This is a genomic window from Streptomyces sp. NPDC016459 (genome assembly GCF_040632845.1).
In the GTDB taxonomy this organism is placed as follows: domain Bacteria; phylum Actinomycetota; class Actinomycetes; order Streptomycetales; family Streptomycetaceae; genus Streptomyces.
On sequence record NZ_JBEYCR010000005.1, the window covers coordinates 287,770 to 345,440 of the forward strand.

Here is a 57,671-nt window from a genome sequence, read left to right on the forward strand (position 1 = left end):
GTAAGTGGCCTTTCGGCTGTTTCATACTCATGCCCGTTAATGCAACTGCAAGTCCCAGAGAAGTCCCAGGGACGTCCACATAAGGTCACTGTGACTGGCCGGTTCCACTGTTGGCATGGCCGTCATCCCGGCGAACCCGGCGTCTGGGATGCTCAGCCGGGGACACCTGCATCGACCCCCACATGACGCGAAGGCGGGGCAAGTTCGTCAGTGCCGCCTTCAGGGATGCCGATGACCTCGACAGTCACCCCCCGTGCTGCCAGGGCCTTCGCGGTCTGCGCAATGGTGATCTGGGAGAAGCCGAAGATGGACTCCGGGCTCAGGTGCTCGCGGTTCTTGAGTAGCATCGCCAGGATGATCCGCTTGGGAGTGAAGTCCTTCGGAAGCAGATACTTGCCCCCGCTGAGGCGGGCGACCTTCGCAGTGAACTCCGCACGGACCTGGGCGGACTCCTGGAGCAGCTCCACCGCCACCCTGGCCTGACCGAACAGATGACTCAGTGGACCGGAACCACCCGCGCGTTTGACGAGGACCAGGGTGCCGTCGGGCATGAGCAGGTCACAGATCTCGATCTGATCCCTGCGCTTGAGCGGATTGGTGACGTTCTTGGTGTCGAGGCAAACCCAGCCCGGATGTTCATCATCCACCCTGTTGTTGTACGTGTTTTCTGACTCACCCTTGAGCCAGGCCGGAAACGAAGTGGAGGGCGACGGCGGGAACAGGGCCGCTACGGTGGCCCGGCACTCGGCCACATAGCTCGCACCGGCCTCGTACCATTCGCCTTCGAGAAGGAAGAAGCGCCTGGAGTCGAGTGAGGCGTCGGACTCCAGCCAGGTCAGCGCAGGGGTGACGGCGATCGTGTCGACGGCACCTGCCCTGCGGTCCCTGGCAAGGGTCACGGTTCCCTCACGCAGCACGTCGAGGCGTCGGCCGGGCAGTGCGAGCTGGGCCCGGGCAAGTACGTAACCGAGGTCGAAGTCGTCGGAGCGCCGGGCGTCGGTGCTGTTGATCCGCGTCATATACGCGGTGGCCTCCGCGTACGCCACGTGGTGATCGAAGGGTACGGAGGCGGAGATCCGCCCGTCGGCGGGTCGGCCGAGGCGGTTGTCCAGATCCCGCTCGAGGGCGTCGAGGTCCGTCGGATCGCTGACCGGAACGATGTGGTCGACGAATTCCAGATCCTGGTGCGGGATGTCCTCGCGGCAGATTCTGGCGATGGTCCGCAGGTCGGAGACCAGAGCTTCGGGTTCGATCCCCAGGGCGATCCTCAATCCGCACCCGCCCTGGGCGCTGACGGCCTTTCCACGCGTGTACCGCGAGCGGGTGAGCGGGAGGTCGTCCAGGTATCCGCCCAGGCTGCGCACGATCCGGGAGTGGTCACGGATGCCGAGCATCGGGACCGGTGCCCCGCCCGGAACCAGGGAGATATCGGTGCGCGCCTGCCCGAGCGACCTCGAGACCGCACCGCGGATCAGGCTCGGATCCATCTGCCGGATGGCGAAGGAGAGACCGAAACGCTTGTCCTTGAGATGGTCAGGGATCAGTCGGTACCCCTGGTCGCAGCCGATGGCATACACCGTGCCATCGACGGCGAGCAGGAGGACGGCGGCCGTGCGGCGGACGCGCTCGGCAACCGTGATGCCGGTGGTACGCGCCATGGGTTCGCACCACGGGGCCTCGGGATGCTCCATGCCGCAGGTGACGTACACGGCCGGCACGCCGAGTGCCTCGGGGAAATGGAGATCGGCCCCGAGCCGGTCCAGAAGTTCGAGGTCGAGGTTGTCCAGCATGGCTTCTGCGGTCGGTGTGACACCGGTCAGCCGGTAGACGGTGCGTACCGCGGTGTTCGATGTCAAGGCGTGCCTCCGTGGAGCGGCGAGCGAGAGGTCTGGGGGCGGGCGGTATACACCGGCCTTTTTCGCGGTCGTGGCCGGGCAGGACGAGGGCAGGTCCCACGGATGACCAGGTACACGAGGGAGAGTGACATAAGTCTGTGCGCACTGTCAACGGACTCTCTTCTGGAGGGGGGGTGGCGATCCGTGTACGCTGGGCGTATGACGGACACTGCAGCTTCACCGGTCGGTCCCCTTGTCACCGGAGCCGAGATCGCTCGGCTGGCCGGCGTCACCCGGGCTGCTGTCTCCAACTGGCGTCGGCGCTACGACGACTTCCCGACGCCGGCGGGAGGCGCCGCGAACAGTCCCCTCTTCGCACTGGCGGAAGTCCAGGGGTGGCTGGACAGGCAGCGCAAAGGTCAGGAGATGTCACCCGAGGTCGAGTTGTGGCAGGCCCTGCGTGCCGCGCACGGCGATCAGATGGTGGCGGGCCTGGCGATGGTCGCCGCGGCGCTGGCCGGAGAATCTGCCCCGGAACTGCCGGATGACATCGCCTCGCGGGTACGAGGGCTCGCCCGGACCGAATCGCCCGTCGACGTCGTGAACGGCCTCACCGAACGGTTCATGGATTCCGCTCGGCGTGCGGGGTCGGACCAGGTGACCGCCGAGCGCGTGGTGCGCGCCGTGCGCCACTTCGCTCCCGAACTGCCTTCCGAAGCAGCGGTCTTCGATCCCGCTTGCGGCATCGGGGTGCTGCTCCTGTCCGTCGCTTCCGAGGCGGGTACGCGCTGCTATGGCCAGGAGGTGGACGGTGACAGCGCCCGTTTCGCGCAGCTGCGTGCCGACCTCCTGGGCCGATCGGAGGTCCGCGTCGTGGCAGGCGACTCCTTGCGCGCGGACGAATGGCCGGATCTCAGGGCGGATCTGGTCGTCTGTGATCCTCCGGCGGGTGTGACCGAGTGGGGGAGGGAGGAGCTGCTGCTCGACTCACGTTGGGAGCTCGGTACCCCGTCCAAGGCCGAAGGGGAGCTTGCCTGGCTCCAGCATGCCTATGCGCACACCGAGCCAGGCGGCCACGTCCTCATGGTCATGCCGGCCTCGGCCGCCTACCGCAAGGCAGGCCGCCGCATCCGAGCAGAACTCGTACGCCGTGGCATCCTGCGCCAAGTGGTCGCCCTGCCGCCAGGGACGGCGACCTCTCATGCTCTGCCTGTCCATCTCTGGTGTCTGCAGCGTCCTGAGAACACGGGCAACCCGGGCACGAACCGCACCGTGCGCATGGTCGACCTGACCGGCAACAGCCCCGACGGCAGCCTGGACCCACGCCCGGGCCAGGTCGCCGACGTACCACTGATCGAACTTCTGGACGATACGGTCGACCTCACCCCCGGCAGTCATCTCCGCTCCCGGCACCGCGACTATCCCGGTGAGTACACGGCCCTGCGCCAGGAGCTGGAGGACCGAGTCCGCCGACTCGCCGCCCTTCTGCCCGAGCTGGCCGCAGGCAGCGGACCGGGCTCACTGGACGGTGCGACCACCAGTGTCGCGGATCTCGCTCGCGCCGGGCTCGTCGCGTACGAGGGCTCGGATCCGGTCTCGGCCAGCGACCAGCTCGACACGGACTACCTGCAGGGATTCCTGCGCAGCTCCATCAATGCCCGCCGGTCCACGAGCGCCAGTGGGACCTACCGCCTCGACGCCCGGGGTTCACGTATCCCCCGCATGAGCATCGACGAGCAGCGCCGCTACGGTTCCTCCTTCCGGGCCCTGTCCGCGTTCGAGGAGGGAATGCGGAAGATCGACGAGCTGAGTCGGCAACTCGCCGAAGTCGCCCGTGACGGTCTTTCCACAGGAGCCCTCGCACCGGAGGAGTGAGCCTGGCCCGGTCAGACCGTGGGTGGCAGAAACGGGCTCGGGGTTCCGCTCGACGTCACGCTCAGTGATTCGCGGGCGCGAGTGCAGGCGACGAAGAGCAGGCAGCGTTCCCGGAGCAGGTCGGCGTCGTGCTGGAGCGGGTCCGCCTCGCGTGGGGTGACCTCGCGGACGAACGGCACGCTGCCCTCGTTGACGCCGAGGACGGACACCGCACGGAACTCCAGCCCTTTCATCGCATGCATGGTCGCCAGCCGTACGCCCCGCGTCCCCGGTGCGAACTGCCCCTTGACCCGGAGCACCGGGATACCGAGGGCCCTGAGCTTGTCCTCGGCGGCGTCCAAGGAGAGATTGAAGCGTGCGCACACGCCGATCTCGTGTGGTGCAAGGCCCCCTGCGAGCAGCCCCTGAACTCGTTGCACCAGGGCGTCGGTCTCCTCCTGCTCGGTTCCGTACCCCTGGACCTGGGGGCGGCGCCCGTGAAGCAGGGAACGGTACCCGGCCAACGAGTCCGCTCCCTCGCCTTCGAGGGAGTCGACGGTGACAGGGGCGAGAAGCCGTGCCGACCAGGTGAGAATCTCCTCGGTGGAGCGGTAGTTGACGCGCAACCGAAAGCTGCGGCCGACTGTGGCGATGCCCAGGGAACCGAGCGACACCCGCGAATCGTAGATCCGCTGGTGCGGGTCGCCGGTGACGAAGAGGTCGTCAGGGCCGGGAGTCACGGCGGCGCGCAGCACACGCCACTGCGCGGGGTGCAGATCCTGTGCCTCGTCGACGACGACATGGGCGTACGGAGCCGGCTCGTCGGCCAGGAATTCCGTCGCGCGGGCGCAGACCCGCAGATGCGTCGTCTCGCCGCGGTCGCGCAGCAATTGTTCGAACCGTTCCACACCGCTCCACACCGCGCGGCGGCGCGTGGGGCCGAGGCCGGTGCCGCGGCCGCGGCGGCTCGCGCCGAGATAGGTGTCGAGATCGCGGATGTCCTGGCCGAGTACGACGTGGCGGTATTCCTGGGCAAGGAACTGGACGGTGAACGGCAGGTCGAGCTGCTTGACGGTCTTCTCCCACAGCTGCCGTTGTTCCCTGTCCCCGATCGGGCGTGGTGTCGTTCCGGACCTCGTGCGCACGACACCGTTCGCGTAGGCGTCGACCGTGGTCACGTCCACACGGGCCAGCAGGCTCTTGTCCTCGTCGAGGAGGAGGCCGAGCATCTCGCGCAGTCCGGCGGCGAGCGCGTTCGTGTAGGTGGTCAGCAGGATTCGGCTGTCCTCATGGCGGCCCAGCAGGTGCTTGACCCGGTGCAGGGCGGCGACTGTCTTGCCGGTTCCCGGCCCGCCCGTCACCTGGACGGGGCCCCCGTACGAGGTGCGGTAGGCGACACGCCGCTGGGAGGGGTGGAGAAAGACACGCCAGGCTTCGAAAGGCTTCTCCAGCATCTCCGCCAGCTCCTCCGGCCCGGTGACGAGGCGGATGCGCGCCGGAGTATTGGCGATGACCGTGGCCAGGTCCTCGACCGGCTCGGCGGGGGCGTCGGCGGGCCGGCGGACGGCGACGACGTCCCGGTAGACCTCCTCCGGGCTGAAGCCCTCGGCAAGATACTGCAGCACCTCCAGCTGGTCTTCCGGCAGAAGCGTGGAGAACGCTTCCAGCTGGGCCTTGTCCACCAGGGAACGTGCGGCGCGCAGCACCTGGTCGTCGAGGCCGAGCTCGCGCAGGGTGCCGTCGGAGACGCGGGCGAACAGCAGCCTGGGCGCGTTGGCCGCGGCTGTCTCGTACAGGGGGGTCAGCTCGTCCAGGGCCACGGCGTCGCGCACCTCCAGGGCCCTGGTCGCGGAGTTCGCGCTGTACAGGCGCTTCGCCGCCCACGTGTAGGCGTCGTCGTGCGGCAGGACGTTGACCAGCAGGAAGACATCACTGCCGTCGTCGGGCGCGAGAACGACTCCCCGCCAGAAGTCGGTGATACGGATGGTGCGCATGCGGGGGTCACGGGCGTTGCTCACCGACTCCAGGTGCAGGCCTTTGTCCGCGTTGAGCTCAGCGGCACTCAGGGCGTGGAACTTTCCCATGGCCTTGCGTACGCCGGCTCGCACCGGCTTCTCCAATGTGTCGTAGCCGTCCCAGAAGCTCTGGGCGAAGGCGAGCCGGGGCATGGTGATTCCTTCCTTCCGCATGACGGTTCCCGCATTGCGGCGTTTCACGATCGAGGCTGTGGAGCCGTGGCGGCCAGTCTTCCGGCGAGCTCACCGAGCGCCGACAGGAGGAGCCGTGGTTCACGGGAGAGGTCGAGGGTGTGCTGGTACAGCCGTACTCCTCGTCCGTCCTGCCCGGCGGCCGTTCCGCGCACCTCGTGGAAGCGTTCCGGTTGCCTTCCCGCCGCGTATACGAGGTGAGCTTCGGGCAGGCCGAGGACGGTGGCGTACGCGAGGGCCTGGTACAAGTCGGCATTGAGGAGTCCATCGGCTTTCTCGACCTTGTACTTGGCGTCGACGACGGCCACTGGAGTACGGCCGTCCCCGGTGCGCACGACGAGGTCGGGACGCATCCCCACCAGCCCCGCGGCGTCGAGGTGGTGAGGGTCCTGGAGACGTGCGGTCAGGCCGTGTTCACGAAGCGCCTCTCGCAGCGCGACCGTGACGAAGTCCTCGAACAGTTTGTTCATGTCGATCAGGAAGCCGTCCACGGCGAGGGGTTCGGCCGTACTTGGCCGGTGCTCCGGCGAGGCACCGCGCAGGACCGCCTCGGCGAGTCGAAGTGCTGGCTGGTAGCAGGAGTTGAGACGGGACGGCTGCCAGCGGGGCAGTTCCTGCCCGCGTATCAGCGGCAGCGCATCGGCGAGCCGTACGCGTTGGTGAGCGAGGCGCCGGCGGACCGGACCGGGGACTCCCGGCAGTCGCAGCAGCTGCTCGACGGCACCGCGCAGGATGCGGTTCTCGTCGGTGTCGGCCGTGTACGCGTCGTGCCGGATTTCCACGGGCGGCGTCCGACCGAAGTGCCGGCGGACCTGCTCGGCCTCGCGGAGCCGTCCGCGTACGACCAGCGCTGTCTCCTCCATCTCGCGGTAGCCCTGGAGAACCCCCTGTCGCAGAGCCGAGTCGATCCGCCGTTCCACGGCGTGCGCGAGCGCCGGGACGATGTCGTCGTAGGCGCCGGTGTCGACCGTGCCCTCCCTGCTGTCGCGCCAGGCGCGTGCCGGGTCGAGGCTGAAGCCGAGGAGGAAGAACAGCCTGGCCACGGGGGTCTTGGGCGTGATCCGCACGACAGCACCGCCGGGGATGCGGACCGCACCAACCCGGCTGCCCGCCCGCAGCAGCCAGTGCCCCTCCCGGCCGGGATCCGGCGTTGCGCTCTGCAGAATTCCGGACGTGGCAAGGGCACGTCCGGCCTCGGAGCCCAGGGGGATGGAGAGTGCGGGTCCGTACTCGCGCAGCGTCACATCCAGTGCGGTCACGGACGCCGCTCGCGCAGTGAAGCGAGGCCGTAGCGGGCGACGACATCGAGACCCTCGCCGTAGTGGTGCTCCTCAAGGAGGGGGAGGATCTTCGTGCGCCAGGTGCGTTCGAGACCGCCGTCGCGGTACACGCCCGGCTTCATCAAGTACGAGGGGCCGATGGCGAAGCCCGTGTCGTCGATGCGGGCGTTGAGAGCGTCGAGAAGGTGAGCGGGCTCCAGGTCCTTTCCCTCGCGTCCCAGCCATCGTGCGAGCAGCCCTGCGGTCGGCTCGGCGCGGGGGGCCAGTTCCACGAAGGCGAATCGGCGTCGCATCGCCGCGTCCACCAAGGCAATCGACCGGTCGGCGGTGTTCATGGTGCCGATCACGAAGAGGTTGGGAGGCAGTGCGAAGTCGTCTCCGGAGTAGGTGAGACGTACGGACTTCTTCCGGTACTCCAGCAGGAAGTACAGCTCACCGAAGACCTTCGCGAGATTGGCACGGTTGATCTCGTCGATGATCAGGAAGTGCGGGACGTGCCGATTGCCCTCGCGGGAGGCGAGATCTGCCAGTTCCCGGAGCGGCCCCGCCGTCAGTCGGAACGCCACCTCGCGTGTCTCGGCGTCCTCCACGGGCCGGAACCCCTCGAAGAAATCCTCGTAGGCGTACGACGGATGGAACTGCACGATCTTGACCTGCTCGGGACCGCCGCCGAAGTACTCCGCCAGCTTCATCGCCAGGTAGGTCTTGCCCGTGCCCGGCGGGCCGTAGAAGATCAGTTGCCGTTCGTCCACGAGAAGTTCGCGTACCTCGTCCAGCCAGGCCCGGTCGTGGACGAGGAGGTCGGCCGCGAGGGCCTCGGTGACGTCGGGCAGCGACAACTCCCGCTGCGTCGGTCGCTCGGCGACGGCCTGCCGGACGGGGGAGTCGGCTGCCGTAGGGCCGGCGGCCATGGTGAGTCCGTCCAGTGCTTCCAGTACGCCGGTCAGGTCGACGACGTCATGCTGCACGGAGAGCTTCTGCTGCACTTCCTCCGGCAGTTCCTCGTACGGGTGGCTGTCGGGCTGCCAGGAGACGGTTCGGCGCAGATTGGCCAGGCCGCCCGGCGAAATGGTCTGCGCGGCATCCCCGGTGATCCGTCCGAGGTGAAGCCTGCCGTCGCCTATCGTCGCCACCGTGTCGCCGACGCGCATCTGTGTCAGGAAGCCGTGCAGCTCTTCGACGAGGCCCCGCTTCTGGTTGTACGAGGCCGCGCCCTCGTATCCGTCCTCGACGAAGCGGCGCAGGGCGCTCTTGGTCGGATCGCTCTCTTCCAAGGGCGGCAGATGTGTGGCGGCGAGAGTGACGAACCCCTCCTTCAGCCACAGCTGCCGCACGAGGTTGTGCCCCGAGACGTTGGACCCGCGCACCAGCCAGGCCTTGCGCGGGGCGCGCCAGCCGGTGGACAGGTAGTCGGCGAGCGGGTGGCCCTCGGCGGTGCGCCAGGACTCCGGTCCGGAAGCGTCGTAGCCGTACACCAGCGCGGCGGCGGCCGAGGAGGAGTTGCACGGGATGTTCCGTGTCGCCACCCATCGCGGCGTCGCCTCCGGCCGCTCGAGGCCCACCGGGGCGTCGGCGAGTGCGCCGCTCGCCCGCAGCTCCGCACGGACCCGGCGTCCGTGGTCGCCGAGGCCGGGCCACGCCTCTGCCGCGACCGTTGATCCCTCGTGCAGGAGGAACTTGTGTGTGCCGTTTTCGCCGAACTCGGTGAGCAGATGCCCACGCGCCTCTCCACCGCCCTTGGGGAGCGTGATGCGGAACTCGGGCGCGCCGGGGAGGCGGTCGGGCTGCGGCATCTGCGGCATGGGTGACCTTCCGTATGGCGCGAGCCTGCGCGAACACCGAGCAGGCTACCTGTTGACGCTGTCAATTGATCCGGAGCGAAGTTCGATGCACATTGCCAGTGCGTTGACGATGCAAACGTGCTGGATCTGGGGCGAGGGTGCGTGTCCGTACCTCCGTATGGCCCCCACCGTCTGTCACCGCCTGGACGGGAGGACGCTGCCGGCGGAGAAGGGGGTGCTCACCTCCGCGAACTGGCCACGGCCTTGGTCGGAAAGGCGTCCGAGGCGTACGAGCTCGGCGTCCTGGGCGGCCTGGTCACCGCGTTCCACGGCGCTGCGCAGGGCGTCGCGGGCGGCCAGGACCTCCTTGCGGAGGGTCGCCGGGTAGGAGTCCTGTTCGGCGAGGCGGACGGTGAGGATCGAGGTGCGGACCGCAGGGTCGAGCCCCTTCCAGAGTTCCTCCACCCGTGTGGTGCCCGCCCGCATCGCGTCGGTGTCCATGGCCCTGCGCGCGTCCATGACCGACTCCCCGGCTTTCCGCAGTTCCTCCAGGAGTGGCGGCGCCAGCAGCCCGCGTCCGCTCGCGACGGTGATCGTCGCGTGAGCGGTGGCGGTTCGGGCCTTTGTGCACAGCTCCAGGGTTTCGCGGGCATCGTCGAGCAGCCCGTCCAGAGAGCGGCCCACGGTCTCGCCCTTGCCGAGTGCCGCGAGATCCGCCATGGTCTCGCCGAGGACGTCCCGCTCGGCGGGGGTGGTCTCCCGTTCCCAGGTCTTCAGGAAGTCGCTGTAGCGGGCGTGGAGTTCGCCCGCCTTCCGGCCGATGCCCTCGGACACCATGCTGCGCCGGAGCCGGGCCCCGGCCCAGTCGTCGGAGCCGAGGCGATACCTCAGGTCGATGGTCCGGTCGGCGTCGAGCCGTACCTCGAGGGTGAGCGGGACGTCTCCGCGGAGTCCGTCGGTCCGTTCGTGGATGAAACCGCCGCAGAACTCGTTGCGCTGTGCGGAGCGCACGTGGGTTCCCTCCCAGACGCGGAATCGCACCGATCCGCTGTTGTCCCCGCGCACCACGAGGTCGTCCTCCCGTTGCCATTCGGTCGGGTAGGGGGTGCCGCCGTGGAAAAGGACCTTCACGGTGCCGTCCGAGAGCTCGAGGCCGATGTCCTGTGCCGTGACCTGTTCGGCGCGGGCGGTGCCGAAGTCGCCGCCGCAGAACGAGCAGGCGCTGAGACCGGCGGCGTTGACCATGCGGCAGCCGGGGCACTTCAGGCCGCCGGCGTCCAGTGGGGCGTCACAGTCGAGGCACACGGTCGCGGAGGCGGGGTTGTCATCCCGGCCGCACTTCTGGCACTCCCTGCGGGTGGCCGTCGGAGGGGCCGCGCGCAGTCCGGACAGGTCCGTGGCGCACACGTTGCAGGCGCCGGTGAGCTCGGGTGCGGGGACGTGACAGGCCGGGCAGTCCACCGTGGCGGGGCCGAGCAGCGGGGTGGCACAGCCGGGGCAGGAATCGGCGGTGACGGGAATGCCCTCGATGGTGCAGGTGTCGGCGGGGCAGTCGAGCGTGCTGAGCAGACCGGCCTCCACAGCGGCGCCGTGGGCGACGGCCGTCATGGGGTCCACCGCGTCCGACACCTTGTCCTCGCCGAAGAGTTGCTGCAGGTCGCGCCGGACGGCCGGGATGCGGGTGGAGCCGCCGACGAGGAGGACGCGCTGGATGTCCTCGGGCAGCGCGTCACCCTTCTTCAGCACCGACTCGACCGTGGCCCGCATCCGGTGCCGGTGCCCGTCGAGGAGCCCTTCGAAGTCCGTGCGCCGCACTGCCCCGGACCAGGACCCGCCCTGCCGGCCGAGCGGGGCCAGGGTCACTTCGGCGACGTCCCGCGAGGACAGTTCGACCTTGGCGCGCGCGGCGGCGGTCCGGATCCGGGAGGCGTCCCCTTCACCGCCGTGGTCGCGCCCGGCGAGCTGCTCGCGCAGGTGGTCGTCGAGCAGCGCGTCGAAGTCGGACCCGCCGAGGAGGTTGTCCCCGCCCAGTTCACCCACCGCGAAGTAGCCGGGGCCGATCGTCAGCAGCGACACGTCGAAGGTGCCGCCGCCCAGGTCGAAGACGAGCATGGTGGCGTAGTCCTCGGTGCCGTTCCCGTTCGGCCCGATGCCGAAGGCGTGCGCGGCGGCGGTCGGTTCCTGCACGATCCGCGCCACGTGGAATCCCGCCAGCCGCCCGGCTTCGCGCACCGCGTGGAACTGCGGCTCGGCGAAGTACGCGGGCACGGTGATCACCGCACGCCGGAACGGTACCCCCGCGGCGTTCTCGGCATCCTGCTTGAGCCGGCGCAACAAGATGGCGGAAACCTGCACCGGGGAGAGGTAGTGCGCGCCGAGCCGGATCTCCACCGAGCCGTCGTCGCTCTTCCGGACGGGCGGCGCGTCGTCGGGCCGCGCCCGCAGTGCCTGTTGCACGAGGTCGTCGTCCCAGCGCCGCCCGATCAGCCGCTTCGCCTCGGTGATCACGGAACTGGGCACCGCGGCCTGCCAGTTCAACGCCTCGTCCCCGACCAGCAGGGTGTTGTCGGAGTCGATCCCGAGGGCGGACGGGGTGGCCTGGTCGCCGTGCCTGTTCGGCAGGACGACGGGGACGCCGTCCTGTAGCCAGGCCGTGACGGAGTTCGTGGTGCCGAGGTCGATGCCGAGAGTCCGGTGCATGGAAGGTCGCTTTCCTGATGGTCGTGGAGCGGCGGAGGCGCGAGGTGCGGGTGGCGGTGCGGTACGGGGGCTCCCGGGGCCCGCGCCGCGTCGGGGTGCTGCGGACGAGCGTGCGCCGACGAGCGTGCCGACGGAGCGAGACAGCCGGGTCAGGTGCGACGGGAGCGACGCCCACGCCGGGCGGAGGGCTTGCGGGCGAGGTGTCGCTGGGAGCGGCTGGTACGCCGTGGCTGCGCTCGCCCGCCGCCGGCCGAGGCCGCTGGAGACGCCGCCGGATCCGGACCTTGCCCGGCTGCCGGGACGGCCTCGGGTTCCGGTGCGGGGCCGGGCACAGCGACGATCACCTGCGCGGGCCGCAGAGTGGAGGCTCCCAGACGGAATCCGGTGACCCTCTCCCTCAGGACAGTGGCGTCCGGCCACGAGGGATGTGATTCCGTTCCGACAACGCGCATCTCCACCGGATCGACGGCTCTGCCCACCGTGTCCATCGGACTGACGTCGTGCCGGGCGAACTCGCCGCGCAGCATCAGGTGTGCCGCGTCGATCTGCTCGCTCAGGGCGACGACGGCCGAGGTCGCCTCGCGGGCGGACCGAGCCTCGTGCAGGGTGCCGGCCCGGCGGCGCGTGTCGGCGAGCAGGTCGTCCAGTGGCAGCAGGGAGCTGAGCAGGGCGTGCAGCCGGGCGTCGGCCTCGGCGCGTTTGCGGGACAGGGCCTCGACCCGGCGGCGAAGTCTGTCGAGTTCGGACGGCGGGCCGGTGGCGACGGCCGGGGCGGGATCGGTCACGGAAGATCCTCGGTGTCGTGGCGGGGCTGGGGGAGGGGCGGGGTGAGCATGTCGGCGACGAGGGCGGTGACGGCGCTCCGGGAGGCTTGGTCGGCCCGGCGGACGAGCTCCTGCCTGACCGGATCCTGTCGGGCCGCGCTGCGGGCGCGCGCCGCTTGCGCGCGGAGGGCGGGGAGCCGGGTACCGGGTGCGAGTCCGGGAACGAGTTCATGGAGCGTGGGACCGAACCAGGGCAGCGGGGGCTGTTCGCTGTCCCTGCTGCCCTGCACGGGTGCGTCGGTGGTCAAAAGAGGGATTCCTGTCCGGAGTCGTCGTCACGGCGTGGCTGTCTGCGACCGGGAGCGGGGCCGAACAACAGCCCCTGGTCCGGCAGTCCGGCACCGATCCGTTCCGCGTACGCGCGGTCGCGTCGCGCCCCGCCGACATCGCCCTCCTTCTCGCGTGCCTCGGCACGGCGCAGATAGGCGGACTCCACGGTCTGGTCGAAGCGTGCGCTGACACCGGTCCGCATCCGGCCCCGCAGGAAAAGCTCGATGACGTCCGACGGGGACGCGGTGGCTTCCAGGTGCTCGGCGAGACGGAGAAGCTCCGTGTCGAGCCGGTCCATGAGGTGACGGCGAGGCACGTCCGTGCTCGCCACGACTGTGCTCAGAACGTCGACGTTGTGCTCCAGGGCGGCGCGTGTGCTCTCGGCCGTGGCGGACCGGGTGGTGCGGGCCAGGAGGTTGGCGACCCCTCGGTCGACGCGTTCCTCGTCATACAGGCCTGCGGCGTCTGCGTACTGGAGCATTTCGCGTACGGCGGCCGGCGTCGTGGATCGATGACCGTCGTTCGCAGCGGTCTCCGCCTGCGCGGCGTAGTGCTCCTCCAGCCACTTCCGTGCGGGTGCACAGTCCGGATCGCGCCGCAGCAGATCCTCCACGGCGTGCGCGTGGAGCTTCTCCCGGGGCTGTGCTCCGTCGAGCGCCTGGGCGAGGTCCGCTCGCAAAAGCTCGTCGAGGCCGCTCTGCGCGTCCTCGTGATCAGGAGAGACGGCCAGGGCCCGCGCAAAGCGGATCCTGCTCTGCCCGGGGTCGCTGCGGAGTACCTTCCGGCCCTGCCGGACCAGCTCGGTGGCGAGTTCGGCGGCCAGTTCGGCGGCCGGCGGACCGTCCTGGGGCAGCAGCCGGTGGGCCAGCTCCAGGCCGTGGATCCGTGTGATGGAGGAGTAGCCCTGCCCGTTGCGACCCCGCCCGACGTTCCTTCCGGCGCGGAGTACGGCTGCCAGGTCGGCGGTGCCGAGGGTGAGCCCGAGCCGCGCGGCCCTGCTGAAGTCAGCGAGGGCCTCGCCCCATTCCCCGGCCCCCACCCGGTCCTGGCCCCGTGCGGCGAGGGCCAGGGCCAGCGGGCCGGCACAAGCGCGGTGGTCGGGCGAGTCGGCGGTCCATCTGCCGGGGTCCGGGTGGCGTGCGGTGTAGGCGTCGAGGAGGGCGGGGCGGAGGTCGTGGTCCAGGAGATGCCAGGCGGCCTCCGAAACCGGGATCAGACTGTCGGGCTCGGCGTCGGACGGGACGACCCCGGGGTCGACACGCTCGGCCTCCCAGGCCGTCTCCCAGGCGGCCAGGGCGTCCCGGCCCGCGCGGACGTCCTGCGCGCGCAGCAGGTCGGTGACGCGCCGGGCCAGGTGGCCACGGGCCTGCTCCCAGAGATCGTCGGGCACGGGGGTACCGCGTCGCCCGGTGAGCAGTCCGCGGAAGTCGCCGGGGTCCTCCTCGTCCAGGAGGTACGCCCACAGCGCGATCACGAGCGCGGCGGTTCCGGCCTCGGTGTGCCGCGCTTCCTCGGCGAGCCTGCGGAGGGCGGTCACCGCGAGGGCGTGTACGACCCCTGTCGGCGCGGTGCCCAGGTCGTCGGTGTCGGGGCACCACCTGACCGCCTCCGGCCAGTTTCCGGCCCGTGCTGCAAGAGCGCCGCGGAGTACGGCGTACCGGACCGCGGTGTCGTCGGCATCGGGTGTCCCGAACTCGTTCTCGAACCGACGCAGAAGCGGCCGCACGGCGCCGAACTCGGCGCGCAGAAAGGCCTGCTCGGCGGAGTCGAGCAGGCGGTCCGCCGTGACGGTCCGGTCGGGTTCGCCGGTGTCGTCCACGCGCACGATCTGCAGCCCCTCTGGTCCCCCGACGTAACAAGAGCCACCGTAGGGAAGTGTGTTGGCGGCGTCAACGCATGATCGGATCGGGTGGCTGGTTCTCGCACGATACGCCGACGACTTGTCTCATTCACGGCTCGGAGCGGTCAGTTCGGCCCGTACGGTCTTGCCGCTGGGCGGGTAGGGAAGGGTCTCCCAGCGGTCGGCGAGCGCGGCGACGAGTGAGAGGCCGCGACCGCCGGCGGGGAGCGTCTCGGGTGCGCCGCTCGCCGGCCGCGTCACCGGCCATCGGTCCCCACGGGCATCGGTGACATCGACACGGAGGCGCCCGGCCGAGGCGTCGAACGCGAGCGTCAGCCGAAAGCTGCGCCCGGGCAGGAATCCGTGGAGGACGGCATTGGCGGCGAGCTCCGCTACGACACACTCGGCACGCTCCGTGAGGTCCTGCGGAGCACCCCAGGACCGCAGCTGGGTCACGCTGAGCAGCCGGGCGAGCCGGGCGCCGCGCCGCGTGGACGACAGCAGCTGCGTGAAGCTGTGCTGTGGCGGGGCCAGTTGGGGGAGTTGTCGGTTCATGGTGTCAGCGTGGCGGCCGGATGGGGCCGCATGCGAGCGGCGCACCCCGTACGCGGAGTCAGCGTACGGGCACGTGGTGTGGACAGTACGCGGGCCGTGCCGTCACGCTGAGTGGTGGACGTGAGCGTGAACGCGGGCGGCGGCGAGAAGCTGTCGCGGGTGCGGTACGGAGAGAGGGGCGACGGATGGACATCGTCGAAGAGGCGGCGGCCGGGGGCGTCGGCGCCCGGGTGGTTCCGGCGGCGGAGTGGGAACGGGAGCCTCACCCGTCGGACAGTCTGCGCACGTTCGGCGCGGTCGTCCAGGCCCTGCGCGAGCACGCGGGCCTCAGCCGGGCCGAGTTCGCCGCCCGCGTCCGGTTCTCCAAGCACACCGTGGAGTCGGTGGAGCTGGGCCGCCGGATGCCGGACGAGGCCTTCGTCGAGCCTGCGGAGGAGGCCACCGGCAACACCGGGGCCCTGAGGAAGGCCGCCCGTCACCTGAGCCGGGGCGAGGTCGGCCTCGCTGCCTGGTTCCGCCGCTGGGCGCGGCTGGAGCGGGAGGCGGTGAGCCTGTGCACGTACGAGTGCCGGCTGGTGCCGGGGCTGTTGCAGTCGGAGGCGTACGCGCGGGCGGTGTTCGAGGGCACGATCCCGCTACGGACCGACGAGGAGCTGGAGGCGCAGCTCACCGCGCGGATGGATCGGCAGCGGATGATGCGCGAGCAGCCCACCGTTCCGTTCAGCTTCATCGTGGAGGAGCACGTGTTCCGGCGGCGGTTCGGAGACGCGGAGGCGATGCGGGAGCTGCTGGACCACGTGCTGGAACGCAGCGCGCCGCGCAATGTGACGCTTCAGGTGGTGCCGCTGGGGTCGGGGTTGCATGCGTGCCTGGATGGGCCGGTGCAGGTTCTGGAGACCCCGGAGGGGCGGCGGCTCGGCTACTCCGAGGGTCAGGAGAACGGGCGGCTGATCTCCGACCCGAAACAGGTGAGTGTGCTCTGCCACCGCTATGAAACACTGCGCTCGCAGGCCCTGAACCCCAAGGATTCCCGGGACCTGCTGGAGCGACTGCGAGGAGAGCTATGAGCAGCGGAACGACGGAACTCGCCTGGTTCAAGTCCAGCTACAGCGGTAGCCAGGGGGACAGCTGCGTGGAGATCGCGCTCGCCGAACAGGCCGTCCACGTACGGGATTCCAAGGACCTGGCCCGCCCGGCGTTCGCCGTGGGGCGCGAGGAGTGGGCGCCCTTCGTGCGGTTCGTGGCGGCAAGCTGACTGACGGAACGACCGGTGTGCCGCTGTCGTAGCGGCACACCGGTTTTTGCTCAGGTGAGCGTGTTGCGCAGGTGCGGGCCGAGGTAGCCCATGTAGACCTTCCCGGACCGGGGGCCGTCCTCGTAGAAGTGGAGGCGCGGGGCGACCGTGTTGCCGCCGCCGATCTTCAGATGGGCCTGCATGAAGACCCGGCCGCCGTCGTCGACCGCCCTCGGGACGGACAGCATCCGCTCGCCGCGCAGCTTGCCGTTCTTGGCGACGGTGTCGGACTCCCGCATGGCCACCTTGGCCGCCGGGAACGGGAAGTCGCCGGACGCCTCGGACTTGCACCAGCTCAGGAAGTCGCCGGAGGCTTTGCCGAGAGCCGAGGCCTCGGCGAAGTGGTTGAGCGCCAGGAGGCCGTCCCAGGCCACGTTCAGCCAGTTGTCCACCGACTGGCTGTCGAGCTTCTGGGTGGTCTTGTGGTGGCCCGTGAAGACGAGGAAGGGAAGCTCCTCCAGCCGGTCGAGAAGGTCGGCGAAGGTCTCCGGGTAGGCGATGGCCGGAATGTCGGCCGCGCCGTAGGCCGTGGCGAAGTCGCCTGCCGCTTCCAGGCGTTCTCGCAGGAAGCGGATGTGGCGCTGGGACTCCTGGAACTTGTCGTACAGCTCCTCGTTCTCACCGCGCAGATCATCGCTTCCCCGCTCGGTCTTGGCGAGCTCCGCGTAGAGGTCGTTGATCTCGTTGACTCGGATCGCCTCCGCCTGCTCCGCCTCGTCGAGGAGGGAGGTCAGGGCGAGGTTGTCCTTGCGGAGCTGGACGATGTCCGCACCGTCCGAGCTCGGCCGCAGCCGCACCCGCTGCTGCGGAACGCTCAGCAGGGCCGCGGGAAGCGCGTGGCGGGAGGCGAGCCGCTGCGGGAGCGCGGCGAGGATGGCGGCGGCGCGACGGACGTTGGCTTCGATGGTCTTGCGGGACATCACAGGATGCCGCTGGGCGTCCGGCTTCCAGGCCGGGTCGAGCCCCGGTACGTAGGTGCGGACGCCGCCGCCGAACACCGGGTGGTACTCCAGCGCGGTGTTGAACTTGGCCTGCGCCGCCGGCATGAGGATGTACAGCACCGCCAGCCCGTGCAGGTTCCGGAACAACGGCTCCACGACCGTACGCGACCACTCGTCGGGATCTTTCCCGTACGGCACGGTGGCGATGACCACGGGCATGCGGCGGTTGGCGTCGCACAGCTCTTCGAGCAGGTCGTCGACGTCGGCGTCGTCCTCGATGAAGGACGGTGAGGTGGTGAGGTCGGCCTGGCCGTCCCGAGCCTCCAGGGTGTCGAGGAGGGACCGGGCGATGTTCGGGGTGTTGGCGGGCTTCGGGAACTCGTCGGCCTTGGCCGGCTGGTGCTCGATGTCGACCTGCACCCACGTGCGGCCCTTGTCCTCGGGGAGCCCGGAGCGCACGACGAGCGTCGACTGCCAGGTGCCCGACGTGATGGAGGGCGTCTCGCGCATGCGCCACCGGCTGTACGCGCCGTTCATGCCGGACTCGGAGTCGCGGTCGAGGGTCGCGTGGGCGGCGACCTCGGTCCGCCCCTCGGCGAGCCCGGACGTGTCGTACTGCTTGGAGTCGAGCCATGTGATCAACTCCCGCTCCGCTATGGCGCAGGTGTCGACGTAGTCCGACTCGGTCGACACCACCATGCGGTAGCCGCGTGGTTCCATAAAGGTCTCCTTCAAAGGCTCGGTACGTGAGGCGATGTTGAAGAACTGGTCGGTTTCAGGGGCCGACCGTGAAGGAAGCGCCCTGGCGAGCGCGAAGAACTCAATACCGTGGGGCCCGCCACTGGGCGTGCTCCTTACGGGGCGTCGTCCTCGGCGTCCTCGTCCGGGTCGGCCGACAGGGCGGCCGGCAGCGGCAGCCCGTACTTGTCGCACAGGAAACGGGTCTGGCAGTACTTCTGGGCCTCGGAGGCCACGCGGCCGAGGACCGCGGAGTTCAGCCCGGCGCTGACGATGACGCCGACGAACGGCACGACCTTGGCGACGCTCTTGACCGACACCTTGGAGCCCGCCGGGCTCAGGTGCTGGAGCAACTTCTCCAGGGCAGCGGCGAGTTGGTGGTCGCTGCGGAGCTTGGCCGACCAGTTCACGCGCCCGTGGAGCGCCTGCGCCGCCTGGGCGGTCTTGTGCAGCGGTTCGACCTTGGTCGCCTGCGCCATGAACGACCGGCGCACCAGACGCTGGATGAAGAGCTGCTCGTCGGGGTCCTTGGCGTCGTACCCGTAGGAGTACGCGATGCGCGTGGCTATCGACGCGCTCAGGACCTGGATGACGAGGATGTCCGCCGTCATCGCGGCGGGGATGCCGGCGACGGGGACCATCGCCAGCGCCCCCATGGCTCCCCCTTCGAGCGCGCCGGTGGCCCGCCACTTCATGGTGTTGCGGGTCAGCAGCCGGTCACAGACCTTGAGGTCCTGCTCCCGTAGTTCGGCGAAGTTGTCGATTTCGAGCCCCTTCTTGCGGGCGATCTTTTCGACGGTCTTCGGGTCGTTGAGTTCCAGAGCCGCGTCGTTGACCAGTTCGAGCAGCGCCACCGCGCCCGCGACCGCCGGTCGCAGGGCCGCGTCGGCGAGCGCGCCGCCCGCGCGCCGCATCGGCTCCTTGACCCCTTCCGGCACGGCGTCCTTGACCCGGCGTCCGGCGTTCCCCGCGACCTCCCCGGTGCGGCTGAGGGCGTTGTTCGCCCAATTCGGCAGACCGCGGCGGTTGTTGCGGCGCTCCCAGTACTCGTTGAGTGCCTTCCAGACGTGCTCCTCGTACGGGCTCATGGAGGGCGGGACATCGAGCGGTGCCGTGTGGGTGCTCAAAAAACTTCTCCGTTTCGGCTGCGGTTGCCGGGCTCAAGGGCCTGTCTGCGGGCAGGGGAGGGTGAGGCCGTGGCGAGCGGAACACTCCGGGGCGGAGGTGGTCAGTTGTGGCGGGGGCCCTGGCCGGGGGGTGGTGTGAGGGTGGAGCGGTAGCTGCCGGACTCGCCCTCGGTGAGCGGGGTCTCCATGGTCAGGCCGGCGGCGGCCATCCGGTCGTACTCGGCGAGGATGAGGTTCTTGGTGCGGTACTCGCCGTGGGCCTTGATGTCGTTGTCGCGGGTGACGTTGAAGGTGTCGAGGATGTAGGAGGTGTCGTCGCGGGTGATGCCGTAGAGGTGGAAGAAGAGGGCGTCCAGCTCGGCGCGGATGACGGCACGGCGGTCGGAGTCCCAGCGGAAGGGGGCGCCGGTGTCACCGAGGTCGCGGGCGAACGGAGTCATGTCCGCGGAACTGTAGGTCAGTTCGAGGATGCGGGGATTGATGAACGCTGCGTGTGGTGTGACCTGTGCAGGAGCAATGACCGGGAGCTGACGGACGGTAAAGAACTTGAGGTGAGTTCCTCCGACCTTCTGGCGTGTGGCGAAGTCCAGGACGAAGGAAGACAGGCAGGCCACGAGGGCAGCCAATGGACCTTCCTGGGGCAGCACGAGGAGGGTGCCGTCAGGTGCCCCAACGCGAGGGAAAGCGAAATTGATCATCGTACGCTCGTCGCTCGCCCGGCAGATGTCCCGCCACCCCAGCAGCCACTGCCGGTGCCACCCCTTGGTCGCCAGACGGCTGTCTACGCCCGGCACGATGACAGGCTTGCCATTTTTGTCGACTTCGCCGGTCGGGACATTCCGTTCCGGAACCCAATAGCGAGGCAGCGGCGTAGCGGAGGCGTCCTGGTGCTGTTCTACGCTGAAGCGGGGAAGAGTGCCCTTGTTGAGCTGCTTCTCCGTGGCGTTTTCGTACGTGGAGAAGCGGTGGTCATAGTGGTGGAGCATCTTTGCCTCGTACAGCGGGAGCAGGCGCTCCTCGCCACGGACGAGCACATTGCCGTCGAGGACCCACCCTGCTCTCAGGAGATCGTCGAACGTCTCGCCGTTCTGGGCGGCGGGACGGAACAGGTGGGAGTCGTTCGACATGTGGAACATTGCCATGAACGAGATGCCCCAGCGGTTTCCGGCCGCCTGTTTCGTCTCGTCGATGAGGACCGGTACCCGGCGGTACACGCCCAGGGTGATGTCTGCGTCCCGCCTGCTGCTGAACACGGGGCACGTTCCGGTGTTCGGGTTCATTGTCAGGATGTCCTCGCCCGAGAGCAGGTAACTCCGGTCGACGATCTGCTCAGGCTGTCTCACCTTGAACACCATCCGGATCGGTTCACGAAGGCTGCCCGAGCCACGCAGCATGAACAGGCAGAAGCGCAGCTGGTTGTGAACCTGGGGGAAGACCTTGTCCTCGTTCTCGAAGTCGTAAAGGGCGGCAAGCTGCCCCTTCGTGACGATGTCCTTGAAGAAGAACTGCGTCGTCGCGTCCGTCGCGATCCCCGTCGGCACAATCACGCCCGTCCGCCCCCGCGGCCCCGTCAGCGTGCGGTCCGTCTCCGTGAACACGGCGTACGTGTTGATGTCACCCCGCCCCGTCAGCGGGAACCGCGCGCTGGCGCGCAGGAAGTGGCTCTCGCCCTCCGCGCGCCGCTTGGCGGCCTCGAACTCGGCGTACAGGTGCGCACCGTCGCGGTCGTCACGCAGTTCGGCGATGAGTCGCTTCCGCGCGGCGGCGTTCGTGGCCCCCGCGATGCGCGGGTCGCGCTGGGCGAAGAACTCCTGCTCCTGGAGCTTGACCCGCTCCCACGGCGGATTCCCCACCACCGCGTCGAACCCGCCGGCCCACCCAGTCCCCGGCTGCACACCCACCCCCGACTCCGGAACGGAGAACACCTCCGGAAACTCCAGGTGCCAGTGGAAGAACCGGTACTCGTCCCGCAGCCGCAGGATCAACTCATGCGTCGCGTCCGGCACCGCCGACTGGTCACGGCCGCGCAGCGCCCGGAACACCTGGTCCGTCGGCGCATCCGGCGCCCCCGCCTGCTTCGGCCACACGAACGCGGCGCACCACGCGTCGGCCGCGTGGAGGTCGTGGACGTAGGCAGACGACTCCGTGTAGGCGCGGTAGGCGGACTCCTGGGCGCGTACCTGCTCCAGCGAATCGGCGGGGGCCATGGTGATCCGGGCGAGCTCGGCGGCGTACCGCTCGTTCCCCGGCAGGGTCTCCGTATCGAACAGGAGCTCGTCCTGGCCGCCCCGCTGGGCCTTGTTGCGCTTGACGAGCGCGGACGCGTACTTTCGGTCGTCGCCCTCGATCGGCTTGAACGCGTCGTCGGGGACGCCTTCCCCCAGCAGCTTCGGCGTCGTGCCGATCAGACCGTTTCCGCGCTTGACGTGGGCGTCGAGGAAACCGAGCGGCTTGCCCGGCTCCATCGCCTCCAGCCACAGCGACACCTTCGCCAGTTCCACAGCCATCGGGTTGAGGTCGACGCCGTAGATGCAGCGCGCGACGACCTCGTGCAAGGCATGCCGCATGGAGTCGACCGTCGGCTCCGGGTTGCGCTCCCGTACCGACGCGACACGCTTGGCGATGCGGCGGGCCGAAGCCACGAGGAAGTGGCCGGAACCGCACGCCGGGTCGCAGACCGTCAGGGAGAGCAGCTCGGCGACGATGTCGTCGGCCGGGTCGGGGCGGCCGGCCTCGGTGGCCCGCTGCTCGCCCCGCCTGACGGCGTCGTCTATCACCGGGTCGAGCGTCGTGTCGAGCAGGCACTCGATGAGCGACGACGGGGTGTAGTAACTACCCGTTGTCTTGCGGGTGTTGCCCGCGACCTCGACCAACTCGAAGGACCGGTCCGTCGCGGAGTGCTTGGGCTCCAGCTCCAACAGGGACTCGTAGACCGAGCCGAGTTCCTCGGCGTCCAGGTGGCGGTAGTCGACGGAGCGCCAGCGGCGGGCGCCCGGGTCGCGGACCTGGGCGAGGTGGCGGACGGCGGCGAGCAGCGACTCGTTGGAGAGCTTCAGGCCGGTCAGCGGGGCGTCGGTCTCGGTGGGGGAGAAGAGGCCGCCGAGGCCGGGCAGGGCGATCTCCGGCCGGCCTCCCTCCGTACCCAGGGCGTCGAGGACGATGCGCAGGGCCTCGTACTGGTCACCGTGGGCGGTGCCCTGGCGGCGCCGGGCGCGTTCGCGGAGACGGGCGGAGGAGAAGTACCGCTCGTACGTCTCCTGCTGCCGCTTGTCGGCGTCCGGGTCGAGCAGGGCCTCGCGGTCCTCGGCGACGAAGACGAACAGCAGGCGGTAGACCAGGCGCAGCAGGGCGTCCCGGAGGGCCTTCGGGTCGGTGTCCTCACGCAGGCGGGCGTTGTCCGGGTGGCGCAGGAAGCCGGTGCCGAGGACGGTCAGGGCGTTCTGGACGCCCAGGCGCAGCTGGTCCAGGGCGCGGGCGCCGGAGGTGACGGCCTCGGCGCGCCACTTCTCCAGCCAGCACCCGGAAGCGGCCGTGCCGTCCGCCACCGTGAAGCGGGAGGCGTGCAGCAGGGCGTAGAGCAGCACGAACTCGCTGAACAGTTCGCCGTCGAAGAGGGCTTCCAGGTCGAACTCGACGTAGGCGGCCGTGGAGAAGGACGACGAGTCGCGCAGCAGGCGCAGACGCCGGCCGTTGGTGAGGACCGCCCACAGGTGGGCCTCGGTGCGGTTGAGGCAGTCCTGGAGCATGGACTGCGGAGGGACCTGGCCGGCTGACGGGCGCTTGTCGAGCTCCTGGTTCCAGGGGATCTGGTGGATGAGGGCCGGGCCGTGGCGGTGGGACACCGTGAAGCGCTTGTCGGGGTCGGAGTCGGCCGGGATGCCCGCCGCGCCGACCTCCGTCAGCGCCCCGAAGTCCAGCTTGCGGAAGAGCTGGGCGAGCCAGTCGGTGCCGGCCCGGCCGGTCGGGTCGGCTGCGGGCGCGCCGGTCTTCGGGTCCGACGGCAGGGCGGTGCGCAGGTCGCGCCAGAGCGGCTTGAGGTACTCCCAGGCGCGCTCGGCCTCGTCGCGTACGGGCACGGAGGCGGGCAGGCCGTAGTCGGCGGGCTTGGTGCCCGGCAGGTTCCGTGCCTCGGCGATGCGCAGCAGGATGTCGGCGGGGAGGAGCCCGCCGACCGTGGTGACGGAGGTGAAGGCCAGGGCGTTGCGGGTGGCGGCGGACATCAGGCTTCGGCTCCGGACACGGTAGAGGCGGACGCGGCGGGGGCTACGGACGCGGCGGCGCCGGGCTGCTGCGGCAGGTAGACGTACACGCCGAGAACGTCGGCGGGCTCCTGCGGGACGACCTTGAGGCCGCGGACGATCTCCTCGTTGGCCTTGCGGACCCGGCGGTGCGAGGCATCGAGTTCGGCGGCGAGGCGCGTGCCGTACTCGGTGAGGTGCCCGGCCAGGTCCGGCAGACCGTCCAGGTCCCTGGCGATCTGGTTGCGGACCAGCTGCTCGTGGGTGTTGGCGGTGGCGCGGGCCGCGAGGAGGGCGGCGGTCGCGTCGTCGTCCAGCCAGCGGGCGCGCGACGGCATCCCCTCGTAGGTGAGCAGACGGGCGTCCTCGGCGACCAGCTGCCGCTCGCCCGTGCGGGAGGGCAGGGTGAGGTGGAAGCGGTAGCGGACGAGCAGGAGCGTGGTGCGGAGGGTGACCGCGTCCGTGGTGACGACACCGCAGCGGCGGGCCGGCCGGGGGCCGGGGGTGTTCGCGTCGAGTGCCGAGTCCAGGACGTACGAGGCGATGGCGCCGATCGCAGGGTCGGTGCGGACCAGGGCGGCCTCGCCGCGGCCGATCGCGGGCGTCGTGCGGAAGGGGATCGCGCGGTCCTCCTCGACGAGCCGTCCGCCGAGGGTGGCGGCGAGCGCGTCCCGCAGGCCGGCCGGGGTGCCACCGGCCTGGGCAGTGAAGTCGCCGCTCCCGTCGCGGGGGTCGCGGACCAGTGCGTCCAGGTCGCGGAGTGCCTCCAGGGCGAATCCGCGGACCTCGTCGGCGCCGCCGAGGGCGGCCCGTACGGCGGCGACCTCGCGCGCCACCTCCTCCGGGTGGATCGCACGCTGGGCGTACTTGGAGCGGGACGTCTTCTCCTGCTCGGCGGCCGAGTTCCACTCGCGCTCGATACGGTCGAACGACTCCTGGTGGCTGTCCAGGTCGAACAGGCTCTCCTGGCTGCCCTGCCGTCCGTGCAGCAGCAGCCATTCCACGACGGCGTCGGTGACACCGGAGGCGGTCTCGTCAGGGACGGAGACGGAGATGCCCAGGTCCTTCATGATCTGCCGGTGCTTCATGAACAGCACCTCCAGGACCTTGCCGTCGATGCCGTTGTCCTCGCCGAACATGGTGATGACCCGGACCTGGTCGCGCTTCTGCCCGTAGCGGTCGACACGGCCCTCGCGCTGGTCGTGGCGGGTGGGGTTCCAGGCCAGGTCGTAGTGGACGACGGCGTCGAAGTGGTGCTGGAGGTTGACGCCCTCGGAGAGGCAGTCGGTGGCGATCAGCACGCGGCGGACGGCCGGGTCATCGGCCTCCTCCGCGGCTTCGGCGGCGAGTTGCTCGATGCGCTCCAGGCGCTGCTGCGGGGAGAGGGTGCCGGTCACCGCGGCGATCTTCGTCTTCTTGCCGAGCTTGCCTTCGAGCTGAGTCGCGAGATATTCGGCGGTGGGGATGTACCGGCAGAAGACGATCGGGTGATAGCCGTCGGCGATCAGGCCCTTCAGGTGCCGGGTGAGCGCCTTCAGCTTCGCGTCCTCGGTCGGGCCGACGAGCTTGGCGGCCCGCTTCGACAGTTCGAGCAGCCGGGCACCCGCCTCCTCCGACTCGGCGGCGCCCGGCGCGACGTCCATGCCTTCGAGGCGATCGTTCTCGGCGGAATCGGAGGCCACCGGGGAGCCCAGCGCGTCCGCCTCCTGCGCGGTGCGGGCGGTGGCGGACTCGGAGCGGGTCTTCAGGGTCTGCGCGGCTGCCGCGGGCGAGGACACCATCGAGCGCAGCAGTGCGATCACCGACCACCAGGCGATCCGTGCCTCCCGCCTGCCCTGCTCCCCGGCCGCCGTGACGCGGTCCCGGGCATAGGCGATGGCGTCGTCGAGCAGCGCCCGGTAGGCGGGCGCCAGCTTGTACGGCTCGTCCTTCGTCCAGCGGTCGGACGGGAAGGCGGTCCGCTCGGCCAGGGAGTCGTCGGCGAGACCGTCCTCCTTGGTGAGGTACTCGCGGACGTCGGCGCGCTTGCGGGCCACGAAATGCTCGGCGAGCTTCGCCCGTCCCGCAGGGGATTCCAGGTCCACTGTCGCGAGTTCGGGCCGCACGAGGCCGAGCAGGTTGCGGAACGCGGACTCCTTGCCGGAGTGCGGGGTCGCGGTGAGCAGCAGCAGATGCCGGTCCGCGTCGGCGGACACCTTGCGGAGCAGTTCGTAGCGGAGCTGGTTCGAGCTGGACGTGGCGCCCTGCCCGGCGTCGTCGGCGGCCACGCAGGAGTGGGCCTCGTCGACGATCACCAGGTCGGGGCAGCGCCGTACGAAGTCCTCGCGGTGCCGGGTCGACTTGATGAAGTCCGTCGAGATGATCGTGTACGGGTGCTTGTCGAACAGGGACTGTCCCAGCTCCAGGCCGCGCTCCAGGCGTGACACCGTGGAGGCCAGGACCAGTTCGGCGTCGATGCCGAACTTCTCGCGCAGCTCGGACTGCCACTGCTCGGCCAGGGCAGGGGAGCACAGGACCGCGAGCCGGGTCGCCTCGCCCTGCGCGAGGAGTTCCTTGGCGATCAGACCGGCCTCGACCGTCTTGCCGATGCCGACGTCGTCCGAGATCAGCAGCCGTACGGTCCGCTGCCGCAGCGCCATGAGCAGCGGGACCAGCTGGTAGGCCCTGGGCTCCACGGCGATCGACGCCAGCGAGCGGAACGGGCCCGCGCCCGAACGGAAACCGATACGGAGCGCCGTACGCAGCAGACCGGCGGACCGCTGGTCGCCCAGGTCGGCCGGGCTCGGCGCCGCGAACTCGGCCGGACGCACCTCCTCGAAGGCGGGGAAGACGGCCGCGATGTCGTCCTCGCTCCCACCCAGCGGGCGCAGCACCAGCATGTCGGGGCCGCTCTCGGGCAGCACCACCCATTCCCGGCCACGGGCGGCGACCAGGGAGCCGGCTGTGTACGTGAGGCTCATGAGATGTCTCAGTTCCTTGGGATCGAGAACGGTGATGCGATCAGCGCAGGTGGAAGTAGGCGGCGTTGTGCTCGGTGATGGCGTCCCAGTCCGCGTCCGTCGGGAAGCGCACGACGTCCCAGCCGGCGTCCTCCAGGCGGTAGCCGGCCTCGGTGTCCCGCGTCGAGTCGGTCGCGTGGCCGGGACCGTCGACGAACACGGCGAGGTTGGCACCGTCCAGGCGGAACACGAGATCGGGGCAGGCCCCCGCTTCCGGGACGAGGACCTTGACCTCGTCCGGCAGCCGAAAGCCCTTCGCCCGGAGCCAGCCGAGCAGGTCGCCGCTCGCGACGAGGGCCCCCAGATCCGCCTCCAGCGGGGTCGGCGTGGCTGCCCCGGTCCTCACGGGCGCGTCGACGGCGCCGTCGCGGGAGCCGGTGCCGGAGCCGTCGCCCGAGCCGAGGGCCGCCGGGGCCAGCCTGCGGAAGCGTTCGCTGCGGGACTCGCCGCGGTCCTCCCGTACCGTGTGGGCGCCGGCCAGCCGCAGGAGCAGGGGGCGCGCGCTGTGCCGACTCAGCCTGCGGTGGTGCGTCTGGTTGGCGTAGGTCAGCAGGCAGGCGTAGCAGCCACGGGCGCACTCCTCGCCGTCCGCCGGCCCACCCTCGTCCTCGCCCGTCTCCGGGTCGAAGTGGCAGATCTCCAGGGCGGTCCGGGCGGCCTTGGCGAGCGCGCCCTTGTCGTGCTGGATGCGTCGCAGCACACCGGCGCCGCCCTCGGCCGCCTCCGTGAACAGGATGTGACGCCGCGGGCCGTCGTCCGGAGGCAGCAGCTCCGCGGTCAGCTCGGAGTCCTCCAGCTCGAACGCCGCCTCGATGCCCCGTTCCAGTGCGTACAGGAAGGAAAGGGCCACCGGCTCGGGCTGCGGCTCGTCCAAGGTCACCACGAGGATGTTGCGGCGGTCCTCCACATAGGGCAGGACGCGCTTCTTGCGACGCTTCTCGTTGCCGTCGTCGTCGACCACCGGCATGCCGGTGCCCTCGATGGCGTCGGCGGCGGCCCGGTCGTTGAGCCAGCGGCCGTCGCCGAGGTCGAGCCAGTAGCCGTCCGGCTCGCCCTCCTTGTCGCGGACCCGGCCGAGGTTGGTGATGCGGACGGTCGCGGAGTCGCCGTAGTCCAGGTCGAGGACCGGCGCGCCCTCCGTGTCGGTGACATGCGAGGTGAGACGTCCCTTGCGGGCACCGTGGTCCTGGAACGCGTACGAGGTCTCCAGACGGAAACCGGCCCGGCGGCGCTCCTCCTCGTCGGAGGAGATCCGCTCGCGCGGGGTGGTGTACACGGTGTGCAGGTGGAGCAGGCCCGTGCGCTTGTTCCTCAGCTCCTCGCCGCACATGGTGCACTTGTCCGCGCCGGGCTTGACGGCGTAGTGGTAACCGCAGCCGTCGCAGCGCCGCGCCTCCGCCGTCGCCAGGTCGCCCGAGGCGTCCGGCGGCAGCTGCACCCGGGTGACCTGGTAGCGGGCCCCCTCGTGGTAGATGAGCGCGCCGGGGCCGAACTCCCGGATCGCGAGGAAGCGGGGACGCTGCAGGTAGTCGCCGTCGGCGTTGCGGCGGTTGCCGGAACGCGGGATGTACGCGGCCAGGGGAAGCCGGGGGAAGCTGTAGCCGGGCAGGAACCCCTCGGACGCCAGATAGCGGTACGGGTTGAAGTCGCTCATCACCGACTTGCTGTCGGACGAGCGGTTCAGCAGCAGGTTCGTCTGCGTCTCGGCCTCGCGGCGCCGGGTGCGTGCCCGGCCCTGCTCTCCCTGCGAGAGGGTGTGGTCGACGACGCGCTTGTTCTGCTCGTACTGGTCGACGACGGCCGCCCGGAACAGCTGGCGCCACCGGTCGAAGGAGTCGTCGAACCTCTGCGGGGCCCGCTCGATCCGGTCCTCGATCCACTCGTCGTACCACCAGGTGGTGGCCGCGAAGTCGCCGATCAGCGGAGCGAGGACGGTACGGGCGGCGGCGACCGCACGCCGGCGGGCACCCTCGTCCAGGGACAGGTCGCGGATGTGGGGGAGGAGCGGCAGCACCATCTGCGGATCGGGGCGGTCGCTGCCGTCGGGGTCGTAGGCCACGTCGACGATGTCCGGGATCGCGATGCCCAGCTTCATCCCGGTCTCCGCCAGCCAGATTCCCTGCAGGTGGGAGCGGACCAGATCCTCGTTGGCGAGGTCCAGGCGAGGGGGCGCCACCTGCCCGGCCACCATGTCCTGGGAACGGCGGAAGTAGTACTGGTCGTGGCTGTTGCCGGTGGCGCAGTACGTGGTCACCAGCGCGGGCTGACCGGAACGGCCCGCTCGGCCAGAGCGCTGGGCGTAGTTGGCCGGGGTCGGCGGCACATTGCGCATCAGTACGGCGTTGAGCGAGGAGATGTCGACACCCAGCTCCATCGTGGGCGAGCAGTACAGCAGGGGCAGCTCGGCGGTACGGAACTGCCGCTCACGCTCCAGCCGGTCCTCCGGAACGACCTGCGCGGTGTGCTCCCGTGCGTACAGGCCGGCCAGCTCGGCCGACGCAGTCCGGTACAGGTCACGGAAGAACGGATTGACGCGCGGGCCCTCCCCCCTGTTGTAGGTGCGCGCCAGGGGGTCGATGGCACCTCGATCACCGTTCCCGGCCCGCCAGACGAGGGCAGCGGCCGACACCCGGTAGCCGGTGCGCTTCTGGGCGGCCCGGCGGCGGTAGGCAGGGCCGGAGTGCTCGGGGGCCGCCTCCACCTCGCGCACCAGCTCAGCGTCGAGCAACACCTTCAGCAGGTCCTCGATGACGCACTGGACGTCGTCCTGCGGAAGGTCACGCAGCTCGGACATGTTCCGCCGAAGGTACTTGCCGAACTTGCCGCGGGCCGACAGGAACAACGCGGAGCGCTCCATGCCCGGCTTCGACCCGTACGGATAGGCGGTGCCGACGGCGGGCCGGTCGCTCTCGCTCAGAACCCACGGACCGGTCAGACGCTCCTCGCTGGCCCGCTGCAGCGTGTCGAAGTCGTCGCGGAAGTACTGCACGTCGATTGCGAGGGCACGCCGCATGAAGTCGAGCAGCGTCCGGGCGACCTCCTCGCGCAGCGCGGGGTCGGCGTCGCGCAGCACGGCGTGCGTGGACTGCCAGCGGTCCGGCCGGGCGGCGATCCAGCTCAGGTCCTCGTAGTCGATCCGCAGCAGCCCCGTCTGTTCGAGGTTGGGCATCGTGATGCGCCAACCGCGCTCCAGGTCCCGGTAGAGCCGGTATCCGACGACGTCCCGGAAGGCTTTCGTCGCGCGACGCTCCATGGAGGGAGCCAGGGCCGCGCCCTCCGCGTACTCGCGCGGCGAAAGACCCATCACCTCGGTCACCGCTTCGGCGAGCCCGTCGTGGTGGAGTCCTTCCTCGCCGGCCCGTACGGCGGCCTGGTAGAGCGCGCCGCGCAACTGGGTGACCTGCGCGAAGTCGTTGAAGTGGCCGGCCTGGAGCGAGGCGTCCTGTCGGTTGTCGACGAAGGTGAGGAGCTTGCGTGCCTCCTTGCCCAGGCTCTCCTCCGGTACCGCCCGCAAGGACTTCACGATCGACGCGGAGATCAGAGAGGTGGCCGAGGAACGTCCCTCCTGGTCCAGGGTGGCCAGCTTGGCGAAGTCCCGGCCGCGGGTCTGCTCGTAGGAGACCTGGCAGTGCACACAGAACAGGAACGGCGCCGGGACGAACGCCGCCGCCAGCCCCTCGCCCGACTCGTTCCCGAACCCGTCCACGACGACACGCTTGGGCACCCGCGGTCGGTAGGACTTCTTGACGACGGTCACGCCCTGCGCGTCCGCCTCGAGCCACGACTCCGGCAACCGCCTGTCGTCCACCGCCTTCTGCGGATCGGCCGGCCACTCGTAGTCCTCCCCGGGCACGCCGAGGTACAGGTAGCCTTCGCCGTCGCGGCCCCCGGAGGCCGAGGTGTCCCGGCGCGGCTCGTACCGGAACGCGCCGCTCTCCTCCGTGCGCCAGACAGTCAGGTACTCCTGGCCGCACTCACGGCAGAACGCCAGCGGGAACAGCGGCTTGCCGTCGCTGCCCGGCTGCTCCAGCTGGTAGGTGCGGGTGAGCGGTCGGCTGAGCGGATCCTCGAGCGTCGTGTAGACGGTGTCGCCCTTGGAGAGGAACTGGTGAAGCCGGAAGGCGAACAGCGGTCGCTCCGTCATCGGATTCTTCGCCTGCGAACCCGCCTCCAGCGTGGTGCGGATCGCCTCGCGCACGCTCTCCTCGGCCACCCCGCTCTGCCTGGCCAGCTCGGCTGCCGCGTCCTCGACGGTGCCCGGGGCGCAGCGGCGGAACCGCCCCGTGTCCTCCTCGCGCTCCAGGCCGAAGCGTGACTCCAGCCAACGCGCCAGCGAGTCCTTCGTCAGCGCTTCGTAGGAACGGGGAGCCGCCGGCACCCGCAGGCGCTCGGCGGGCACCGTCACCGGCGCCTCCTCGGTCGCCCGGATGAGGGTCTCGCCGATGACGCGCTTCGGCAGCACCGTCGTACCGAACAGTCTGCCGGCGACCTTGGCGACCTCGCGCTGCTGGTCCTCCCAGGAGCCCTCGGTGGACATGGTCGCCGAGGTGCCGATGCACTGCAGGGTCGTCGAGGCCCGGCAGGCCTCGCGGACCCGGCGGATCAGGAAAGCCACGTCCGCGCCCTGCCGGCCCCGATAGGTGTGCAACTCGTCGAAGACGAGGAACTGCAGTCCCTCGGCCATACGGATGAGGCTCGACCGGTCGTCCGGCCGGGTCAGCATGAGCTCCAGCATCACGTAGTTCGTCAGAAGGATGTCCGGAGGGTTCTTGCGGAGCTCCCGACGCTGCTCTTCGGACTCCTGGCCGGTGTAGCGGGCGAAGGTCACCGGCTCGTGACCGGTCCCGAAACCGTGGCGCAGGTACTTCTCCAGCTCCATCAGCTGAGAGTTGGCCAGAGCGTTCATCGGATACACGACGATCGCACGCACCCGGCCTCCGGCGTTCTGCCCCGCTGCCTGGCGCTCCTTCAGGACGTGGTTGACGATCGGGACGATGTACGACAGGGACTTGCCGGAACCCGTGCCGGTGGTCAGCACGTAGGAATCGCCCGCCTGCGCGGCCTCGATCGCCTGCCGCTGGTGGAGATGGAAGGTCAGTGGCCGCCCGTCCGGGCGCCGCGAGTTCTCCTTCTTCCCCGCCTGGAAGATCTCTGCGCACTTCGCGTGCAGCACGCCGTCCCGTACGAGGTCGGTGACCTTGCCCCCGTCGGCGAAGAACGGGTTCAGCGACAGCCACGGGTCGGGCCACTGCGACTTCGCCGCCAGGTCGTCCTCGACGTAGCCGGCGATCCGGGCGTCCCGGACCACTGTCGCGCTCCTGGTGAAACTCTCGTACTCGCTGATCAGGTCGGCATGGATGCCGAAGACGTCCATGGTCTCGGGGAGGCGCGGTTCCCTGCGGGGCACGGGTGCGGGCGCTGCCGGGGTGCGCTCCGGGAGCAGGGCGCGCAGCCGTGCCACCGGGTCCATGACCTGCCAGTGCGGTGCCAGCAGGGCGGCGGTGTCGTCCGGCGCGAGCGCGAGTGGAACCAGTACGTCACGGAGCAGGGCGGCGTTCTCGGGCCGCAGTTCGGCGTCCTTCTCCAGCAGACGGTCCACGAGGCGGACCAGTTCGGCGGGCAGGTCCGGGCGTACCAGGGTCAGCAGTGGCGGCCGCGCGTGCTGGTGCTGCTCGGAGAGCTCGTACGGGGTCCTGGCAGAGAACGGCGGTTGTCCGATCAGCAGTTCGTACAGGATGCAGCCGAGTGCGTAGAGGTCGGCGAGGGCGGAGACGCGTTCCGCTCGGAACTGCTCGGGTGCCATGTAACGGGCTGTGCCGACGCTGACGCCCGTGCTGGTCAGCCGTGTCTGGTCGGGATCGTCGACGATCGAGCCCATGCCGAAGTCGAGGATCTTGACGGTGCCGTCGCGGGTCAGCATCACATTGGCCGGCTTCAGGTCGCGGTGGACGACCCCGGCCGCGTGCGCGGCGGTGAGACCTGCGGCGATCTGCGCTCCGATGGCGGCGACCCAGGAGACCGGGAGCTGGGGTTCCTCGTCGATGAGGTCCGCGAGCGGATGACCGTCCAGCAGTTCCATGGCGAGGTAGGGCAGACCGCCGCCGCCCGGAGTCCCGTCGACGCCGCCGTCGATCAGCCGGGTGAGGTTCGGGTGGCCCTGGGAGAGCATGCGCATGATCCGCACTTCGCGGCGGAAACGGTCGATCTCCTTGTTGGATCTCGAGGTGTCGACGGCGATCCCGGTCCGGCCGCGCAGCACGGTCTTGATCGCGACCTCCGTGTGCGGGGAGTCCGGGGAGGCCTGAAGGTCCTCGGCCCGGTGTACCTCCCCCATGTTGCCGCGCCCCACGATCCCCGCGATCCGGAAGCGTCCGCCGACCGTCTCCAGGCCCACTGGCCCTCCCCGTTTCACCCGTCGCTAGCAAGGTGGGTACGTTCCCGCAGGGAGCGTATACCTTCACCCGTTGACCAGGGTTACACAGATCTGTTGACGTCGTCAACGCGCCCAACTCGTGACGCGCGCACAGGCCGCGCTTGAGGCGGGGGTGGGATGCCTTCGCGCCAGGGCGAGTGGCGTCAGCGGTGCACGACTGTGTCAAGTCAGTCGAGTCGGGTGCGGCTTGGGCGATGTCCGCGGTTGCCCGGCCGTGCGGGCAGGAGCGCGGGTGGCGAGCGGAGGAAGCTCGAAGTCCCAGAGAAGTCCCACAGATGCTGCCGCACTCCACCCATCTCTGCATCAGTGCAGTTCAGGTGGGGTCGGTGGATCCTTTTCGGCGTGATGTCAGATGTCCCGGAAAAGACTCGGCAGCCCGATGAGCTGCACAGACTTGCGGCATGAGGCGGTTGACCGGGGAAGACGACCTTTCCCTTCTTTCGCCGTCGTGCCACTTGATGCCGCCGAAAGTCCCAGGAAAGTCCCAGAGGAATCCCACGCGGGTGATCCACGCAGCCACAGGAATGACGCCGCTCGGCGGGAGGTATGGAGTGCCGCCGACCGGGACGAAGACCGACGTCGCTCCGTCGTTGCCCGCAAGGGAGACCGCCGGGCACCTGTCGGTGCGCGGCGGTGTGGTCCGGTCGGGTCGTCAGCCGACCGATCCGGTGAGGGCGGTCACCCCGCCCACGGGTCGAGCCCCTGCTCCAACAGGCGCTCCTCCTCGCTCTCGCTCAGGAAGAGCGCGGGGTGCCTGCCCCACAGGGAGAGGTCACTCAGGGGGTTGGCGGGGAACTCCGCCCGCAGGACGCGGACGAGGAACTCGACCATTCCGCAGTCGTGGCGCCGCCAGACGCCCTTGCTCCGGTGGTAAATGAGCACCGGCCACGCGGACGGGTCGTCGCCGGAGGCGTCCCAGCAGATGATGTCCGCCGCCGCGTCGGAACCCCAGGCGATGAGCCGCGGCTGCGCCCCCTCGAGCTCGGGCTCCTTCCCGAAGGTCGCCCAGGCGTCCTCGGCGGTGAGGGTCTCCACCAGCATGCCGCCGTAGGGCGACGTCAGCCCCTCCGCCTTCGGTTCGGGCACCTGGACCTGGAAGAAGTTGTCGATCGCCCCAGGTCCCCACACCTCCATGAACGCGCGTTAGTTCGGCGGGAACTCCGTGCCCCACGACTCGCCCATGCGGGCCCAGTCGACGGACTATCGGGTGCCACCTTCGGCGGCATGAACTGCCGCAGCGTCTCCAGATCAGTCATCGCGGTGTCTCCTTCCCCTTCCGGTCGGCGTCATCCCATCGATCCCGTCGGTACCTGCCGGCCGGTGGCCGGGTCGTTGGACATGCCGAGGTTGCCGCCGGCCAGGGTGTTGGAAATGAAGGTGTTGATGGATGTTCCGGCACTCGAATCTCTTCCTCGCCTGGTCTGGCGGCCGCCGGGCGCTGTCCTTCGAGGTGAAGGACTGGCAGGTGGCCCCGTTCACCTCGAGAGATAGGGCGGCATGATGTAGGGCGCCTGAGGCTTCGGCGCCGAGCGATGACGGTGGAACGGAGCGCGGCCCCCGGCGAGGAATGGATCTCGCCGGGGGCCACGCTGGGGCTGCTGAGGTCAGCTCAGGTCCTGGAACGAGCTCCAGCCGCCGGTACCGACGACTGTGCCCGCGCCCAGGGCGTTCGGATAGAAGTACAGCCTGCCGTCGCCGCTGGTCGACCAGATGTCCGAGGTCCCGTCACCGTTGGCGTCGGGGACGGCGGTGAACAGTGGACGGTTGGTCGTGGTCCAGGCTGTGCCGATGACAGTGGACGTGTTTCCGTTCCCGAGACCGGTTCCGTTCGGGGTGCCAGGGTAGAAGCGGAGTTCGCCGTTGGAGCTGTCCCGGGCGATCAGGTCGACGTCACCGTCCTTGTCGCGGTCACCCGCGGCGGCGAGGGAGAAGCCGCTCCAGCCGCCGGTACCGACGAGCACCGGGTCCTTGTTGCTGTCGAGGCGATGGTCGGCCGACCCGAAGTAGAGCCACAGCCTGCCGCCCTCCTTGACCAGGAGGTCGGGGTGGCCAGGGACGTCGACGACACCGTCGCTGTTCGTGTCCAGCGGGCCGTCCACGTCACCGATCGCGAGGATCTCGGTTGCGTTGGCCCAGCGGTTGTTGACGGGGTTGAACACGGAGAGCCGGATTTCGTCGTACTGGCAGGCCTTCGACACACCATCGGCCTGCTCGTTGCGTGCGGAGCACGCGTAGCCGAATCCGTTGTTGGGGTGGACCGTCAGCGTCTTCCCGCCGGTTCCGGCGTTGAGAGCGACGAGATCCTCGTAACCGTCCTGCGTCCAGTCACCGCGGCGGGTGATGGCGGCGCCGGTGAAGTTCTGGGTCGAGGCCAGCGTGGACGGTGCCACGTACCCGTTGCCGTGACCGCTGTAGAACCACAGATCGCCGTCGGTGCGCACGCCGTAGAAGTCGGCGATCCCGTCTCCGTTGAGATCGCCGGGCTTGTCCTGTTTCCCCGTTCCATTGGCGTAGAACCAATAGCGGGTGGTGTCGGAGATGTTGCCACCCAGGTCGATGCTACGAACGCTGAGGGAGTGCCTGCCGACGCTGGGAGGAGTCAGTTTGATATCGGCGATGCTGCCGCCCATGAAGCCGAGGTCATCCCTGCGGACGGTCGGATCCCAGTCGGTCCAGTACTCGAAAGCGGCTGCGGGGTTCGTATCCTTGTTCTGCAGTTGGAACGTTCCCTCACTACGGGCCATGCCGGTGGTTTCAGGCCAGCCCTCGGATCCATCGGGGAACTGCGTGGAGGTGACGCTGGGCGGGAAGCTCGGCCTGGTGGCGTCGAAAGCGAAGGTGCAGACGGGGCTCCAGGGTCCGACGAGTTCGCCGTCCTCCGCGCGCGCGCGCCAGGAAAGGTTGCCGCTTCCGCCCTTTCCGGCGTCGGTCAGGAGGTCCTTCAGTTTCGTCTTGAGAATGGGGAGCTTCGCGCCCCGCCCGGAAGGTACGTCGACGACCTGGTTGACCTCGTTGGTGGGACCGCCGTGGCCTTGAGGCCACAGGACGAAGCGCGCCTTGACCGTGCCGCCGTCGGGGTCAGTGAAGGTTCCCGACAGGGAGATGTCGGTGTTGCCGATCGTCTTGTAGAGGTAGGGACCGGCCAGGCAGGCGTCGGTATACGTGTCCGGAGTGGTGTCGAGGCTGGAAGGCCCCATGGGATAGGTGTTGTAGTCGGTGGACAGAGTCGCGGTCCCTGCGTCGAACTTCTTCCACGCGTACACGTCGTTCTCGTTCGTGGCGCGGAGGCCGAGCGTGATGTTGTTCAGCTTCCTCGTCACCGCCTCGTTGGCCGCCGAGGTGACGTCGAAGGCGAGGTTGCCGGCGGGGCAGCTCCCGCCCCAGCCGCGGGAGGTATCGGAGTGGCTCAGCTTTCGCGCCCACATGGTGGAGTTGTCCTGGCTGGCCCAGGTCGTGGAGGTCGAGATGCCCCCGGTGAACCAGAGTTCGGTCCGTCGGTCCTCACAGGACCAGGACCAGGTGTTCTCGATCCTGAAGGTCGACTTCTTGATCAGCTTCTTGGTGTTCCAGAGGTTGTTGGAATCCATCCGGAAAAACGAGCGGGCGAGGCCGTCGGTGACGTTCTCGTAGCCCACGCGCGCGGTGTTGGTTCCGACGCTGCCGTCGGCGTTGTGCCAGCCGGCGCCGTTGAAGTAGGCGGTATTCGGTGTGCGCTTGTATGCGATGGCCCAGGCCTCGCGAGTTCCCGGAACGGCGAACGTGGGGTCGATGTACACCGGGTACGCGGTGTCGTCGCCGGTGAGCAGCGGCTGGTGCGGCGTGAGCGTCATGGAGCTCTTGCCGACGGACAGGCCCAGATCGGCTTCCTTGGCGCCGTGTCCGGGTTCGAACTTGTCGGCGGGAGGTGCCGGAGTGTCTGAGGCGAGGAGCGCCCTGCCGAGGCCGGTCGAGGTGGAGCTGTCCCACATTCGGGGTGTCGGCGCGGTGAACACCTCCTGGCCGGCCGCGTCGACGGCGGTCAGGTTGCCGTAGGAGTCGGCCGAGACCGCCACGCCGTCCGTGGTCATGGAGAGCCGGATCGTCTTGAGAGCCGGGTTGGTGGCGGCCTCGGGCGTCTTGACGACGAGAAGCTGGCCGAATCCGACATTACCCGCGCGCAGCGTCAGGTCGACTCCGGGAAGCACCTCGGCGTAGGTCGCGGTGTCACCGTCGGTCGTGGGCTTCGGCAGCGGGGCCGGCCAGCTGAGCGACAGTTTCCGACCGTCGTGGATGATGCTGACGGCAGGGCCCGTGCCGCCGCCGGAGAACGAGAGGCCGGCCATGGTGGCCTTCGGGCTGATCCGTCCGTCGCCGGTCGGCGCGAGGACCGTGTCGATCGGGACGAGTCTGTTGTCCTTCCGCGTCCAGCGCGGTAGCACGTACTGGTCTTCGGTGTAGCCGCCCGACGGATTGGCGAAGAGCTGGGACGTCTCGGTGCGGCGGGCCAGGACCTCGACGCGCTTGCCGGTCTCCTTTGCCTGCTTGCTCGCGGTCTCCTCCGGCGTCGGCGGTGGCGAGGCGGTGAGCGCGGCGGCCGGCGCGGCCTCGGCCGTCGGCTGGGGTACGACTGCGGTGCCGAGGATGGCTGTAGCGGTGGCGGCGACGACGGCGACGACGGGTCTTCTCGATCTTCTTCGGATGGTCCGATTCCTCATGATTTCCCCTCCCAGGATTCGGTCGCCCCGCACAATAGATCGTTTTTGCCTGGGAGGTGGACTCGCGTTCGAAACTATGTCAGTTGGCTTGTTGTCGCCCCCGAGGCCCGGCGTTTTCCTGGCAAAGCATCTTTAGTGCCCGATTTCATCCGTACTACTTGACGGACTGACCGCTCAATTCTTTCCACTCTGACTGATAGTGAACGAACCTGCCGTTACCTTCTGTCGGTTAGCGATGCATCTGTGATGCATGTGTCCGAAGGGGTGGGGAGAAGTGCACGTGAGTGGGCTCGACAAGAGCAGAACTCTCTTGGGGAGAAGACGGATTCGGACAGTCGCCGCCTTGACCGCGGGATTCCTTTCCGTGGGTCTGCTGGGGGGGCCGGTGGCGGCGGCCGTGACCGAATGGCCGGACAAGCCTCGGGAGACCGATCCCGTACAAGTGGAGCCGGTGGCTCCCTATCAGCAGAGTGCCCGTCAGAAGGCGTCCGCCGTAACGACGTGGCGGTCGCCTCAAGTGGCCTGGCCCGCACAGGCGTCGGGAGATCAGAACCTCGGCAAGGCGCCCGTAGCGATCTCGAACGCGAAGGCGGGCGCCCAGGTGTCGCCGATCGTCGATCCGACGGTCTCCGGCGTCCGGGTGTGGAAGCAGGACGCGAAGGCGGCAGAGAGAGTACGCGTGAACGTGCTCGGTCGCGACGCCGCCCGTCGGCTCGGGGTGGAAGGGGTCGTGCTCTCCGTCCAGCCCCTCCAGAAGGAGACCGGCGACGTACGAGTCGGGCTGGACTACGACGCCTTCCGCGGTGCCTACGGCGGCGACTGGGCCTCCCGGCTCCGTCTGCGGGAGCTTCCCGCCTGTGCGCTGAGCACGCCCGAGGCCGAGGACTGCGCCGTCGGCGCGGAGCTGCCGACGGTCAACGACATGGAGGCCGGGACGCTCACCGCGCCGGTGACGCTGTCCGCGGCGGCGGGAGAGGCCACCGTCCTCGTGGCCACCGCGGCGGCGTCCGGTTCGTCCGGCGACTTCAAGGCGACGTCGCTCGCCCCATCCGCGTCCTGGTCGGCCGGCGGCGCCAACGGCGGCTTCTCCTGGAACTACGACATCGACGTCCCTGACGTTCCGGGCGATGTCAGCCCCCAGCTCAAGCTGGGATACGGCTCTCAGGCCATCGACGGCCGGACGGCCGCCACCAACAACCAGCCGGGCGGCATCGGCGACGGCTGGTCCATGGAGCCCGGCTACATCGAGCGCCAGTACGTCTCCTGCACGGACGACAAGGCGAACAGCAACAACACCACCGCCAAGGTCGGCGACCTGTGCTGGAAGAAGGACAACGCGGTCCTCAACCTCGGCGGCCGCACCAACCAGCTGATCTGGGACACCGATTCCAAGACGTGGCACCTGGAAGCCGACGACGGCACCGAGATCGTCAAGGGCACCAGCGTGGCAGCCGACAACTTCGGTGATAACAACGGTGACGACAACGGCGAGTACTGGAAGGTGACGACACCGGACGGCACCGAGTACTACTTCGGTGCCAACCGGATGGACGGCTGGGCCACTGGCAAAACCGAGACCCGCTCCACCTGGACGGTCCCTGTCTTCGGCAACCACGTGGGTGATCCCTGCTACGACGCCGCGTTCAAGGACGCCTGGTGCCAGCAGGCCTGGCGCTGGAATCTGGACGCCGTCGTCGACCCGCACGGTGACGCCATGACGTACTACTGGGGCGAAGAGGTCAACTACTACGGCCTTAACGTCGACCCGAACACGGGGGCCTCCACCGCGACCGCGTACGACCGCAGCGGTTACCTGAAGCGCATCGAGTACGGCCTGCGCGACACCAACTACTATGGTCAGCCGTCCGCCAAGGTCGAGTTCACCAACACCGAGCGCTGCCTGTCCGGTTGCACGGTCTTCGACACGACCAACGCGAAGAACTGGCCGGACGTGCCCTTCGACCAGTACTGCGCCTCCGGGACCGCGTGCAAGGACCGCTACTCGCCGTCCTTCTGGACCCGGATGAAGCTGTCCACCATCGCCACGCACGTGTGGAACGCCGGCACGTGGAAGCCGGTCGACAGCTGGGCCCTGGACCACGACTTCCCGGTGACGGGCGACAGCACCGGCTCCAAGCCGCTCTGGCTCAAGTCGATCACCCGCAGCGGCCACACCGGCACCGGCACGGTCAAGCTGCTCCCGGTAACGTTCGACAGCGTCGCCATGCCCAACCGCGTCGAGGGCGCGACCACGGGCGGCGCCCCCGACCCGGTCCCGGCCATGTGGCGCCTCCGGGTCTCCGCGGTCAACAGCGAGTCGGGCGGCACCATCGGCGTAGGCTACACACCACAGGACTGCTCGGCCGCGAGCGTCCCGTCACCGACCTCGAACACCCGGCGCTGCTACCCGGTCAAGTGGTCGCCGCCGGACGCACCGGCCGCGAACTACGAGCCCTACCTCGACTGGTTCCACGCCTACGCCGTCAACTTGATCACCGAGAACGACAACACTGGTGGGGCGCCCGCCAAGCGGACCGAGTACACCTACCCCGACGGCATGGCCTGGGCCAAGGCCAAGGATGACGAGTTCACCAAGGCCGCGCACCTCACCTACGGCGACCGCAAGGGCTTCGGACGGGTCCAGGTACGCACCGGCGCGTACCCCTTCCAGCGCACGCTCAAGGAGTACCGCTACTTCCGCGGTATTCCCGGTGCCTCGGTCAAGGACAGCGAACAGATCTCCGTCACCGACCACGAGTCGTTCGCCGGAATGATGCGTGAGGAAGCCACGTACAACGGCGAGAACGGCCGGCTCGAGTCGACCACAAGCTTCACGCCGTGGGTCTCGGCCGCGACCGCTACGGAGACCAGGGCGGAGGGGCTTCCCGCCCGCCACGCCTACGTCACCGGAGGGGCGGAGGAGAAGTCCCGCACCGCCGTCGGCCAGGACTGGCGCACCACCGAGACCCACCGGACGTTCGACGCGAACGGTCATGTCCTCACCGAGTCCCGCCGCGGCGACACGGCCAAGTCCGGCGACGAGGAGTGCACCACGACGACCTACGCCTCCGGCGCCCTCCTCGGGCTGCCCTCCGAGGTCAGGACCGTGGCCAAGCCCTGCGGCACCGCGCCCAGCCTGCCCGACGACCTGATCTCCGTCGAGCGGCGCTACTACGACGGAGCCACCGCCCTCGCCACGGCGCCGGTCAAGGGTGACGTCACCCGCATCGACGAGCAGGACGCGGCGGGTACCGGCTACCTCACGACGGCGAAGCACACCTACGACCAGCACGGGCGCGAGCTCACCGACACCGACGCGCTCGGCCAGACCACCACGACCGGGTACACGCCGACCACGGGCATCCCCACGTCGATGACGCAGACCAACGCCCTCGGCCACGCCGCGGTGACGACCTACGACCCGGTACGCGGTGTCGTGGTCGCTGCCGTCGATGCCAACGGGAAGCGCACGGACGCGGTCCACGACGGCCTCGGCCGTGTACTCAAGGTGTGGCAGCCCGGCTGGACCAAGGCCGACCACGGCACGCAGCCGTCCGCCGAGTACATCTACAAGATCTCGACGACCCAGGCCAACGCGGTCACCACGAAGACCCTCAAGCAGGACGGCACCTACCAGACCACGTACACCCTGTACGACGGTCTGCTGCGCGAGCGGCAGTCCCAGGGGTCGGCCGTCGGCACGCAGCACGCGCTCATGACGGAGACCCGTTACGACTCCCGGGGCTGGGTCTGGAAGAGCTTCGCCCCGTACTACGCCGACGCCGCCCCGTCCGCGACGCTGTACACGGCGAAGGACGCCCACCAGGTCGACAACGTCACGGAGAACCTCTACGACGGCATGGGCCGGGTCACCGACGCCCTGTCGCTCTTCCGCGGCGACGAGAAGTGGCGGACGACCACGGTCTACGGCGGTGACCGCGTCACCGTGACCCCGCCGAAGGGCGGAACCGCCAGCACCACCGTCACCGACACCAACGGGCGCACCACGGAGCTGATCCAGTACGCGGGTGCGGGACAGACCCAGCCCCAGTCGACGACCTACACCTACGGGAAGTTCGACGAGCCCACCTCGGTCAAGGACCCGGCGGGCAACACCTGGACGTACACCTACGACAACCGCGGTCAGAAAACCACGGTCGACGACCCCGACAAGGGCACGAGCGTCCTCACCTACGACGCCAACGGACAGGTCGTCACCGGCAAGGACGCCCGGAACGTCACGCTGACGACCGTCTACGACAAGCTCGGTCGCAAGACCGAGGTCAAGAACGGCGCCACGACGCTCTCCAAGTGGACCTACGACACCCTCGCCAAGGGGCAGCTCACCAGCAGCAGCCGGTTCGTCGGCGGGACCGAGTACAAGACGGCGATCGACGCAGTCAACGACCGCTACCAGCCGACGTCGACCACGCTCACCGTTCCGACGGCGGCGGGCGGACTCGCCGGCACCTACAACTGGACGTACGGATACAGCCCGGAGACCGGCGCCCTGCAGTGGACGCTCAACCCGGCGATCGGGAACATCTCCTCCGAACGGGTCGTCACCGAGTACAACAGCGATGACCAGCCGTACCGCACCACCCGGGCGAGTGTCGTGCTCGTCGCCAACGTCCAGTACGACGTCTACGGCCGCCCCGTGGGCACCGAGTTCGGTCACGACCTCGACAAGAAGGTCTTCCGGACCCAGGCGTACGACGAGCACACCGGTCGGCTCCTTGAGCGGACCACCGACCGATTCCTGGCTCCGCGCAGGGTCGACCGCTCGCTGTACGCCTACGACCCGGCGGGCAACGTCACCGGCATCACCAGCACCACCGGTCAGGACGCCACCGCGTCCACCGACCGCCAGTGCTTCACCAACGACGCCCTCGGGCGGCTGACCGAGGCGTGGACGGCGAAGACCGACTGCGTCACGGCGCCAACCGCGACCAGCGTCGGCGGACCGGACGCCTACTGGCTCACCTACGGCTACGACAAGCTCGGTAACCGCACCGGACAGAGCGACAAGCTGGCCGGCGCCACGACCGACTTCACCCACCCGGCGGCCCGGGCCGACCGGCCGCACGCCGTCCAGCAGGCCACCGTCGCCGGCGGTCCGGACAACGGCCGGGTCAGCACCTTCCAGTACGACGCCACCGGCAACACCACCAACCGCACCATCGGCACCAAGGTGCAGGACCTGACTTGGGACGCCGAGGGCCACCTCGCCACCCTGGTCGAGGCCGCCAAGACCACCAGCTACGTCTACGACGCCGACGGCGACCGGCTCGTCACCAAGAACGCAGACGGCAGCAGCGTGCTGACCCTGCCCAACGGCGATGAACTGAAGGTCGCAGCGAACGGCACCAAGACCGCCACCCGCTACTACACCCATGACGGCGAGACCGTCGCGGTCCGTACGGGCGGGACCATCTCCTACCTGGTCGGCGACCACCAGGGCACGGCCATGACGGCCATCGACGTCAGCACACTGGGCGTCACCCACCGCAAGCAGCTCCCCTTCGGCGAACTGCGCACGGCCCAGTCGGGAACCTTCGGCACCCGCGGCTTCGTCGGCGGCACGAACGACCCGACCGGCCTGACACACCTGGGAGCCCGAGAGTACGACCAGACCACGGGCCGCTTCCTCTCGGTCGACCCGGTCATCGACTTCGACGACCCGGCCCAGATGAACGCCTACGCCTACGGCCACAACAACCCGCTGACCAAGGCGGACCCGACGGGCCTCCGCCCCGACGGCCCGGCCGGCGGAGCCTCGTACAACGACACCCGCTGGGGCAACGACCGCGGCATGTCGGTGGGCTACACGTACAAGAGCGGCCAGTGGATCTGGCACCAGAGTCCTCGCAAGGACTCGGAGTCGCAGCGACGGTACAAGTCGTACCGGTCGAATCCGTCAAACTACAAGGTCTACCACTATGACGCGAAGGCGGTGGCTGCGGCTAAGGCGCAGGCAGCGAAGCGAGCTGAGGCTCGCGCCGTCCAGCTGCGTCTGATGCAGCACGTCTGGGACAGGACCAAGGGGGGTCTTCTCAGAGCAGTCGTGGGCCAGGTCGACAGTACGATCAATAGGACTGAGGCCGTAGGAAACTGGATCTATGAGAATCGAGGTCTTGTAGCGAGTGTCGGAGCCACTGTCGGCTGCTTTGTACCGGCGGTCGGCTGGGCTGCGTGTGCAGGCATGCAAGCAGCCGCGTACGGCGTCCGAGCTGAGCAGCGGGCGGCTGAAGGTGGCGGTTGGAAGAAGACATGGCGGGCGAATGCCTTCGACGGTGTTCTCACCGCAGGGTCCTTCGGCATAGGCAGCGCACTTCGGTATGCGAAGTTCGGCCAATTCTCCGGGCTCGTCGAGAGGGCTCGGGTCCCGAGCTTCTACCAGCGAGAGGCTTGGCGGGGCGGAGAGGCCTATCATCCCCTTTATACGGTCGCCGTATCGATGCCGAACATCGTCAACGCGACAGCCGCGTTCTTGAGGTGAGCCATCGGCACGACTGGATTTCCTCAACCGTCTTGCTGTTCCTGAAGCTCGAGAGATTTCTGAGAGGTAGAGCGATGCTCGTGGGAACCTGGCAATGGGTCTCCTTCCTGCTAGGGTTGGTGACGCTGTCCATCGGAATGTCAACCCTGGCCTTTGGGGATTTCGGAGGAAATGAGTTCACCGTTGTATCGACTCTGTCCCTGGGGGGCTGGGTATCGGTTACTGCTCCCTTCGCAGGGGCTCGGGTGGACGACGTAGGTATCCGCTACCGCGGAATCTTCAAGAGGGCCGTGCTGCCCTGGAGCGAGATTCAGTCGATTTCCGTCGACTACGTAGGAGGGAACGGCCTCTTGGAGGCGGAGATGCCTGTGGTCAACAAGGCAGACGGCAAGGAACTGCCGATTCTGATTCTGGCCGGATACACATCAGGGCAGCCACGCGTCAACAACAGGGTGCGACGGCAGGCGACGGCGATGCAGGAGGCACTGGCTCGCGCCGGCAGCCATTGATCGTCCCTCTGCCCAGCCCCCGCCGGTGCACGGCGGGGGCTGTCCCCGCGTTGTCTAGATGTCCCGGAAGATCTCGATCTGTGCGCCGATCGAGTTCAGTCGCTCCGCCAGGTCCTCGTAACCCCGGTTGATGACGTACACGTTCCGCAGGACCGACGTGCCCTCCGCCGCCATCATTGCGAGCAGGACGACCACCGCGGGGCGCAGGGCCGGGGGGCACATCATTTCGGCGGCGCGCCAGCGGGTGGGGCCCTCCACCAGGACGCGGTGGGGGTCGAGGAGCTGGAGGCGGCCGCCGAGGCGGTTGAGGTCCGTGAGGTAGATCGCGCGGTTGTCGTAGACCCAGTCGTGGATCAGCGTCTTGCCCTGGGCCGTCGCCGCGATCGCCGCGAAGAACGGGACGTTGTCGATGTTCAGGCCCGGGAACGGCATCGGGTGGATCTTGTCGATCGGCGCTTCGAGTTTCGAGGGGCGGACCGTCAGGTCGACCAGGCGCGTGCGGCCGTTGTCCGCCGCGTACTCGGCCGAGCGGTCGTGGTCGAGGCCCATCTCCTCCAGGACCGCGAGCTCGATCTCCATGAACTCGATGGGGACCCTGCGGATCGTCAGCTCCGACTCGGTGACGACCGCGGCGGCGAGCAGGCTCATCGCCTCGACCGGGTCCTCGGAGGGGGAGTAGTCGACGTCCACGTCGATCTGGGGCACGCCGTGCACGGTCAGGGTGGTCGTGCCGATGCCGTCGACCCGTACACCGAGCGCCTCCAGGAAGAAGCACAGGTCCTGGACCATGTAGTTGGAGGAGGCGTTGCGGATGACGGTCACGCCGTCGTGCCGTGCGGCGGCGAGCAGCGCGTTCTCGGTGACGGTGTCCCCGCGCTCGGTCAGCACGATCGGGCGGCCGGGGGAGACCGAGCGCTCGACCTGGGCGTGGTAGATGCCCTCGGTGGCCGTGACGTCGAGACCGAAGCGGCGCAGCGCGATCATGTGCGGCTCGATGGTGCGCGTACCGAGGTCGCAGCCTCCGGCGTACGGCAGCTTGAAGCGGTCCATGCGGTGCAGCAGCGGGCCGAGGAACATGATGATCGAGCGGGTGCGGATCGCGGCCTCGGCGTCGATCGAGTCCATGTCCAGCTCGGCCGGCGGCACGATCTCCAGGTCGACACCGTCGTTGATCCACCGGGTGCGGACCCCGATGGAGTTGAGCACCTCCAGGAGCCGGAAGACCTCCTCGATGCGCGCGACCCGGCGCAGGACCGTGCGGCCCTTGTTGAGGAGGGAGGCGCACAGCAGCGCGACACAGGCGTTCTTGCTGGTCTTGACGTCGATGGAGCCGGAGAGCCTGCGGCGGCCGACGACCCTGAGGTGCATCGGTCCCGCGTACCCCAGGGACACGATCTCGCTGTCGAGGGCTTCGCCGATCCGGGCGATCATCTCAAGGCTGATGTTCTGGTTGCCGCGCTCGATCCGGTTGACGGCGCTCTGGCTCGTGGCCAGCGCCTCGGCGAGCTGCGTCTGCGTCCAGCCGCGGTGCTGCCGGGCGTCACGGATGAGCTTGCCGATGCGTACGAGGTAGTCGTCTGCCATGGCGTCACGTTATCTCAGATATGAGATGACGCCGATCATTGGGGTGGGCCGTCAGGGTGACAGGCCGTGCGCGGTGGGGTGGCGCGGCTCGTACAGGGGGAGTTCGGTGCCGCTCGGCAGCCGGACGGCGGCGAGCATGCCCCAGCCCTGGTCGGTGATGGCGCGTGAGATCTCGGCGCCCCGGTCCTCCAGGGCCGTCAGGGTCCCCGTGAGGTCCTCGCACATGAGGTACACCTCGTGCTTCGGCTCCTCCGACGTGGGATGCACCGCGATCTCGGACGGCGGCAGCTTGAAGATAAGCCAGCCGCCCCCGGCGTCGACGTGCTCGAAGCCGAACACGTCCTTGAGGAAGGCGCGGTCGGCCTCCGCGTCCCGGGTGTACAGAATCACATGCGCGCCGCTGAACATGCTCCGATCCTGGGCCTCGGGTGCGGCGGCGGCAATCGTTCGGCGTCCGTACGAGGGCCGGGCCCTCCCTCCCCCGCCCGCTACGGCAGTTCCACCGAGACGTGGGCGGAGAGGGCGCGCAGGAAGTCGGCCGCGTCGAAAGCGGCCCCTGCCGAAGCGACCCCCACCGTCCTCGTCCGCCCCGACAGCACCCGGTCGACCGCCTCCACGGCGAGCGGCGCGCTGACGGCGTAGATGTCCTGGCCGCGTGCCACGGCGCGCCGCTCCTCGTCGCCGGAGCGCACGACCACGTCCACCAGGAAGGTCTGCGCGGACCGGCCGCGCTCGTCGACCGCCGTCGGCGCCGGGGTGTCGGAGGAGGCCAGATCCTTCGCCGCCCCGGCGGTCATGTAGGTGCGGACCTCGGGGACGTCCAGGTGGCTGGGGACGGTGACGACGTCGGCCATCGTGAAGTCACCGATCACGGAGCTGACCCCCAGCGGCTCGGAGAAGGCCCACTTCTGGACGGTGGAGGCCGCCTCGTCGCGGTACTCGAGCCGCCCCCGCGTGAACCGGACGTGCCGGCCCTCCCTGCGCTCCCGGGAGACCGCCCCCGCCGTACGGGTACCGGCCGTCGGGTGCCAACTGCTCAGCCCGTACGCGACGTGCACCTCGTCGGCCGACGACCAGTCGCCCATCGCCGCCGTGACCAGCAGGTCGCCGAGGCCGCCGAAGAAGGCCATCGCGGGGACCACGACGGTGCCGGCGGCGCGGGCGGGCTCCGCGAAGCGGGCGAAGGTGTCGACGTTGGCCTCGATCTCGGCCGCCACGTCCACGTACGGGATCCGGGCGCGCAGCGCCGCCTCGATCACCAGGGCGGCGGTCGACGCGAAGGGGCCGGCGCAGTTGATCACGGCGGCGACGCCGGCGAACGCGCGGTCCAGCGAGGCCGGGTCGTCGACCGTGGCCGGCCGGACATCGAGGCCGGCCGGCTCCGGGCGGGACGCCGCGAACTCCGCCAGCTTGCCTGCGTCGCGCCCGGACAGGACGGGGACGAACCCCCGGTCCAGCAGCTCCGCCACCACGAAACGCCCGGTGTGCCCGTAGGCACCGAACACCGCGACCGTCCGCCCCGAACCCATGACTTCCTTCATCGCCCTCTGCCCCCCGTTCCTTGTTCTCTGTCCTCTTCCGATACGAGGAGCCTGTCAGGGGCTGTCGGCCGCGACGAGTGTCCGGAACGACATGGCCCGTACAATTACGGACATGGAAACCGTCGCGCTCGCCGTCACCGACGGCATGCTGCACTTCGAACTCTCCGTGGCGCACGAGGTGTTCGACGACCCGGCGTACGATCTCGTCGTCTGCGGACCGGGCCCGGTGCGGTTCGGGAGGTTCCGGCTCGAACCGGACGCCGGGCTCGACCGGCTCCCGGGTGCCGACACGGTGATCGTCCCCGGCTGGGCCGACGTCGACGTGGCCCCGCCCGCCGAACTCGTCGACGCGGTGCGCGCGGCCCACGAGGCGGGCGCGCGGGTGGCCTCGCTGTGCACGGGCGCGTTCGTCCTGGCCGCCGCGGGACTGCTCGACGGCCGCCGCGCGACCACACACTGGGCGCACACCGACGTCCTGGCCGCCCGCCACCCCCGGGTCGAGGTCGACCCGGACGTCCTCTACGTCGACAACGGCACCGTGCTCACCTCCGCCGGCAAGGCCGCCGCGATGGACCTCTGCCTGCACCTGGTCCGCCTCGACCACGGTTCGGCGTACGCCAACACGATCGCCCGCCGTCTGGTCGTGCCCCCGCACCGGTCCGGAGGTCAGGCCCAGTTCGTCACCGCGCCGGTGCCCGCGCAGGAGGACCACCCGCTCACCGAGCTGTTCCCGTGGGCGATCGAGCGGCTCGACCAGCCGCTCAGCGTCGAGGACCTGGCCCGCCGCGCGAACATGAGCTCACGCCACCTCGGCCGCCACTTCAGGACGGTGACCGGCGCCACCCCGCTCCAATGGCTGCTGACCCAGCGCATCCGGCGCGCCCAGGAGCTCCTCGAATCCAGCGGCGACAGCGTCGACGCCATCGCGGCGGCCACCGGCATGGGCACGGCCACGACCCTGCGCCGCCACTTCAACCGCACCCTCGGCGTCCCCCCGGACGCCTACCGCCGCACCTTCCGCCGGTCCACGGCGACCACCGAGGAGCCGGGAACCCACCGCCCCACCGATGACCGTCCACGCCGGGTGACGTGAAGGCCCGGTGACCGCCGCCGGCCGTCGGGGTGACGTCCGGGCCCGGGGGTGCCCCGGGTGACCCGCCCACGCCCGGTGCCCGCCCACCCCCCATCCGATCGCTAACCTGTTCGCATGACGCCGACCGACGACCGTCGTTTCCCCCCGGGGCTCGCCGCCGCCATGGCGGTCCGCTTCGAGCACGAGGAGGGCTCCGGCGTCGACCTCGAGCCCTTCGAAGCCTTCCTGTCCGCCGAGGAGACCACGGACTGGTTCCGGGCCTGGACGGGCAACGGCGAGCTGACCGGCGACGACTTCCGCGTCTTCGGCCAGGACGGCACCGGCGGGTACGCGGCCTTCTGGATGGTCCGCCCTGGCCGCCCGGTCGTCGAGCAGCCCGTCGTCTTCCTCGGCTCCGAGGGCGAGACCGGCGTCGTCGCGCGCGACCTGGGCTCCTTCCTGTGGCTGCTCGCGGCCGGCTACGGCCCGTGGGAGGCGGCCACCTCGTACGAGCCCGACTGGGCCCCGCACCCCCACCCCGAGCTGACGGCGATCGCGGAGCGCTTCGCCCCGGCCCACCGCGCACCGGCGTCCCGCGTACGGGAGGAGGCGGCGACCGAGTTCCCCGCCTTCGACGACCACGTCATGGACCTCTGCCCCTGACCGGCCTCCCGGGATCTGTTCCTGACCGGCTCCCCTGGAGCCGGCCCGGGGGCTCGTTAGCCTCCGGGAAGATTCGCGTCGCCTACCCCGAGGGAAAGTTTCGCGCGGCCGGCTTCACCGGGGGCGTACGCCTGCCGACCCGCGCCGCCCCGATCCCCCCGGGGCGTCATGGCGGCGATCACAGGCATGCCGGGCATGACCGACTGGCGGGGATGCACTAGAGTTATCTCGACATCGAGATAACTGCTTACGGCGCACCGCGGCCGCCCACCCGGTAAGGGTTACCTAACTAAGTCTTACCTTAGCGGATCGGCGGGGAGTCGGGCGGCACCACGCGGCGGCAGCCGCATATTGTCGCTGCGCGGTAATCGCGCACACTGATGAAGGAGACTGTCGTGTCGGCGAACAGCTTCGACGCCCGCAGCACGCTGCGCGTGGGTGACGAGTCGTACGAGATCTTCAAGCTGGACAAGGTCGAGGGCTCCGCGCGCCTCCCTTACAGCCTGAAGGTCCTCCTGGAGAACCTGCTCCGCACCGAGGACGGCGCGAACATCACCGCCGACCACATCCGGGCCCTCGGCGGCTGGGACTCGCAGGCCCAGCCGAGCCAGGAGATCCAGTTCACGCCGGCCCGCGTGATCATGCAGGACTTCACCGGCGTTCCCTGTGTCGTCGACCTCGCCACCATGCGCGAGGCCGTCAAGGAGCTCGGCGGCGACCCGGCGAAGGTCAACCCGCTCTCCCCGGCCGAGCTGGTCATCGACCACTCGGTCATCGCCGACAAGTTCGGCACGAAGGAGGCCTTCGGCCAGAACGTCGAGCTGGAGTACGGCCGCAACAAGGAGCGCTACCAGTTCCTGCGCTGGGGCCAGACCGCCTTCGACGACTTCAAGGTCGTCCCCCCGGGCACCGGCATCGTCCACCAGGTGAACATCGAGCACCTGGCCCGTACGGTCATGGTCCGAAACGGCCAGGCGTACCCCGACACCCTCGTCGGCACCGACTCCCACACCACCATGGTCAACGGCCTCGGTGTGCTCGGCTGGGGCGTCGGCGGCATCGAGGCCGAGGCCGCGATGCTCGGCCAGCCGGTCTCCATGCTCATCCCGCGCGTCGTCGGCTTCAAGCTGACCGGCGAGCTCCCGGCCGGCACCACCGCCACCGACCTGGTCCTCACGATCACCGAGATGCTGCGCAAGCACGGCGTCGTCGGCAAGTTCGTCGAGTTCTACGGTGAGGGCGTCGCCGCGACCTCCCTCGCGAACCGCGCCACCATCGGCAACATGTCGCCGGAGTTCGGCTCCACCGCCGCGATCTTCCCGATCGACGGCGAGACCCTGAAGTACCTCAAGCTCACCGGCCGCTCCGAGCAGCAGGTCGCGCTCGTCGAGGCGTACGCCAAGGAGCAGGGCCTCTGGCTCGACCCGGCCGCCGAGCCCGACTTCTCCGAGAAGCTGGAGCTCGACCTCTCCACGGTCGTCCCCTCCATCGCCGGCCCGAAGCGCCCGCAGGACCGCATCGTCCTCGCGAACGCCGCCCAGCAGTTCGCCCAGGACGTCCGCAACTACGTGGACGACGTGGACGAGCAGGGCAAGGAGTCGTTCCCGGCCTCCGACGCCCCGGCGAACCACCCGAACGGCGCCCCGTCGAAGCCGGTCACCGTGACCGCCCCCGACGGCTCGACGTACGAGATCGACCACGGTGCGGTGACGGTCGCGGCCATCACCTCCTGCACCAACACCTCGAACCCGTACGTCATGGTCGCCGCCGCGCTCGTCGCGAAGAAGGCCGTGGAGAAGGGCCTGACCCGCAAGCCGTGGGTCAAGACCACCCTCGCCCCGGGCTCGAAGGTCGTCACCGACTACTTCGACAAGGCGGGTCTCACCCCGTACCTCGACAAGGTCGGCTTCAACCTCGTCGGCTACGGCTGCACCACCTGCATCGGCAACTCCGGCCCGCTGCCGGAGGAGGTCTCCAAGGCCGTCAACGACCACGACCTCGCGGTCACCTCGGTCCTCTCCGGCAACCGGAACTTCGAGGGCCGTATCAACCCCGACGTCAAGATGAACTACCTGGCCTCCCCGCCGCTGGTCGTCGCGTACGCCCTCGCGGGGTCCATGAAGGTGGACATCACCAAGGACGCCCTCGGCGTCGACCAGGACGGCAAGCCCGTCTACCTGGCCGACATCTGGCCGACGGAGGCCGAGGTCAACGACGTCGTCGCCAACGCCATCGGCGAGGACATGTTCAACAAGTCCTACCAGGACGTCTTCGCGGGTGACGCCCAGTGGCAGGCGCTGCCGATCCCGACCGGCAACACCTTCGAGTGGGACACCGAGTCCACCTACGTCCGCAAGCCCCCGTACTTCGAGGGCATGACGATGGAGACCACCCCGGTCACCGACATCGTCGGCGCCCGCGTCCTTGCCAAGCTGGGCGACTCGGTCACCACCGACCACATCTCCCCGGCCGGTGCCATCAAGGCCGACACCCCGGCCGGCAAGTACCTCACCGAGCACGGTGTGGAGCGTCGTGACTTCAACTCCTACGGCTCGCGCCGTGGCAACCACGAGGTCATGATCCGCGGCACCTTCGCCAACATCCGCCTGCGCAACCAGATCGCGCCGGGCACCGAGGGCGGCTACACCCGCGACTTCACCCAGCCGGACGGCCCGGTGTCGTTCATCTACGACGCCTCCCGCAACTACATCGAGCAGGGCACCCCGCTCGCGATCCTGGCGGGCAAGGAGTACGGCTCCGGCTCGTCCCGCGACTGGGCCGCCAAGGGCACCGCGCTGCTCGGCGTCAAGGCCGTCGTCGCCGAGTCGTACGAGCGCATCCACCGTTCGAACCTCATCGGCATGGGCGTCCTGCCGCTCCAGTTCCCCGAGGGCCAGACCGCCGCGACCCTGGGCCTGACCGGCGAGGAGACCTTCTCCTTCACCGGCGTCGAGGAGCTCAACAACGGCACGACCCCGCGGACGGTCAAGGTCAGCACCGACACCGGTGTCGAGTTCGACGCGGTCGTCCGCATCGACACCCCCGGCGAGGCGGACTACTACCGCAACGGCGGCATCATGCAGTACGTGCTCCGCAACCTGATCCGCGGCTGACACCCCCGGACCGGCTGAACGGCAAGGGCCCCGCTCCTCGGAAGAGGAGCGGGGCCCTTTCGTTGATCGCAGGCGATCGGAAGGATCAGAACATCAGACGGTAGGTGTTCCACCCACTGGTGCCGATCACGACGCGCTGCGCGAACGGCGCGGCCGCGTTGCCGGTACCCGAGTGACGGTAGAGCCGACCGGCGGTGTCCCGCGCGATCAGGTCGCTGCGCCCGTCCCAGTCGAGGTCGCCCACGCCCACGATGGCGTTGTAGGCGCCCCAGCCGCCACCGATCTTGGTGCGACCGGTGAACGGGGCCTTGTAGTCGCCCGTGCCCTTGTGCAGCCACAGGATGCCGGAACCGTCGCGGGCGACGATGTCGGCCTTGCCGTCACCGCTCAGGTCGCCGACACCGGCGATCTGGTTGTAGGCGCCCCAGCCACCGCCGACCTTGACGCGCGGAGCGACCTTGCCGTTGCCGTAGCCGAGGTACAGCCACAGGACCCCGGACGCGTCGCGGGCGACGATGTCCGTAGCCGCGCCGCCACCGAGCTGGCCCGGCGAGACGATCTTGTTGTATATGTTCCAGCCGCTACCGACGTTCGTGAACGACGAGTCGGTCGACTCGCCCGAGCCGTAGGCCATCGTGCCGGAGGTGTACCAGATCCAGGTGTCGTCGGCGATGCCGTCACCGTCGTTGTCCGCCTGCTGCGCGTTCTTGACACTGCCCCAGGTGTCGGTGGCCCATTCGCGGGCCTCGTAGCCACCGGAGCCGTTCGGCGCGTACCAGTAGAGGGTCGAGCCCGAGACGCCGCCGAGGAAGCGCAGCTCCGCGTCGGCCGCGGCCGCGGTGGTGCTCGCGGCGGAGGCGGCCGGAGCCGTGATGGCCGGCTTGGCGGCGACGGCGGAGCCGGGCTCCGGCGCGTCCGCCGCGACCGCGGCGGTCGTGGTGCCCACGAGGGCGGCCGTGATCGCGGCCACGGTGACACGGGACAGGACGCCCGTGCGGTTCAGGCCAGAAGAGTTGGCCACGTATTACTCCAGATGCGAGAGGTGAAAGGCAGGTTCCGCCGTTCGTCGCTGCGTGAGGACGGAGACGGTGGACCTCTATGATCCCGGATCGCCCTTACAGAACCTTCACCGGGCAGGGGGTCTGTGACACAACTGTTTCGATCCCGTTCTCATGTCCCCCTTGTCCGCGTCTGTCCGCGAGCCGCCCTCCGTGGCCCGACGGAACGGCCGCAGTACGGTGAGGCCTGATGTCGTGTCAAGGGTGCCGACGAACGGATGGTTGGACGAAACGCCGCAGATCCGCCGTGCTTATCCCCGAGGTCTCAACTCGGGAAAGATGGCTGCCGAAACCTGGTTTCGATCTTGCTCGGACGAAGGGAAGTGGACTATACCTGTCGGCGTCCAGCCAGTCGTATCCATCACACGACGGCCCGACGCCTGCACGACCCGGCTGCAAATGACCGCGGTGGCGGGGCCCTTCGCCTGTGGCGAGCGCGTACGGGCGACCGGTACACCGCCTGAGTCCTGAATGAAGGCGAGGACTTGAGCATGGGATCCACCTCCGCACACACCGATGAGGGCCTTGGCCGTCGCGATCTGATCAAGCGTTCTGCCGCTATCGGTCTGATCTCCGTACCGACGATGGGCTTCCTCTCCGCCTGTGCCAGCAGCGACAGCGGCGGCAACGGAAAGGTCGAGAAGGGCACGAAGTCCGAAAAGAACCCGCTCGCGGTGAACGAGTCGGCACCGCTCGATTTCGTCCTCTTCGACGGCGGATTCGGACAGCAGTACGCCAAGGACGCGGTCAAGGTCTACGAGACCAATTACCCCAAGGCGAAGGTCAAGTTCACCCCCACCCAGAAGATCACCACCACGCTCCAGCCGCGCTTCAACGGCGGCAACCCGCCGGACCTCATCGACAACTCCGGCGCCGAGCAGATGGACATGGGTGTCCTCGTCGGCCAGAAGCAGCTCGCGGACCTCACCCCGCTCCTGGACGCGCCCTCCATCGACGACCCGAGCAAGAAGGTCCGCGACACCCTGCGGCCCGGCATCGTCGAGATGGGCCAGTTCGACGGCGACCCGGTGTGGATCATGTACTACGCGTACACGATCTACGGCGTCTGGTACTCCCAGAAGCTCCTCGACTCGCTCGACGCGAAGTACCCGGAGACCTGGGACGAGATGCTGGCCGTCTGTGAGAAGGCCAAGAAGAAGGGCATCGCCGGCTGGACGTACGCGGGCAAGCACCCGTACTACGTCCCCTTCTCGCTCTACCCGATGATCGGCAAGGTCGGCGGCCGCGAGGTCCTGGACGCGATCGACAACCTGGAGCCGAAGGCCTGGGAGCACCCGGCGGTCAAGGCCTGCTTCGAGGCGTACTACGAGCTCGTCCGGAAGGGCTACATCCTCAAGGGCACGCCCGGTCTCGACCACATCCAGTCGCAGACCGCCTGGACCGAGGGCAAGGCGCTGTTCATCCCGAACGGCTCCTGGGTCGAGAACGAGGCCGCGAAGACCATGCCGGCCGACTTCGGCCTTGCCGTCTCCGCGCCGACCGGCATCGACGCCTCGGACAAGATGCCGTTCGGCACCATCTGGGCCTCCGGTGGTGAGCCCTTCATCGTCCCGGCGAAGGCGGCGAACCCCGAGGGCGGCATGGAGCAGCTGCGCATCATGCTCAGCGAGGCGTCGTCCAAGAACTTCACCCAGTCCGTGAAGTCCCTCACCGCGTTCAACGGCGGCACCGACGGCATCGAGCTGACCCCGGGCCTCAAGTCGGGCGTCGCGGCGCTGGAGAAGGCCGGTCAGAACGTCGTCAACCCGCGCCTCCAGGACTGGTACGTCGCCCTCCAGAAGGAGAAGATCGGTGTCGCGGCCATCGGCGAGATGATGGCGGGCCGCGCGACCCCGGCCGAGACGATCAAGAAGATCCAGAAGTACGCCGACGAAGCGGCCAAGGACTCCTCGATCAAGCACTACAAGCACCAGTGAGCTGTGCCGGGGCCCCTTCCCGCCGACCGGGAGCGGGCCCCGGGCCCTTCGCGCGCGGCACCAGCGGCGCGCCTCCGCGGGAAGATCGGGGTCGGTAGGAAATGCAACACGGCAAGCACCGTTTCATCGTGGGGTTCCTGGCGGCCCCCCTCGCGCTCTACGCGCTGTTCGTCATCTGGCCCTTCATCCAGTCCATCTACTACTCCTTCACGGACTGGACGGGACTGAGTCCCGAATTCGGGATGGTCGGGGTCGACAACTACAGCCGGATGCTGGACGACGAGATCTTCTGGAAATCGCTCCAGCACAGCCTGACCTTCGCGGTGGTGCTCCCGATCGTGACGGTCGGACTCGCGCTGTTCTTCGCCTTCATGCTCAATGTCGGCGGTCGGCGCCGTAGGGGCGCGGCCATCGCGGGTGTGCGCGGCTCGTCCTTCTACAAGATCGTCTATTTCTTCCCGCAGGTGCTGTCGATCGCGATCGTGGCGCTGCTCTTCCAGTTCGCGTACAACCCGAACAGCGGAGCCATCAATTCCGTTCTGAAGGGCGTCGGTCTCGACAACGTCCAGCCGGACTGGCTGGGAGACCCGGACCTCGCCCTCATCTGTGTGATGGTGGTCCTCGTCTGGTCCACGGTCGGATTCTTCGTCGTCCTCTTCTCGGCCGGCATGGCGTCCATTCCTCGGGACTTCTACGAGGCGGCCCTCCTCGACGGCGCGAACCGCTTCACCACGTTCTTCAAGATCACCCTGCCGCTGCTCTGGGACACCGTGCAGTCGGGCTGGATCTACATGGGCATCCTCGCGCTCGGCGCGGAGTCCTTCGCCGTCGTCCAGATCATGACCGTCGGCCCCAGCGGCGGCGGACCGGACTACTCGACCATCGTCCTTCCGTTGTACGTGTACCAGAAGGCGTTCCGGGACGGTCAGGCCGCCTACGCCACGACCATCGGTGTCGCGCTCCTCCTCGTCACGCTGGCCTTCGCGGCCGTCGTGATGAAGGTGGGCCGGCGCGAGCGGCTGGAGTTCTGATGAAGACGACCGACACTGCCCCCACCGGCGTCGAGAGCCCCGGCTCCCCGGGCGGACCGGGACCCGTGGTCACCAAGACGGTCACGCCCCCGCCCCGGAGGACCGCCAAGGCCGAGGGCGCGGCCCTCAACGTCTTCTCGCACGGCGTACTGATCATCTGGGCGATCATGGTGGTCACGCCGCTGCTCTGGGCGGTGATGACCTCCTTCAAGACCGACCGGGCGATCTTCACGTCCCCGTGGGCGCTCCCGGACCGGCTGCACTTCGAGAACTGGTCGCGGGCCTGGACCGAAGCCCATATGAGCGACTACTTCCTGAACACGCTCCTGGTGGTCGGCGGCTCGCTCCTCGGAACCCTGTTCCTCGGCTCGATGGCGGCCTACGTCCTGGCCCGCTTCGACTTCCCGGGCAACCGCTTCATCTACTTCCTCTTCATCGGAGGGATGAGCTTCCCGATCATCCTGGCGCTCGTGCCGCTGTTCTACGTGATGCAGAACATGGCCCTCCTGAACACGCTGCACGGCCTGATCCTCGTGTACATCGCGTACTCGCTGCCGTTCACCGTCTTCTTCCTGACCGCCTTCTTCCGCACCCTGCCGTCCTCGGTCGCGGAGGCGGCCTTCGTCGACGGCGCCTCGCACACCCGGACCTTCTTCCAGGTGATGCTGCCGATGGCCAAGCCCGGCCTCATCAGCGTCGGCATCTTCAACTTCCTCGGCCAGTGGAACCAGTACCTGCTGCCGACCGTGCTCAACACCGAGCCGGAGCGGAAGGTGCTCTCGCAGGGACTCGTCCAGCTCGCCGTCAGCCAGGGCTACAAGGGCGACTGGTCCGGGCTCTTCGCAGGCCTCGTCATGGCGATGCTCCCGGTCCTCGCCGCGTACATCATCTTCCAGCGGCAGGTGGTGGCCGGTCTGACGGCCGGCGCCGTGAAGTGATCCCGTAACCCCCCTTCCCGTACCCGCGGAGCCCCCGGCGAACCCCGTGCCGGGGGCTCCGCGCGTACCGCCGACACCGTGTGACTCGGACCGTCCGCCTCTCAAGGTCTTGACGG

31 protein-coding genes are annotated in these 57,671 nt (G+C 69.2%); 11 read left to right on the forward strand and 20 right to left on the reverse strand.

Annotated features, from left to right (window positions below):
- Positions 1-152 precede the first annotated feature (152 nt).
- The gene (locus ABZ567_RS16000; RefSeq protein WP_360789454.1) at positions 153-1,856 is read right to left on the reverse strand and encodes a TIGR04141 family sporadically distributed protein; all 1,704 of its coding nucleotides are present in this window, start codon (positions 1,854-1,856) and stop codon (positions 153-155) included.
- A 198-nt stretch (positions 1,857-2,054) separates the two neighbouring features.
- Between ABZ567_RS16000 and ABZ567_RS16005 the strand changes: the two genes are divergently transcribed.
- Positions 2,055-3,710: an N-6 DNA methylase gene (locus ABZ567_RS16005; RefSeq protein ID WP_360789864.1), complete on the forward strand. Its 1,656-nt coding sequence runs from the start codon at positions 2,055-2,057 to the stop codon at positions 3,708-3,710.
- An 11-nt stretch (positions 3,711-3,721) separates the two neighbouring features.
- Here the strand turns inward: ABZ567_RS16005 and ABZ567_RS16010 are convergent, their stop codons facing one another.
- From ABZ567_RS16010 to ABZ567_RS16045, 8 genes are all read right to left on the reverse strand, one after another.
- Positions 3,722-5,857, reverse strand: a complete 2,136-nt coding sequence (locus ABZ567_RS16010; RefSeq protein WP_360789867.1) for a UvrD-helicase domain-containing protein — start codon at positions 5,855-5,857, stop codon at positions 3,722-3,724.
- A 44-nt stretch (positions 5,858-5,901) separates the two neighbouring features.
- Positions 5,902-7,155 carry a restriction endonuclease gene (locus ABZ567_RS16015; protein ID WP_360789457.1) on the reverse strand — a complete coding sequence of 418 codons (1,254 nt, stop codon included), beginning with the start codon at positions 7,153-7,155 and terminating at the stop codon, positions 5,902-5,904.
- Positions 7,152-8,969, reverse strand: coding sequence for an AAA family ATPase (locus ABZ567_RS16020; protein ID WP_360789870.1), 1,818 nt, complete (start codon positions 8,967-8,969; stop codon positions 7,152-7,154). Before ABZ567_RS16020 ends, ABZ567_RS16015 begins: the two co-directional genes overlap by 4 nt.
- A gap of 183 nt (positions 8,970-9,152) precedes the next feature.
- Positions 9,153-11,657, reverse strand: a complete 2,505-nt coding sequence (locus tag ABZ567_RS16025; protein WP_360789460.1) for an Hsp70 family protein — start codon at positions 11,655-11,657, stop codon at positions 9,153-9,155.
- A gap of 149 nt (positions 11,658-11,806) precedes the next feature.
- Complete coding sequence (grpE, locus tag ABZ567_RS16030; protein ID WP_360789462.1) at positions 11,807-12,442, reverse strand: nucleotide exchange factor GrpE; 636 nt, start codon at positions 12,440-12,442, stop codon at positions 11,807-11,809.
- On the reverse strand, positions 12,439-12,729 hold the full coding sequence (locus ABZ567_RS16035) for a hypothetical protein (protein ID WP_360789465.1): 291 nt from the start codon (positions 12,727-12,729) through the stop codon (positions 12,439-12,441). The genes grpE and ABZ567_RS16035 overlap by 4 nt, the downstream gene beginning before the upstream one ends.
- Positions 12,726-14,576 carry a hypothetical protein gene (locus ABZ567_RS16040; RefSeq protein WP_360789468.1) on the reverse strand — a complete coding sequence of 617 codons (1,851 nt, stop codon included), beginning with the start codon at positions 14,574-14,576 and terminating at the stop codon, positions 12,726-12,728. The genes ABZ567_RS16035 and ABZ567_RS16040 overlap by 4 nt, the downstream gene beginning before the upstream one ends.
- Before the next feature lie 120 nt (positions 14,577-14,696).
- The gene (locus tag ABZ567_RS16045) at positions 14,697-15,146 is read right to left on the reverse strand and encodes an ATP-binding protein (RefSeq protein WP_360789471.1); all 450 of its coding nucleotides are present in this window, start codon (positions 15,144-15,146) and stop codon (positions 14,697-14,699) included.
- Positions 15,147-15,331: 185 nt separating this feature from the next.
- Between ABZ567_RS16045 and ABZ567_RS16050 the strand changes: the two genes are divergently transcribed.
- Both ABZ567_RS16050 and ABZ567_RS16055 read left to right on the forward strand, forming a co-directional pair.
- Positions 15,332-16,213: a helix-turn-helix transcriptional regulator gene (locus tag ABZ567_RS16050; RefSeq protein WP_360789474.1), complete on the forward strand. Its 882-nt coding sequence runs from the start codon at positions 15,332-15,334 to the stop codon at positions 16,211-16,213.
- The gene (locus ABZ567_RS16055; protein ID WP_360789476.1) at positions 16,210-16,401 is read left to right on the forward strand and encodes a DUF397 domain-containing protein; all 192 of its coding nucleotides are present in this window, start codon (positions 16,210-16,212) and stop codon (positions 16,399-16,401) included. Before ABZ567_RS16050 ends, ABZ567_RS16055 begins: the two co-directional genes overlap by 4 nt.
- Positions 16,402-16,451: 50 nt before the next feature.
- On the opposite strand, the gene ABZ567_RS16060 is transcribed toward ABZ567_RS16055, so the two are convergent.
- The 7 genes from ABZ567_RS16060 to ABZ567_RS16090 form a co-directional block, all read right to left on the reverse strand.
- A complete protein-coding gene (locus ABZ567_RS16060; RefSeq protein ID WP_360789479.1) occupies positions 16,452-18,101 on the reverse strand; it encodes a hypothetical protein in 1,650 nt (549 codons plus the stop codon).
- Positions 18,102-18,235: 134 nt separating this feature from the next.
- Entirely contained in the window at positions 18,236-19,246 is a 1,011-nt protein-coding gene (locus ABZ567_RS16065) for an EcsC family protein (RefSeq protein WP_360789482.1), read from the reverse strand.
- A 101-nt stretch (positions 19,247-19,347) separates the two neighbouring features.
- A complete protein-coding gene (locus ABZ567_RS16070; protein ID WP_360789485.1) occupies positions 19,348-23,466 on the reverse strand; it encodes a DNA methyltransferase in 4,119 nt (1,372 codons plus the stop codon).
- A complete protein-coding gene (locus ABZ567_RS16075; protein ID WP_360789488.1) occupies positions 23,466-26,444 on the reverse strand; it encodes a DEAD/DEAH box helicase in 2,979 nt (992 codons plus the stop codon). The genes ABZ567_RS16070 and ABZ567_RS16075 overlap by 1 nt, the downstream gene beginning before the upstream one ends.
- A gap of 40 nt (positions 26,445-26,484) precedes the next feature.
- Complete coding sequence (locus tag ABZ567_RS16080; RefSeq protein ID WP_360789491.1) at positions 26,485-32,877, reverse strand: protein kinase; 6,393 nt, start codon at positions 32,875-32,877, stop codon at positions 26,485-26,487.
- Positions 32,878-33,594: 717 nt separating this feature from the next.
- Positions 33,595-34,050, reverse strand: a complete 456-nt coding sequence (locus ABZ567_RS16085; RefSeq protein WP_360789494.1) for a hypothetical protein — start codon at positions 34,048-34,050, stop codon at positions 33,595-33,597.
- A 470-nt stretch (positions 34,051-34,520) separates the two neighbouring features.
- Positions 34,521-37,610, reverse strand: coding sequence for an FG-GAP-like repeat-containing protein (locus ABZ567_RS16090; RefSeq protein WP_360789497.1), 3,090 nt, complete (start codon positions 37,608-37,610; stop codon positions 34,521-34,523).
- 517 nt (positions 37,611-38,127) lie between these two features.
- Between ABZ567_RS16090 and ABZ567_RS16095 the strand changes: the two genes are divergently transcribed.
- Together ABZ567_RS16095 and ABZ567_RS16100 are read left to right on the forward strand one after the other, a co-directional pair.
- Positions 38,128-44,109, forward strand: coding sequence for an RHS repeat-associated core domain-containing protein (locus ABZ567_RS16095; protein WP_360789500.1), 5,982 nt, complete (start codon positions 38,128-38,130; stop codon positions 44,107-44,109).
- 74 nt (positions 44,110-44,183) lie between these two features.
- The gene (locus ABZ567_RS16100; RefSeq protein ID WP_360789503.1) at positions 44,184-44,618 is read left to right on the forward strand and encodes a PH domain-containing protein; all 435 of its coding nucleotides are present in this window, start codon (positions 44,184-44,186) and stop codon (positions 44,616-44,618) included.
- A gap of 54 nt (positions 44,619-44,672) precedes the next feature.
- Here the strand turns inward: ABZ567_RS16100 and ABZ567_RS16105 are convergent, their stop codons facing one another.
- From ABZ567_RS16105 to ABZ567_RS16115, 3 genes are all read right to left on the reverse strand, one after another.
- On the reverse strand, positions 44,673-46,202 hold the full coding sequence (locus tag ABZ567_RS16105; protein WP_360789506.1) for a UDP-N-acetylglucosamine 1-carboxyvinyltransferase: 1,530 nt from the start codon (positions 46,200-46,202) through the stop codon (positions 44,673-44,675).
- Positions 46,203-46,253: 51 nt separating this feature from the next.
- Positions 46,254-46,610 carry a VOC family protein gene (locus ABZ567_RS16110; RefSeq protein WP_360789509.1) on the reverse strand — a complete coding sequence of 119 codons (357 nt, stop codon included), beginning with the start codon at positions 46,608-46,610 and terminating at the stop codon, positions 46,254-46,256.
- An 80-nt stretch (positions 46,611-46,690) separates the two neighbouring features.
- A complete protein-coding gene (locus tag ABZ567_RS16115; RefSeq protein ID WP_360789872.1) occupies positions 46,691-47,731 on the reverse strand; it encodes a saccharopine dehydrogenase NADP-binding domain-containing protein in 1,041 nt (346 codons plus the stop codon).
- A gap of 124 nt (positions 47,732-47,855) precedes the next feature.
- Between ABZ567_RS16115 and ABZ567_RS16120 the strand changes: the two genes are divergently transcribed.
- The 3 genes from ABZ567_RS16120 (at position 47,856) to acnA (ending at position 52,591) form a co-directional block, all read left to right on the forward strand.
- Entirely contained in the window at positions 47,856-48,836 is a 981-nt protein-coding gene (locus ABZ567_RS16120) for a helix-turn-helix domain-containing protein (protein WP_360789512.1), read from the forward strand.
- Between the two features lie 114 nt (positions 48,837-48,950).
- Positions 48,951-49,478, forward strand: a complete 528-nt coding sequence (locus ABZ567_RS16125; RefSeq protein ID WP_360789515.1) for an SMI1/KNR4 family protein — start codon at positions 48,951-48,953, stop codon at positions 49,476-49,478.
- A gap of 395 nt (positions 49,479-49,873) precedes the next feature.
- Positions 49,874-52,591, forward strand: a complete 2,718-nt coding sequence (gene acnA, locus ABZ567_RS16130) for an aconitate hydratase AcnA (RefSeq protein WP_360789518.1) — start codon at positions 49,874-49,876, stop codon at positions 52,589-52,591.
- 85 nt (positions 52,592-52,676) lie between these two features.
- Here acnA and ABZ567_RS16135 read toward each other — a convergent pair whose 3' ends face one another.
- Complete coding sequence (locus ABZ567_RS16135) at positions 52,677-53,612, reverse strand: VCBS repeat-containing protein (RefSeq protein WP_360789521.1); 936 nt, start codon at positions 53,610-53,612, stop codon at positions 52,677-52,679.
- 528 nt (positions 53,613-54,140) lie between these two features.
- Here ABZ567_RS16135 and ngcE point away from each other — a divergent pair.
- The 3 genes from ngcE (at position 54,141) to ABZ567_RS16150 (ending at position 57,555) form a co-directional block, all read left to right on the forward strand.
- On the forward strand, positions 54,141-55,586 hold the full coding sequence (gene ngcE, locus ABZ567_RS16140; RefSeq protein ID WP_360789523.1) for an N-acetylglucosamine/diacetylchitobiose ABC transporter substrate-binding protein: 1,446 nt from the start codon (positions 54,141-54,143) through the stop codon (positions 55,584-55,586).
- A gap of 101 nt (positions 55,587-55,687) precedes the next feature.
- Complete coding sequence (locus tag ABZ567_RS16145) at positions 55,688-56,617, forward strand: sugar ABC transporter permease (RefSeq protein ID WP_360789526.1); 930 nt, start codon at positions 55,688-55,690, stop codon at positions 56,615-56,617.
- Entirely contained in the window at positions 56,617-57,555 is a 939-nt protein-coding gene (locus tag ABZ567_RS16150; RefSeq protein ID WP_360789528.1) for a carbohydrate ABC transporter permease, read from the forward strand. The genes ABZ567_RS16145 and ABZ567_RS16150 overlap by 1 nt, the downstream gene beginning before the upstream one ends.
- Positions 57,556-57,671 lie beyond the last annotated feature (116 nt).

Excerpts from the sequence above, each read along its gene's own strand:
- ABZ567_RS16045 (WP_360789471.1), bottom strand. The coding sequence starts at position 15,146 with ATGAACCGACAACTCCCCCAACTGGCCCCGCCACAGCACAGCTTCACG.
- ABZ567_RS16110 (WP_360789509.1), bottom strand. The coding sequence starts at position 46,610 with ATGTTCAGCGGCGCGCATGTGATTCTGTACACCCGGGACGCGGAGGCC.
- ABZ567_RS16055 (WP_360789476.1), top strand. The coding sequence starts at position 16,210 with ATGAGCAGCGGAACGACGGAACTCGCCTGGTTCAAGTCCAGCTACAGC.
- ABZ567_RS16100 (WP_360789503.1), top strand. The coding sequence starts at position 44,184 with ATGCTCGTGGGAACCTGGCAATGGGTCTCCTTCCTGCTAGGGTTGGTG.
- ABZ567_RS16105 (WP_360789506.1), bottom strand. The coding sequence starts at position 46,202 with ATGGCAGACGACTACCTCGTACGCATCGGCAAGCTCATCCGTGACGCC.
- ABZ567_RS16085 (WP_360789494.1), bottom strand. The coding sequence starts at position 34,050 with ATGGAGGTGTGGGGACCTGGGGCGATCGACAACTTCTTCCAGGTCCAG.
- ABZ567_RS16020 (WP_360789870.1), bottom strand. The coding sequence starts at position 8,969 with ATGCCGCAGCCCGACCGCCTCCCCGGCGCGCCCGAGTTCCGCATCACG.
- ABZ567_RS16060 (WP_360789479.1), bottom strand. The coding sequence starts at position 18,101 with ATGGAACCACGCGGCTACCGCATGGTGGTGTCGACCGAGTCGGACTAC.
- ABZ567_RS16115 (WP_360789872.1), bottom strand. The coding sequence starts at position 47,731 with ATGGGTTCGGGGCGGACGGTCGCGGTGTTCGGTGCCTACGGGCACACC.
- ABZ567_RS16025 (WP_360789460.1), bottom strand. The coding sequence starts at position 11,657 with ATGCACCGGACTCTCGGCATCGACCTCGGCACCACGAACTCCGTCACG.
- ABZ567_RS16070 (WP_360789485.1), bottom strand. The coding sequence starts at position 23,466 with ATGTCCGCCGCCACCCGCAACGCCCTGGCCTTCACCTCCGTCACCACG.
- ABZ567_RS16120 (WP_360789512.1), top strand. The coding sequence starts at position 47,856 with ATGGAAACCGTCGCGCTCGCCGTCACCGACGGCATGCTGCACTTCGAA.
- ABZ567_RS16005 (WP_360789864.1), top strand. The coding sequence starts at position 2,055 with ATGACGGACACTGCAGCTTCACCGGTCGGTCCCCTTGTCACCGGAGCC.
- ABZ567_RS16125 (WP_360789515.1), top strand. The coding sequence starts at position 48,951 with ATGACGCCGACCGACGACCGTCGTTTCCCCCCGGGGCTCGCCGCCGCC.
- ABZ567_RS16145 (WP_360789526.1), top strand. The coding sequence starts at position 55,688 with ATGCAACACGGCAAGCACCGTTTCATCGTGGGGTTCCTGGCGGCCCCC.
- ngcE (WP_360789523.1), top strand. The coding sequence starts at position 54,141 with ATGGGATCCACCTCCGCACACACCGATGAGGGCCTTGGCCGTCGCGAT.
- ABZ567_RS16010 (WP_360789867.1), bottom strand. The coding sequence starts at position 5,857 with ATGCCCCGGCTCGCCTTCGCCCAGAGCTTCTGGGACGGCTACGACACA.
- ABZ567_RS16150 (WP_360789528.1), top strand. The coding sequence starts at position 56,617 with ATGAAGACGACCGACACTGCCCCCACCGGCGTCGAGAGCCCCGGCTCC.
- ABZ567_RS16090 (WP_360789497.1), bottom strand. The coding sequence starts at position 37,610 with ATGAGGAATCGGACCATCCGAAGAAGATCGAGAAGACCCGTCGTCGCC.
- ABZ567_RS16050 (WP_360789474.1), top strand. The coding sequence starts at position 15,332 with ATGGACATCGTCGAAGAGGCGGCGGCCGGGGGCGTCGGCGCCCGGGTG.
- ABZ567_RS16075 (WP_360789488.1), bottom strand. The coding sequence starts at position 26,444 with ATGAGCCTCACGTACACAGCCGGCTCCCTGGTCGCCGCCCGTGGCCGG.